The organism is Curtobacterium aurantiacum (genome assembly GCF_018598555.1).
GTDB lineage: Bacteria > Actinomycetota > Actinomycetes > Actinomycetales > Microbacteriaceae > Curtobacterium > Curtobacterium aurantiacum.
In genome coordinates this window covers 112,811-170,481 of record NZ_JAHEWN010000007.1, presented here as the reverse complement: position 1 = coordinate 170,481, position 57,671 = coordinate 112,811, and the positions used below count along the sequence as shown (strand labels likewise).

At 70.8% G+C, this 57,671-nt stretch carries 51 protein-coding genes, 1 tRNA gene and 1 riboswitch (2 of these 53 running past the window's edge); of the genes, 26 read left to right on the top strand and 26 right to left on the bottom strand.

Features of this window, described 5'->3' with window-relative positions; translation table 11 throughout:
- On the top strand, positions 1-1,037 hold the 3' portion of the coding sequence (locus KK087_RS08660) for an ABC transporter ATP-binding protein (protein WP_214564843.1). It extends 34 nt beyond the left edge of the window; the window shows 1,037 of its 1,071 coding nt (coding positions 35-1,071); the start codon falls outside the window, past its left edge; the stop codon is at positions 1,035-1,037.
- 133 nt (positions 1,038-1,170) lie between these two features.
- Here KK087_RS08660 and KK087_RS08655 read toward each other — a convergent pair whose 3' ends face one another.
- On the bottom strand, positions 1,171-1,650 hold the full coding sequence (locus KK087_RS08655; protein ID WP_214543307.1) for an NUDIX hydrolase: 480 nt from the start codon (positions 1,648-1,650) through the stop codon (positions 1,171-1,173).
- A 59-nt stretch (positions 1,651-1,709) separates the two neighbouring features.
- Here KK087_RS08655 and nagB point away from each other — a divergent pair, with 59 nt between their 5' ends.
- Entirely contained in the window at positions 1,710-2,495 is a 786-nt protein-coding gene (gene nagB, locus KK087_RS08650) for a glucosamine-6-phosphate deaminase (RefSeq protein WP_214564842.1), read from the top strand.
- 133 nt (positions 2,496-2,628) lie between these two features.
- Here the strand turns inward: nagB and KK087_RS08645 are convergent, their stop codons facing one another.
- A complete protein-coding gene (locus KK087_RS08645) occupies positions 2,629-3,804 on the bottom strand; it encodes a MalY/PatB family protein (RefSeq protein ID WP_214543305.1) in 1,176 nt (391 codons plus the stop codon).
- 44 nt (positions 3,805-3,848) lie between these two features.
- Complete coding sequence (locus KK087_RS08640; protein WP_214564841.1) at positions 3,849-4,421, bottom strand: TetR/AcrR family transcriptional regulator; 573 nt, start codon at positions 4,419-4,421, stop codon at positions 3,849-3,851.
- 77 nt (positions 4,422-4,498) lie between these two features.
- Between KK087_RS08640 and KK087_RS08635 the strand changes: the two genes are divergently transcribed.
- Together KK087_RS08635 and KK087_RS08630 are read left to right on the top strand one after the other, a co-directional pair.
- On the top strand, positions 4,499-5,395 hold the full coding sequence (locus KK087_RS08635; protein ID WP_214564840.1) for an SDR family NAD(P)-dependent oxidoreductase: 897 nt from the start codon (positions 4,499-4,501) through the stop codon (positions 5,393-5,395).
- A 98-nt stretch (positions 5,396-5,493) separates the two neighbouring features.
- The gene (locus KK087_RS08630) at positions 5,494-7,941 is read left to right on the top strand and encodes a GH92 family glycosyl hydrolase (protein ID WP_307860008.1); all 2,448 of its coding nucleotides are present in this window, start codon (positions 5,494-5,496) and stop codon (positions 7,939-7,941) included.
- Positions 7,942-7,957: 16 nt separating this feature from the next.
- Here the strand turns inward: KK087_RS08630 and nagA are convergent, their stop codons facing one another.
- The 5 genes from nagA to KK087_RS08605 are packed head-to-tail and all read right to left on the bottom strand — an operon-like array spanning position 7,958 to position 11,145.
- Positions 7,958-9,124 (bottom strand): N-acetylglucosamine-6-phosphate deacetylase, encoded by a 1,167-nt coding sequence (gene nagA / locus KK087_RS08625; RefSeq protein WP_214564839.1) that lies wholly within the window; start codon positions 9,122-9,124, stop codon positions 7,958-7,960.
- Complete coding sequence (locus KK087_RS08620; RefSeq protein ID WP_214528787.1) at positions 9,121-9,525, bottom strand: YrdB family protein; 405 nt, start codon at positions 9,523-9,525, stop codon at positions 9,121-9,123. Before KK087_RS08620 ends, nagA begins: the two co-directional genes overlap by 4 nt.
- 8 nt (positions 9,526-9,533) lie before the next feature.
- Positions 9,534-10,394, bottom strand: a complete 861-nt coding sequence (gene purU, locus KK087_RS08615) for a formyltetrahydrofolate deformylase (RefSeq protein ID WP_214528786.1) — start codon at positions 10,392-10,394, stop codon at positions 9,534-9,536.
- Positions 10,395-10,424: 30 nt separating this feature from the next.
- Positions 10,425-10,637, bottom strand: coding sequence for a hypothetical protein (locus tag KK087_RS08610; protein ID WP_214564838.1), 213 nt, complete (start codon positions 10,635-10,637; stop codon positions 10,425-10,427).
- A 52-nt stretch (positions 10,638-10,689) separates the two neighbouring features.
- Positions 10,690-11,145, bottom strand: a complete 456-nt coding sequence (locus KK087_RS08605; RefSeq protein WP_214528785.1) for a MarR family winged helix-turn-helix transcriptional regulator — start codon at positions 11,143-11,145, stop codon at positions 10,690-10,692.
- Between the two features lie 74 nt (positions 11,146-11,219).
- On the opposite strand from KK087_RS08605, the gene KK087_RS08600 reads away from it, so the two are divergent.
- On the top strand, positions 11,220-12,092 hold the full coding sequence (locus tag KK087_RS08600) for an NAD(P)H-binding protein (RefSeq protein WP_214564837.1): 873 nt from the start codon (positions 11,220-11,222) through the stop codon (positions 12,090-12,092).
- 43 nt (positions 12,093-12,135) lie between these two features.
- On the opposite strand, the gene KK087_RS08595 is transcribed toward KK087_RS08600, so the two are convergent.
- Both KK087_RS08595 and clpS read right to left on the bottom strand, forming a co-directional pair.
- Entirely contained in the window at positions 12,136-12,609 is a 474-nt protein-coding gene (locus tag KK087_RS08595; protein ID WP_214564836.1) for a DUF2017 family protein, read from the bottom strand.
- Entirely contained in the window at positions 12,606-12,911 is a 306-nt protein-coding gene (gene clpS, locus KK087_RS08590; protein ID WP_214528782.1) for an ATP-dependent Clp protease adapter ClpS, read from the bottom strand. Before clpS ends, KK087_RS08595 begins: the two co-directional genes overlap by 4 nt.
- 38 nt (positions 12,912-12,949) lie before the next feature.
- A riboswitch (ZMP/ZTP riboswitch) is annotated at positions 12,950-13,034 on the top strand.
- Positions 13,035-13,130: 96 nt separating this feature from the next.
- On the opposite strand from clpS, the gene glyA reads away from it, so the two are divergent.
- The 3 genes from glyA to KK087_RS08575 all read left to right on the top strand — a co-directional run bounded on the left by glyA (position 13,131) and on the right by KK087_RS08575 (position 15,938).
- A complete protein-coding gene (gene glyA / locus KK087_RS08585) occupies positions 13,131-14,408 on the top strand; it encodes a serine hydroxymethyltransferase (RefSeq protein ID WP_214564850.1) in 1,278 nt (425 codons plus the stop codon).
- Positions 14,405-15,340, top strand: a complete 936-nt coding sequence (locus KK087_RS08580; RefSeq protein WP_214564835.1) for a tetrahydrofolate dehydrogenase/cyclohydrolase catalytic domain-containing protein — start codon at positions 14,405-14,407, stop codon at positions 15,338-15,340. The genes glyA and KK087_RS08580 overlap by 4 nt, the downstream gene beginning before the upstream one ends.
- Positions 15,341-15,488: 148 nt before the next feature.
- Positions 15,489-15,938, top strand: coding sequence for a hypothetical protein (locus tag KK087_RS08575; protein ID WP_214564834.1), 450 nt, complete (start codon positions 15,489-15,491; stop codon positions 15,936-15,938).
- A 149-nt stretch (positions 15,939-16,087) separates the two neighbouring features.
- On the opposite strand, the gene galK is transcribed toward KK087_RS08575, so the two are convergent.
- Positions 16,088-17,227 carry a galactokinase gene (gene galK / locus KK087_RS08570; RefSeq protein ID WP_214564833.1) on the bottom strand — a complete coding sequence of 380 codons (1,140 nt, stop codon included), beginning with the start codon at positions 17,225-17,227 and terminating at the stop codon, positions 16,088-16,090.
- Positions 17,224-18,321 (bottom strand): galactose-1-phosphate uridylyltransferase, encoded by a 1,098-nt coding sequence (galT, locus tag KK087_RS08565; RefSeq protein WP_214543296.1) that lies wholly within the window; start codon positions 18,319-18,321, stop codon positions 17,224-17,226. Before galT ends, galK begins: the two co-directional genes overlap by 4 nt.
- 64 nt (positions 18,322-18,385) lie before the next feature.
- Between galT and KK087_RS08560 the strand changes: the two genes are divergently transcribed.
- Both KK087_RS08560 and KK087_RS08555 read left to right on the top strand, forming a co-directional pair.
- Positions 18,386-19,240 (top strand): DeoR/GlpR family DNA-binding transcription regulator, encoded by an 855-nt coding sequence (locus KK087_RS08560; RefSeq protein WP_214528777.1) that lies wholly within the window; start codon positions 18,386-18,388, stop codon positions 19,238-19,240.
- Positions 19,237-20,169, top strand: coding sequence for an aldose 1-epimerase family protein (locus KK087_RS08555; protein ID WP_214564832.1), 933 nt, complete (start codon positions 19,237-19,239; stop codon positions 20,167-20,169). The genes KK087_RS08560 and KK087_RS08555 overlap by 4 nt, the downstream gene beginning before the upstream one ends.
- Before the next feature lie 89 nt (positions 20,170-20,258).
- Here KK087_RS08555 and KK087_RS08550 read toward each other — a convergent pair whose 3' ends face one another.
- The 4 genes from KK087_RS08550 to KK087_RS08535 form a co-directional block, all read right to left on the bottom strand.
- Positions 20,259-20,579 (bottom strand): hypothetical protein, encoded by a 321-nt coding sequence (locus tag KK087_RS08550; RefSeq protein ID WP_214528775.1) that lies wholly within the window; start codon positions 20,577-20,579, stop codon positions 20,259-20,261.
- A gap of 176 nt (positions 20,580-20,755) precedes the next feature.
- Positions 20,756-21,592 (bottom strand): SGNH/GDSL hydrolase family protein, encoded by an 837-nt coding sequence (locus KK087_RS08545; RefSeq protein WP_214564831.1) that lies wholly within the window; start codon positions 21,590-21,592, stop codon positions 20,756-20,758.
- 126 nt (positions 21,593-21,718) lie between these two features.
- Positions 21,719-21,791: transfer RNA gene (locus KK087_RS08540), tRNA-Lys, on the bottom strand.
- 53 nt (positions 21,792-21,844) lie between these two features.
- A complete protein-coding gene (locus KK087_RS08535) occupies positions 21,845-22,006 on the bottom strand; it encodes a DUF2207 domain-containing protein (protein ID WP_138801981.1) in 162 nt (53 codons plus the stop codon).
- Between the two features lie 127 nt (positions 22,007-22,133).
- On the opposite strand from KK087_RS08535, the gene KK087_RS08530 reads away from it, so the two are divergent.
- From KK087_RS08530 to KK087_RS08520, 3 genes are all read left to right on the top strand, one after another.
- Positions 22,134-22,763 (top strand): hypothetical protein, encoded by a 630-nt coding sequence (locus KK087_RS08530; protein ID WP_027466634.1) that lies wholly within the window; start codon positions 22,134-22,136, stop codon positions 22,761-22,763.
- Between the two features lie 544 nt (positions 22,764-23,307).
- Positions 23,308-23,907: an ECF RNA polymerase sigma factor SigK gene (gene sigK / locus KK087_RS08525; protein WP_056071845.1), complete on the top strand. Its 600-nt coding sequence runs from the start codon at positions 23,308-23,310 to the stop codon at positions 23,905-23,907.
- A complete protein-coding gene (locus KK087_RS08520) occupies positions 23,904-24,779 on the top strand; it encodes an anti-sigma factor (RefSeq protein ID WP_214564830.1) in 876 nt (291 codons plus the stop codon). Before sigK ends, KK087_RS08520 begins: the two co-directional genes overlap by 4 nt.
- Positions 24,780-24,965: 186 nt before the next feature.
- Here the strand turns inward: KK087_RS08520 and pstB are convergent, their stop codons facing one another.
- The 6 genes from pstB to KK087_RS08490 all read right to left on the bottom strand — a co-directional run bounded on the left by pstB (position 24,966) and on the right by KK087_RS08490 (position 32,607).
- Complete coding sequence (gene pstB / locus KK087_RS08515) at positions 24,966-25,745, bottom strand: phosphate ABC transporter ATP-binding protein PstB (protein ID WP_214528772.1); 780 nt, start codon at positions 25,743-25,745, stop codon at positions 24,966-24,968.
- Between the two features lie 49 nt (positions 25,746-25,794).
- The gene (pstA, locus tag KK087_RS08510; RefSeq protein WP_214528771.1) at positions 25,795-26,880 is read right to left on the bottom strand and encodes a phosphate ABC transporter permease PstA; all 1,086 of its coding nucleotides are present in this window, start codon (positions 26,878-26,880) and stop codon (positions 25,795-25,797) included.
- A 13-nt stretch (positions 26,881-26,893) separates the two neighbouring features.
- Positions 26,894-27,844: a phosphate ABC transporter permease subunit PstC gene (gene pstC, locus KK087_RS08505; protein WP_214528770.1), complete on the bottom strand. Its 951-nt coding sequence runs from the start codon at positions 27,842-27,844 to the stop codon at positions 26,894-26,896.
- A 167-nt stretch (positions 27,845-28,011) separates the two neighbouring features.
- Positions 28,012-29,118: a phosphate ABC transporter substrate-binding protein PstS gene (locus KK087_RS08500; protein WP_214564829.1), complete on the bottom strand. Its 1,107-nt coding sequence runs from the start codon at positions 29,116-29,118 to the stop codon at positions 28,012-28,014.
- A gap of 379 nt (positions 29,119-29,497) precedes the next feature.
- Entirely contained in the window at positions 29,498-30,445 is a 948-nt protein-coding gene (locus KK087_RS08495; RefSeq protein ID WP_214528768.1) for an NUDIX hydrolase, read from the bottom strand.
- Entirely contained in the window at positions 30,442-32,607 is a 2,166-nt protein-coding gene (locus KK087_RS08490; RefSeq protein ID WP_214528767.1) for an RNA degradosome polyphosphate kinase, read from the bottom strand. The genes KK087_RS08495 and KK087_RS08490 overlap by 4 nt, the downstream gene beginning before the upstream one ends.
- A gap of 207 nt (positions 32,608-32,814) precedes the next feature.
- Between KK087_RS08490 and KK087_RS08485 the strand changes: the two genes are divergently transcribed.
- The 7 genes from KK087_RS08485 (at position 32,815) to KK087_RS08455 (ending at position 42,638) form a co-directional block, all read left to right on the top strand.
- The gene (locus KK087_RS08485) at positions 32,815-33,096 is read left to right on the top strand and encodes a hypothetical protein (protein WP_017888088.1); all 282 of its coding nucleotides are present in this window, start codon (positions 32,815-32,817) and stop codon (positions 33,094-33,096) included.
- A 117-nt stretch (positions 33,097-33,213) separates the two neighbouring features.
- Complete coding sequence (locus KK087_RS08480; RefSeq protein ID WP_214564828.1) at positions 33,214-38,676, top strand: DUF6531 domain-containing protein; 5,463 nt, start codon at positions 33,214-33,216, stop codon at positions 38,674-38,676.
- A gap of 594 nt (positions 38,677-39,270) precedes the next feature.
- Entirely contained in the window at positions 39,271-39,510 is a 240-nt protein-coding gene (locus KK087_RS08475; protein WP_214564827.1) for a hypothetical protein, read from the top strand.
- Between the two features lie 542 nt (positions 39,511-40,052).
- Entirely contained in the window at positions 40,053-40,718 is a 666-nt protein-coding gene (locus KK087_RS08470; RefSeq protein ID WP_214564826.1) for a hypothetical protein, read from the top strand.
- A gap of 102 nt (positions 40,719-40,820) precedes the next feature.
- Positions 40,821-41,729, top strand: coding sequence for a hypothetical protein (locus tag KK087_RS08465; protein ID WP_214564825.1), 909 nt, complete (start codon positions 40,821-40,823; stop codon positions 41,727-41,729).
- A 328-nt stretch (positions 41,730-42,057) separates the two neighbouring features.
- A complete protein-coding gene (locus KK087_RS08460) occupies positions 42,058-42,339 on the top strand; it encodes a hypothetical protein (protein ID WP_214528764.1) in 282 nt (93 codons plus the stop codon).
- 95 nt (positions 42,340-42,434) lie between these two features.
- Positions 42,435-42,638: a hypothetical protein gene (locus tag KK087_RS08455; RefSeq protein ID WP_214564824.1), complete on the top strand. Its 204-nt coding sequence runs from the start codon at positions 42,435-42,437 to the stop codon at positions 42,636-42,638.
- A 33-nt stretch (positions 42,639-42,671) separates the two neighbouring features.
- Here KK087_RS08455 and KK087_RS08450 read toward each other — a convergent pair whose 3' ends face one another.
- On the bottom strand, positions 42,672-43,265 hold the full coding sequence (locus KK087_RS08450; RefSeq protein ID WP_214564823.1) for a hypothetical protein: 594 nt from the start codon (positions 43,263-43,265) through the stop codon (positions 42,672-42,674).
- A 220-nt stretch (positions 43,266-43,485) separates the two neighbouring features.
- On the opposite strand from KK087_RS08450, the gene KK087_RS08445 reads away from it, so the two are divergent.
- Genes KK087_RS08445 through KK087_RS08435 form a run of 3 tightly spaced genes read left to right on the top strand, consistent with a single transcriptional unit; the run spans position 43,486 to position 51,984 of the window.
- Entirely contained in the window at positions 43,486-46,275 is a 2,790-nt protein-coding gene (locus tag KK087_RS08445) for a hypothetical protein (RefSeq protein ID WP_214564822.1), read from the top strand.
- Positions 46,272-47,675 carry an ABC transporter substrate-binding protein gene (locus KK087_RS08440; RefSeq protein ID WP_214564821.1) on the top strand — a complete coding sequence of 468 codons (1,404 nt, stop codon included), beginning with the start codon at positions 46,272-46,274 and terminating at the stop codon, positions 47,673-47,675. The genes KK087_RS08445 and KK087_RS08440 overlap by 4 nt, the downstream gene beginning before the upstream one ends.
- Before the next feature lie 37 nt (positions 47,676-47,712).
- Complete coding sequence (locus KK087_RS08435) at positions 47,713-51,984, top strand: type VII secretion EssC family protein (protein ID WP_214564820.1); 4,272 nt, start codon at positions 47,713-47,715, stop codon at positions 51,982-51,984.
- Between the two features lie 137 nt (positions 51,985-52,121).
- Here KK087_RS08435 and KK087_RS08430 read toward each other — a convergent pair whose 3' ends face one another.
- From KK087_RS08430 to KK087_RS08420, 3 genes are read right to left on the bottom strand one after another with little or no spacing between them, the layout of a single operon-like run.
- The gene (locus tag KK087_RS08430) at positions 52,122-54,140 is read right to left on the bottom strand and encodes a serine/threonine-protein kinase (RefSeq protein ID WP_214564819.1); all 2,019 of its coding nucleotides are present in this window, start codon (positions 54,138-54,140) and stop codon (positions 52,122-52,124) included.
- A gap of 48 nt (positions 54,141-54,188) precedes the next feature.
- A complete protein-coding gene (gene mshD / locus KK087_RS08425; RefSeq protein ID WP_214564818.1) occupies positions 54,189-55,010 on the bottom strand; it encodes a mycothiol synthase in 822 nt (273 codons plus the stop codon).
- Positions 55,010-55,693: a response regulator transcription factor gene (locus KK087_RS08420; protein WP_214528756.1), complete on the bottom strand. Its 684-nt coding sequence runs from the start codon at positions 55,691-55,693 to the stop codon at positions 55,010-55,012. The genes mshD and KK087_RS08420 overlap by 1 nt, the downstream gene beginning before the upstream one ends.
- 148 nt (positions 55,694-55,841) lie before the next feature.
- On the opposite strand from KK087_RS08420, the gene KK087_RS08415 reads away from it, so the two are divergent.
- The 3 genes from KK087_RS08415 to ygfZ form a co-directional block, all read left to right on the top strand.
- Positions 55,842-56,123 carry a hypothetical protein gene (locus tag KK087_RS08415; protein WP_214528755.1) on the top strand — a complete coding sequence of 94 codons (282 nt, stop codon included), beginning with the start codon at positions 55,842-55,844 and terminating at the stop codon, positions 56,121-56,123.
- Between the two features lie 137 nt (positions 56,124-56,260).
- A complete protein-coding gene (locus KK087_RS08410; protein WP_214528754.1) occupies positions 56,261-56,863 on the top strand; it encodes a heme-binding beta-barrel domain-containing protein in 603 nt (200 codons plus the stop codon).
- A protein-coding gene (gene ygfZ / locus KK087_RS08405; protein ID WP_214564817.1) for a CAF17-like 4Fe-4S cluster assembly/insertion protein YgfZ crosses the window boundary here: on the top strand, positions 56,863-57,671 show its 5' portion. 274 nt of this gene lie beyond the right edge of the window; 809 of the gene's 1,083 nt are visible here — the first part of the coding sequence; its start codon is at positions 56,863-56,865; its stop codon lies beyond the right edge, outside the window. Before KK087_RS08410 ends, ygfZ begins: the two co-directional genes overlap by 1 nt.

Genomic DNA, 57,671 nt, shown 5'->3' with positions numbered 1-57,671 from the left:
TCGCCACCACCGGTGCCGTCGTCGAACTCCACGGCGTCGAGAAGCACTACGGCACGCACCGGGCGCTCGCCGGCCTGTCGCTCCGCGTCGAGCCGGGGGAGTTCGTCTCCCTGCTCGGCCCGTCCGGCTGCGGCAAGACCACGGCGCTCCGGGCGCTGGCCGGCCTCGAGGCCATCGACGCCGGTTCGATCCGCATCGACGGCCAGGACGTCGCGGACACCCCGGTCAACAAGCGTGACATCGGCATGGTGTTCCAGCAGTACTCGCTGTTCCCGCACATGACGGTCCGGCAGAACGTCGCCTTCGGACTCGAGATGCGCCGGGTCCCCGCCGCCGAGCGCAAGAGCCGCGTGGTCGAGTCCCTCGACATGGTCCACCTCGGGGAGTTCGCCGAGCGGTACCCGCACCAGCTCTCCGGCGGACAGCAGCAGCGCGTCGCCCTCGCCCGGGCCCTGGTCACCCGCCCCCGGGTGCTCCTGCTCGACGAGCCGCTGTCCGCCCTGGACGCGAAGGTCCGGGTCTCGCTGCGCGACGAGATCCGCCGCATCCAGACCGACCTCGGCATCACGACGGTGTTCGTCACCCACGACCAGGAGGAAGCACTCGCCGTCTCCGACCGGATCGCCGTGATGCAGGCGGGCGACATCGAGCAGGTCGGCACGCCCGAGGAGCTCTACCGCACCCCGTCGTCGGCATTCACCGCGGACTTCGTCGGCCAGTCGAACCGCCTGCAGGGCGACCTTCGCGGCGGCGACGTGTTCGTGTACGGGTTCCGGGTGCCGGCGCTCGACTCCTCGGTCGCCGACGGGCCGGTGCTCGCCTACGTCCGGCCGGAGGACACCGCCTTCGCCCCCGAGGGCATCACCGGCGCCGTCGTCACCTCGAGCTTCCTCGGGTCCATCCGACGCACCACCGTCCGCCTGGACGACGACACCGTCGTGACCGTCCAGCACGAGGTCGGCGACCGCCGTGCGGCCGGCGACCCGGTCGCCGTGCGCCTGCTCGGCGCGCCGGTGGCGGTCGCGCCGCTCGCGTAACCGCGACGACGTTTCGCGCTGCGCGACAGTCCACGCGCGACCAGACGCGTGGACTGTCGCTGCGCCCGAAACGTCGGGGGACGCGGACGGGAGACCCGTGGCGGCCTGGCACCGCGCCTCCAGGCCGGTGGGGTCAGCGCTGGAAGCGCGCCTCGCGCTCGTCCGCCAGGCCGGCCTCGACGCGTGCACGCATGTTCTCGGACATGTCGGGCAGGGCGTCGAGCCGGGCCCAGAACGCCTCGGTGTTCTCGCCGTCGGCGGGGTTCGGCGCACCGGAGACGTAGCGGCAGGCGAAGACCAGGTCGAGGTACTGCGACCGGTCCCCGTTCGGGTAGGTCATCTCGGGCAGCGCCTGCACCCACGCCAGACGTTCGGCGACGGCGACGACGTCCGCTTCTTCGAGGACCTCGCGTTCGGCGGCGACGGCGGGTTCCTCGCCCGGGTCGACGATCCCCGTGACGGGTGTGTACGCGCCGGTGTCGGCCCGTCGCACCACGAGCAGTTCGCGCTCGGCGCCGGAGCCGCGCGTGACGACGGCCGTCACGCCGGTCAACCACAGCGGATCCGTGCCGATCTTCTCGCGCAGGGACAGGACGAAGTCGGGGGTCGGCATGCCCCCACGCTACCCATCGACCCCTGTCGCATACTGGTCATGACCAGTAGGCTGGCGCCGTGGAGATCATCATCCTGCCCACGCCGGACGAGGTCGGTCGCGTCGCCGCGGCCAAGATCGCGTCCGTCGTCGCCAAGAAGCCGTCCGCCGTCATCGGTCTCGCCACCGGATCCAGCCCGCAGGGCATCTACGCCGACCTGCGGCGCCGGGTGCAGGCGGGCGAGATCTCGTTCGCCGAAGCCCGGGGGTTCGCTCTCGACGAGTACGTCGGCATCCCGCTCGAGCACCCGGAGTCGTACGCGGCCGTGATCGCCCGCGACGTCGTCGAACCGCTCGGCTTCGACGCCTCGCGCGTGCGGGTGCCGGACGGCCGTGCCGCCGACCTGGAGTTCGCGGCCAAGGAGTACGACGCCGCGATCCGTGCCGCGGGCGGGATCGACGTGCAGATCCTCGGCATCGGGGCCAACGGCCACATCGGGTTCAACGAGCCGACCTCGTCGTTCGCCTCGCGCACCCGCATCAAGACCCTCGCACCGTCGACCCGTGACGCCAACGCGCGCTTCTTCGACTCGCCCGAGCAGGTCCCGACGCACTGCATGACGCAGGGGCTCGGCACCATCCTCGAGGCCCGTGAGCTCGTCCTCGTCGCCCAGGGCCCGTCGAAGGCGGCGGCCGTCGCCGCCGCGATCGAGGGGCCGCTCAGCTCGTTCGTGCCCGGGTCCGCGCTGCAGCTGCACGAGCACGCGACCGTCGTCGTCGACGAGGAAGCCGCCGCCGGGCTGCAGCTCGCCGGCTACTACCGCTACACGTACGCGAACAAGCCAGCCTGGCAGCGGTTCGAGTAGGCGGGCGCGGACGTCGTGCTGCGGTGAGACGCCGTCGTCTTGCTGTGACGCCGCCACGTCGCCGCAACGCCGCCGGATTCGGGGGCGTCTCGACGGGTCGGGGGCGTCGACCGCACACGCCGGCGTCTTGCGCTCAGCTGCGCGCCGCTGCGGCGAGGCGGTTGAGCCCCTCGTCGAGGGTGTCCGCCGAGCACCCGAAGTTCAGCCGCGCGAAGCCTCGTCCCTGCCGCCCGAACGCGGGGCCGGAGCCGAGCGCCACCTTCGCCCGGTCGACGAGCTCCGCCGCGGGGTCGTCGCCCCACGGCAGTGCCCGCAGGTCGAGCCACGCCAGGTAGGACGCCTGCGGCTGCCGGTACTCGGCACCGGGCAACACGTCGCCGATCCGTTCGGCCAGAGTGCGACGGTTCGCGGCCAGTTCGGTGAGCAGTGACGCCAGCCAGGGCCCGCCCTCACTGAAGGCCGCGACGCTCGCCGTGTAGCCCAGGATGCCGGTGCGCTCGACGACCTCGGTGGGCATCCCGTCGAACCAGGCGCGGGCCCGCTCCGAGGCGCCGATCATCAGGGCGCACTTCGTGCCGGCCAGGTTCCACGCCTTGCTCGCACTCGTCAGCGCGACGCCGAGTGAGGCGGCCTCGGGGCAGGACTCCAGGAACGGCGTGAACACCGCGTCGGCGTGCACGAGCGGCGCGTGGATCTCGTCGGACACCACGACGGCGTCCCACTCGGCGGCCAGCTTGGCGAGTGCGACGAGGGAAGCACGGTCGTGCACCAGGCCGAGGGGGTTGTGCGGGTTGCAGAGCAGCACCGTGCGGGCTCCGTCGGCGAACGCCCGGGCGACGCCGTCCAGGTCCATCCGCCAGCCGGCCGTGGTGTCGAACGGGTCGGCCGGACCTGCGGGTGCGAGCAGCGGGACCTCGGTGACGGTGCCACCGGCCTCGGACACGTACTCCCAGAACGGCGGGTACACGGGCGGCATGATGACGACCTGGTCGCCCGGTTCGATGACCCGGCGCAGCACCTCGACCGCGGCGACCGACACGTCCGTGGTGGTGCGGACCAGGTCGGGGTCGACCCGCCACGCCCACCGGCTCTCGGCGAAGTCGGCGAACGCCTCGGGCAGGGCCCGGCCGTGCCCGACGTACCCGGTGTCGCCGTTCGTCACCGCGGTGACCAGGGCGTCACGGATCGGTTCGGCGAGCATGCTGTCCATCTCGGCGACGAACATGGGGAGCACGTCCGGCGGGAAGGCCGTGTACTTCTCGCTCGTGCGGGACCGGTACGCATCGAAGACGGACACCATGACGCTCATGCGCCCATCCTGACAGCGACCCCCGCACGGCGCGAGGGTGGTGTTCAGACGGGTCGGAGGCCGGTGAGCAGCACCTCGACGTAGCGCTCGGGGTCGTGCACCCGGGAGCCACCGGCCACGGCGGCCGTCCGCATCCCGCACAGCAGCCGTCGCAGGTCGTCCGCGTCGACGTCGGCACGCACGAGCCCCTCGGCCCGTGCCCGCATGAGCAGCGTGTCGACGGACTCGACCAGGTCGCCCGCGAGCGCCGCGGTGTCGGCACACGAGAACCCGCCGTTCGTCAGCAGGTCGCCGAGGGCCGCGTCGTCGACCATGCTCCGGAACGCAGCCGTCACGACCCCCCGGAGCGCGTCCACCGCGTCGGGCAGCGCGACGGCGACACGGACGAGGTCGAGCATGTCCTCGAGCGCGTCGATCGCGAGCGCCTCGAGCAGGTGCTGCTGCGACGGGAAGTGCCGGTAGGCGGTCCCGACACCCATGCCGGCCTCGTGCGCGACGGCGTTGAGGAGCGGCTGCTCGCCCCGCTCGAGGAACGACCGGGCGACGTCGAGCAGCGCGGTCCGGTTGCGTTGCGCATCGGAGCGCAGCGCTTCGGGTCGGGCCATCGCGACGGTCATACGGACAGCCTATCCGCTTGTGCTACCGTTCCGGATGGATCATCCGATTCGAGACGACGAGTGAGCAGGAGACGGCGATGGACCCCTTCACGTGGGAGCCCGAGCAGATGGCGGACCAGCACGGACGGACGGTCGTGGTGACCGGGGCGACGGGCGGGCTCGGCCTGGTGGTCGCGAGCCGGCTCGCCGCCGCCGGAGCCCGCGTCGTCGCCGGGGTGCGCGACCTCGAGAAGGCGGCTCGCGTCCTGGCCGTCGGCGCCGGTCTGGAGGCGCGGCTCGTCGACACCGCGTCCGTCGCCTCCGTCACGGCCTTCGCCCGGCAGCTCGCCGCCGACGGCATCGTCGTGGATGCCCTGGTCAACAACGCGGGGGTCTCGGTGTCCCGGTTCGAGCGCAGCGCGGACGGTGTCGAACGCACCTGGGCCACGAACGTCGTCGGCCCGGTCGTGCTCGCCGACGCGATGCTCCCCGTCCTCGGCGGGCCGTCGCCCCGGGTCGTACTCGTCGGGTCGAACCTGTCGCAGCGGTCGTCCCGGGTGCCGGACCTCGACGCCGTCGACGAACCGGAGCGCTTCCGGCAGCTCCCGGCCTACATCGCCTCGAAGACCGCGGCGGCCGCGCTCGCCGTCGAGCTCGGTGAGCGGCTCCGGGCATCGGGCTCGCCGGTGCGGTCGGTCATCGCGCACCCTGGCATCGCCGCGACCGGGATGAACGGCCAGGCCGAGACGGCGCTCGCACGGGTCGCCGGGCGGATCGCCCGTCTGGCCGCCCGGACCGCCGACGACAGCGCCCGGGCGATCCTCTGGGCGGCGACCGCTGACGATGTCGAGCCGGGGACCTTCGTCGGCCCCGCCCTGCGACGCTCCGACCGTCGCCTGCACCCGGTCCCGGTCCGCGGAGCCGCCGTCGACCCGGCGTTCCGGGCGCGTGTCCGTGCCTTCGTGGACCAGGTCGCCGTGCGCGCCACCGCCTGACCCGCACCAGCGGCCGTCGCCGAACCCGACGTGAACAGCGGGAGAGCGCTCGGTGACGAAAGCGGCGTCCCCCGTCCGAGGGGTCTAGCGTCGCGAACGTGAACCGATCTCGCGTGCACCGCCGCCCGCTCGTCCGTCCGCTGCCGCTCGCCGCGGTGGCCACGATCGCCGCGCTGCTGGGGACGGGGATCGTCGCCGCGCCGGCCGTGGCCTCGCCCGCGTCGCAGGCCGGCCGGACCGTCAGCGACCCCGCGCGGTACGTCGACCCGTTCATCGGCACGAGCAACAACGGCAACACCTGGCCGGGCGCCACCGCACCGTTCGGGATGATGCAGTGGAGCCCCACCGGGACCGCGGGTGACCAGACGTCGACCCCGGTCGCGAACGGGTACTCGTACGACGTGAACCGGCTGCGCGGCTTCAGCCTGACGCACCTGAACGGGGCCGGGTGTGCTCCGGGTGCCGCCGGGGACGTGCCGATCATGCCGGTCACCACCCCGGTCACGACCTCGCCGTCGGCCGACTCGAAGGACGCCGTCTACGCCGCCGGGTACTCGCACGACCAGGAGTCCGCGAGCCCCGGCCGCTACGGCGTCACGCTCGACAACGGCGTCCGCACCGACCTCGCCGTCACCACACGCGCCGGCGTCGGCGCGTTCACGTTCCCGGCCGGCAAGGACGCGAACCTGCTGTTCCGCACGTCGAACTCGATCAACGGCAGCGAGGCCGCGATCACCCGCGTCGACCCCCGCACCCGCACGGTCAGCGGCAGCGTCCTGACGGGCGGCTTCTGCAGCCGCCGCGCGAACGGTGGCGGCGCCACCAACCCGGACCGCCGCAGCTACTACCGCCTCTACTTCACCGCGACCTTCGACACGGCGTTCGCGAGCACCGGCACCTGGAAGGACGGCACGGTCCAGCCTGGAGGCACGTCCTCCTCCGGTGGGGAGGGCTACCTGACCGGCGCCGACCGCGCCGGACGCGGCTCCGGCGCGTGGGTCGGCTTCGACGCGCGTCGCGGAGCGACGGTGCAGGCGAAGATCGGCATCTCGTACGTGAGCGCGGCCGGAGCGGTCGCCAACCGTGACGGCGAGGTGACCGAGCGCTCGACCGTCGCCAGCGTGGCAGCCGGCACACGGGCCTCCTGGAACCGCGAACTGTCGCGCCTGCGCGTCGGTGGCGGCACCGCGGACCGGACCACGCAGCTGTACACGTCCGTCTACCACGCACTCATGCAGCCGAACACGCTGAACGACCGCGACGGGCGCTACCTCGGGCCGGACCTGCGGGTGCACCGGATGGACCGCGGACACCGCGCCGTCTACGGCACGTACTCCGGGTGGGACCAGTACCGTGCGCAGATCCAGCTGCTCGCCCTGCTGCGGCCCGACGTCGCCGGGGACATGGCGCAGTCGATGCTGCGCTTCGCCGAGCAGAACGGCGGCGTGTGGGACCGGTGGCTGCACCTCGGAGCGCCGACGCACGTGATGACCGGCGATCCCTCGGCCGCGACGCTCGCCACCTGGTACGCCATGGGGGTCCGGAACTTCGACGTCCGTGCCGCCTACGCCTCGCTCAAACGCCAGGCGACGGTCGAGAACGCGGACGCCGAGAGCGACATCGGGTGCCCGGGGCAGTGCCTGGCGCAGCGGCCCGCACTCGACGAGTACCTGGAGCGGCAGTACGCGGCGAACGACGACTGCTCCTGCTGGGGCGGGGCCGCCGAGACGCTCGAGAACTCCATCTCGGACAGCGCCCTCGGGTACTGGGCCGGCTCGATGGGGCTCCGCTCCGACGCCCGCATGTTCGCGGAGCGTGGCACGTACTGGAAGAACACCTTCAACGCCGCGGTCGGACACCAAGCTGCTCGTCAGGCCGACGGATCGTGGACGCCGGGCTGGTCGCCGTCGACGGGGACCGGGTTCGCGCAGGGCACCAGTGCGCAGTACACGTGGCTCGTGCCGCAGGACGTGCGGGGGCTGTCGACCGCGCTCGGCGGTGACGACGCCGCGGTCGCACGGCTCGACGCCTTCTTCCACGACGCCTCGGGCAACTGGGCGGTCACGGGCGGCGACGCCACGAAGTTCGACCCGACGAACGAGCCCGACATCCACACGCCGTGGATGTACAACGCCCTCGGGAAGCCGTGGAAGACGCAGGAGACCGTGCGTCAGGTGGTGGACGACGCCTACTCGACCGGCCCCGGCGGGCTGCCCGGCAACGACGACCTCGGCACGATGAGTGCCTGGTACGTCTTCGCCTCGATCGGACTCTTCCCGCAGACACCCGGGCGGGCAGACATGCTCATCGGCAGCCCGACGTTCAGCACGGTCGACATCCGGCGGTCGAGCGGGGAGCGGATCGTCATCCGGTCATCGGGGACGGAGCCGTACGTGCACGGCGCCCGGTTGAACGGGCGGACGCTCGAGCAGTCGTGGGTGCCGGCGTCGTTCGTGACACGGGGCGGCACGCTGTCGCTGCGGGTCGGGGACTCTGCGGACACCGGCTGGGCGAGCGGCGAGCGGGGGCGACCGATCGACCGCTGAACACACGCTGTGCGCGTCAGCGCAGCTCGCGCCCGCCGCCCCACACGCGTTCGACCTCGAGCGAGGGTGACAGCGCCACGAGGTCCGCGGCGAACCCCGGCGCGAGCCGACCCAGGCGGTCGCCGAGCCCGAGCGCTCCGGCCGGCACGCTCGTCAGCGCCGCCACCGCCTCGGGCAGGGACCGCCCGGCGAGCGAGACCGCGTTCCGCAGCGCCACGTCCTGTGTCAGCGTCGACCCCGCGATGGTGTCGGTGCCGGCGACGTGCGCGACCCCGTCGGTCACCGTGACGTCGAGCGACCCGAGCCGGTACGACCCGTCGGCAGCGCCGGCGGCACCCATCGCGTCGGTGATCAGCGCCACACGACCCGGCGTCGCCCGGAAGAGCGTGTCCGCCACGACGGGGTGCACGTGCACGCCGTCCAGGATGAGCTCGAGCGTCACCCGGTCGTCCGCCACGGCGGCGCCGATCGGCCCCGGTGCGCGGTGGTGCAGCCCCGGCATCGCGTTGCACGCGTGGGTCAGGATCGTCGCCCCGGCGTCGAACGCGGCCCGGGCCTGGTCGTACGTGCCGACGGTGTGGCCGACGGCCACGGTGACCCCGGCGTCGACGAACCGGCGGACGGCGTCGAGGGCTCCCGGCAGCTCGGGCGCGATCGTGACCTGGCGGATGGCGCCTTCGCCCGCTTCGAGCAGGGCGTCGACCGCGGCGGGAGCCGGATCGATCAGGAACGACTCGTTGTGGGCACCCTTGTTGTGCGGGGACAGGAACGGTCCCTCCAGGTGCACCCCCAGCACGAGCGGGTCGGTCGCCATCACGGCCCGGACGTGTGCCAAGGACGCCGCGAGGGCGGGGACCGGGTTCGCGACGAGCGACAGGACGGAGCGGGTCGTGCCGTGCGAACGGTGCATCGCGAGCGAACGGTCGAACGAGTCGTCCTCGTAGGCCTCGGTTGCTCCACCGTGCCCGTGCAGGTCCACGAAGCCGGGTGTCAGGACCGCGTCGCCCAGGTCGACGACCCGGTCGGCCACAGGGGCCTCGGGGCCGGAGCCGGTCGCGTGGATCGTGTCGCCGGCGACCAGGACCCAGCCGTCGGCCGTGGTGCCGGACGCGTCGACGACGCGGGCGGCGCGGACCAGCGTGCGCTGGGCCTCCCGGCCGGTCTGGAGGCCCGTGGCGGTCATGCGGTCTCCTTGCGGAACGCGATCACGCCGCTCAGGGCGGCGATCACGATGAAGACGAGACCCACGACCGGGAAGCCGATGGAGATCCAGCTCCCACCCGCGGCGACGACCAGGGCGACCTCGACGATGGTCTTGCCGACGATGTCCGTCTCGATGGGGGAGCGCGGCGACCGGAAGAAGTACCAGACGACCGCGGCGAACAGCGGGGCGCCGATCATGAACAGGACGGCGGGGAACGGCACCTGCCACGACCAGTAGCCCCAGAAGGCCAGGGACAGCAGCCCGAACACCATCACGGCGGCCCGCAGCACCTTCCAGGCCGCGAATCGCCGCGGCTGCCGGACGGCCGCCGGGTCGGGGACCGATTCCCAGTCGACGGGGGACTGCGGGGCGTTGGTCATGGTGCTGCCTACTTGAAGATGATGGTGCGGGCGCCGTCGAGCAGGACGCGGTCCTCCGCGATCCAGCGCACCGCCTGGGTGAGCGTGCGGGACTCCTCGTCCTGCCCGATGGACACCAGCTCGGCCGGTTCCTTGGTGTGGTCGACGCGGACGACGTTCTGCTCGATGATCGGGCCCTCGTCGAGGTCGCTCGTCACGAAGTGCGCGGTGGCACCGATGAGCTTCACCCCGCGGGCGTGCGCCTGCCGGTACGGGTTCGCGCCCTTGAAGCCGGGCAGGAACGAGTGGTGGATGTTGACTGCGCGTCCCTCGAGCGCCGCGCAGAGCTCGGGCGACAGGATCTGCATGTAGCGGGCGAGGACGACGAGCTCGACGTCGTGCTCCTCCACCGCCTGCAGCACCCGCCGCTCCATCTGCTCCTTCGACTCGGCGTCGGTGACCGGACGGTGCTCGAAGGGCACGGAGTAGAACGCGGCGAGCTCGGACAGGTCCGCGTGGTTCGACAGCACGAGGGGGACCTCGATCGGGAGCTGTCCGCCGCGCTGCCGGTAGAGCAGGTCGTTGAGGCAGTGGCCGGCCTTCGACACGAGCACGAGGGTGCGCATCGGGCGACCGACGACGTCGAGCTGGACGCGGGCGTCGTAGCGGGCGACGACGGGGGCGAGCGCGGCTTCGAACGCGGCGCGGTCCACGGGCGCCATCACCTGCAGGCGCATGAAGAAGGTGTTCGTGTCGGCGCTGGAGAACTGCTGCGACTCGGTGATGTTGCCCTGGGCGGCGACGATCGCTCCGGAGACGGCGTGCACGATCCCGGGCTGGTCGTCGCAGACGAGCGTCAGGGTCCAGTGCGTGGGGGTCGGGTCGGTCACCGGATCAGGGTACCGGGCACGGGGTGCGGGTCAGCGGCGGTGGGCCAGGAGCCGACGGATGAAGTACGCCTCCATCCCGAGCGCCAGCACGGTCACGGCGATGCCGAAGCCGACGTACTCCGCCCCGCGGTGGGCGTTCACGATCGCCGTGATCGGTGCGGCGATGCAGATGATGCCGCAGATCACCACGTTCCAGATCGCCCCTGCTCTCGTGTCGCTGTTGAACCCGCCGCCGTGCGCCATGCCCTCGACGGTACCGGAGCGTGGGTTGCGAGGTGTTTCGTAGGGGTCCGGTTCAGGGCACGGCGGCGTCGTCGTCGCCGGCGTCCGGGCCGAGCAGCGGGAGCAGGGTCGCCGTGATCGGTTCGGCACCGTCCCCGAACCACGCGTTGCTCGCCCGGACGATCGGGTGGGCGCGCGCGAGCAGCGCCTCGCCCTGGGCGGTCAGCCGCAGCCTGGAGGCCCGTCCGCGCCCCGGCGCAGCGCCCCGCTCCACGAGTCCCCGCGTCGCGAGCCCGCCGACGAGCGTCGTCATGCTCTGCGGCCGGACGCCCACCGCCCGGGCCAGGTCGGCCTGACTGAGTTCGCCCGCCGCCGCGAGCTGGATGAGCGCCCCGAACTCGACGGGCGTCAACCCGAGCGGCGCCAGCTCGACCGCGAGACGTCGGGAGAGCGTCCGCGCCGCCCGGATCACGGTCCACGCCACGATGCCGTCGACGTCGTCACGCGGGGCTGGGAGTTCCTGGGGCACGGGGCGATCGTACCGGCGTACGGTCTGGTATCAGGAAACTGATACCGGGTGGGCGACCTGGAGGAGGAGCAGACATGGGTGAGATCGTGGCGGTCACGGGCGTGACCGGGGACGTCGGCGGCAAGACGGCGGAGCTGTTGCGGGCGGCAGGGGTGACGGTGCGAGCCGTGGTCCGACGACCCGAGCAGGTCGACGCGCTCCGGGCGCGGGGCATCGACGGCCGCCTGGCCGACCTCGGCGACGAGGACGCCCTCACCGCGGCGCTCGAGGGGGTCGACCGGTTCTTCCTCGTGACGCCGGTCAGCCAGCGGCAGCGGGAGCAGGGGGCCGCCGGTGTCCGCGCGGCACAGCGGGCCGGGGTCGCCCGGATCGTGCAGCTGTCGGGTGGGGACGCCGCCGAGCACTCCCCCATGTCGTGGGCGAGCGCCGCCTGGCACACCGACCGGCTGGTGCGCGCGAGCGGCCTGGCGTGGACGATCCTCCACCCGTCGTCGTTCATGACGAACGTGCAGCCCTCGGCGCAGGCGATCCGTCGGGGATGGTTCCCGCACACCACGGGCCGCGGGGTGATCGGCTGGATCGACAGCGAGGACATCGCCCGGACGGCCGCGCGGGTGCTCACCGAGGACGGCCACGACAGCACCGAACCGGTGCTCACCGGACCGGACCTGCTCGACGCGCGGGGTGTCGCCGCCGCGCTCACCGCAGGGCTCGGGCGACCCGTGCGCGCCCTGCACCTGCCGAGCCGCGTCTACGCCGGTGTGCTGCGCCTGAGCGGGGTGCCCGCCTGGCAGGCCGAGGGACTCCGGCAGCAGTTCGGTCGGGTCGTCCGCCGCGGACTCGACGGCGTCGACGTGATGAGCGACGACGTGCAGCGCATCACCGGCACCGCACCGCGGAGCCTGACCGACTGGGCGCGAGCCCACCGCGACGACCTGCTGGGGTGACCCGTCGCGCCGGAGGCGATCCGGGCCTCCAGGCCGTGGACCGTCAGCGCGACGTGAGCGTGACGACCAGGTGTTCCTGCACGTAGCCGAGCCAGTCGTAGACGTCGCGCAGGCCGACGCCCGCGTCGGCCTCGACCGAGCGCTCCTCGTCGTCGGCGTCCTCGATGCCGAGCCGGTCGGCGATGGTCAGCCGGAGGTCCGTGAGGGTGCGGAGCCACGCCTGCTCGTCCTCGACGTCCAGCGAACCGTCGCGGGCACCCGTCAACCAGTCGTGGACGATGCCCGCGTTCGTGGTCTTCTGCGTGAGGAGGTCCGACTTCGTGTACTTCCGGAACTCCGCGCTCGCATCGTCGTCACCGGGGTAGGCGTCGGGGAACATCCGCTCGGTGACCGGGTCGGCGGACAGGTCGCCGTCGAGGACCTGGCGCAGCTGCTCGGTGAGGGACGTGAGCAGGTCGCGCTCGCCGGAGGACAGGCCGAGGTGCACGCCGTCGGCGCGGCGGACGAACGGGATCACGCTTCGGGGGCCTTGTCGACGGTCGCCTGCAGGCCGTAGCCGTGCATGGACTGCACGTGGGCCTCCATCGATTCACGCGGTCCCGACGCCACGATCGCCCGACCGTCGTCGTTCACCTGGTGCATGAGCCGCTCGGCGTGCTCGCGCGAGAACCCGAAGTGCTGCTGGAACACGTAGGTGACGTAGGACATCAGGTTCACCGGGTCGTCCCACACCACGGTGACCCACGGAGTGTCCGCCCGCGCACTGGTCCGTTCGTCCGTGGTGGTCCGTTCGTCCACGTCGGGCGAGAGCAGCGTCATGCATCCAGGGTGACACAGGGCGGGGTCGCTCGGTACGATCGTCACGTCGCGACTGGCGTTGGATGGGTCACCATCAGGGAGCGACAAAGACACGGTGCGCGGCCGTACGCCTGGGCTGCACCGACCGACCGTCCGAGTGCGACCAGCTGGTCGTCCGCACACCGTAGGAGTCCCGTGTCCATTGCCGATCTGCCCCCGTTCGTCTCCGATTCGGACGAGGTGGCCGAGCAGGCCGCCGCCCGCGCCGCGTTCAACGCCCCGCTCACCGAGGTCGACCCCGAGATCGCCGCCGTCCTGCAGCAGGAGCTCGGCCGCCAGCGCGACACCCTCGAGATGATCGCGTCCGAGAACTTCGTGCCGCGTGCCGTGCTCGAGTCCCAGGGCTCCGTGCTCACCAACAAGTACGCCGAGGGCTACCCGGGCAAGCGCTACTACGGCGGCTGCGAGTACGTCGACGTCGCCGAGCAGCTGGCGATCGACCGCGCCAAGGCCCTCTTCGGTGCCGAGTACGCCAACGTGCAGCCGCACTCCGGCGCGACGGCGAACGCGGCCGTCCTGCACGCCATCGCCTCGGCCGGCGACACGATCCTCGGCCTCGAGCTCGCCCACGGCGGTCACCTGACCCACGGCATGAAGCTCAACTTCTCCGGCCGCATCTACAACGCCGTGGCGTACGGCGTCGACCCCGAGACGTTCGAGGTCGACTACGAGGACATCCGCGCCAAGGCCATCGAGCACCAGCCGAAGGTCCTGATCGCCGGTTGGTCCGCCTACCCGCGCCAGCTCGACTTCGCGAAGTTCCGCGAGATCGCGGACGAGGTCGGCGCCAAGCTCTGGGTCGACATGGCGCACTTCGCCGGCCTCGTCGCCGCTGGTCTGCACCCGTCCCCGGTGCCGCACGCGCACGTCGTGTCGTCGACGGTCCACAAGACCCTGGGCGGCCCCCGCTCGGGCATCATCCTGTCGAACGACGAGACCCTGTTCAAGAAGCTGAACTCCGCGGTCTTCCCGGGCCAGCAGGGCGGCCCGCTCATGCACGTGATCGCCGCCAAGGCCACCGCGTTCCTGCTCGCCGGCACCCCCGAGTTCAAGGACCGTCAGGAGCGCACCATCCGCGGTGCCCAGGCGCTCGCCGCCCGTCTGACCGCCGACGACGCCAAGGCCGCGGGCATCGACGTGCTCACCGGCGGCACCGACGTGCACCTGGTGCTCGTCGATCTGCGCACGTCCGAGGTCGACGGCAAGCAGGCCGAAGACCTGCTGCACGAGGTCGGCATCACCGTGAACCGCAACTCCGTGCCGTTCGACCCGCGCCCGCCGATGGTCACCTCGGGTGTCCGCATCGGCACCTCGGCGCTGGCGACCCGCGGCTTCGGCGACGCCGAGTTCACCGAGGTGGCCGACATCATCGCGCTGACCCTCATGCCGAACCCGGACGTCGCAGCGCTCTCGGCCCGGGTGAAGGTCCTGACCGACGCGTTCCCGCTCTACGCGTGAGCGGTTCGGTCAGCGCGGCGCTCCCGCGCGAGCTCTGGGCCGGTGAGGGCAGTGCCGTCCGCATCGACGGTACCGCCCTCGCCGCCCGGACCCTCGATGAGCTCCGGGGCCGGATCGACCGCCTGCACGAGCACGGTATCCGTCCGGGTCTCGGCACGATCATGGTCGGCTCGAACCCGGGCTCGATGTCGTACGTCGCCGGCAAGCACCGCGACTCGGCGTCGATCGGGCTCGACTCGCACCGCATCGACCTGCCCGAGACCGCGTCCGCTGCAGACATCCGTGCCGCGATCCTGCAGATGAACGACGACCCCCGGGTCACCGCGTTCATCGTGCAGCTGCCGCTGCCGCAGGGCATCGACCCGACGCCGATGCTCGAGCTGATGGACCCGGCGAAGGACGCCGACGGTCTGCACCCGACGAACCTCGGCGAGCTCGTGCTCGCCGTGCCCGGTGGTGCCGGCACGATCGACGCACCGCTGCCCTGCACTCCGCGGGGCATCGTCGCGATGCTCGACGCGTACGAGATCCCGATCCGGGGTTCGCACGTCACGATCATCGGCCAGGGGCTGACCGTCGGCCGGCCGCTCGGCCTGCTGCTCACGCGGCTCGAGGCCACTGCGACCCTGACGCACTCGCTGACGGCCGACGTCGCCGCGGAGTGCCGTCGTGCCGACATCATCGTCGCCGCGGCCGGGGTCGCCGGGTTGGTCAAGCCGGACTGGGTGCAGCCCGGTGCGGCCGTCATCGACGTGGGGATCACCCGCGTGGTCAAGGAGGAGACCGGCAAGGCCAAGCTGCACGGCGACGTCGACCCCGCGGTCGCATCGGTCGCGGGCTTCCTGTCGCCGACCCCCGGTGGCGTCGGGCCGATGACCCGCGCGATGCTCATGAAGAACGTCGTCGAGGCCGCGGAACGCCAGCTGTCGTAGCCCGCGGGCGTGCGCGGCGGCGGTCGCTCACGTGGCGCTCGCGGGTGGTCGCTCGCGTGCCGATGGTGTGCAGCAATGGTCGGGTGGCGGCATCGCACCCGACCATTGCTGCTCACGAAGTGCACTCCGCCGGTGCTACGGTCGCGGCATGGGGGACGAACGACTGCAGACGACGCCGGTGATGCAACCCCGGCCCGAGCCGTCGCAACTGACCAAGGACGCCCGGTGGCTGATCGTCATCGTGGCGATCTGCGTGCTGTTCCAGGCGCCGGGTTCGAGCTGGTCGACGACCTTCGTGCACGCTGGCCAGGAGTACACGTTCACGTCGAGCCCCTGGTCCGTGTGGACGCTCGCGACGGTGGGGTTCGCGGTCATCGGGTTCGTCGTCGCGATCGCCCGCCGTGGTGCAGCCCGCTTCGACGAGCACACCGTGATGGGGCTGACCCTGGCCGCCGTGCTCGGGACGACCGCCCTGGTATGGCTGCTCATGCCGGCGCAGACCGCGTGGGTGGAGTGGGCCGTGGAGCACGGGCGGACGCATCCGTTCGTGCTCGGGAACGTCGTGGAGCACGTGCGGTACGCGGACTCCCTCGGCTGAGCCGGCGGGCGCGGCCGTTCTTTCGCGCTGAGCGACAGTCCACGGGCTGATCGCCGCGTGGCCTGTCGCTGAGCGCGAAACGTCGGGCGGCCGAGCGGCCGAGCGGCCGGGCGACCACGCCCCCGCGCCGCACCCGTCAGTCGAACCCGTCAGTCGCGCCGGGCGCCCTGCGCGGCGTGCACCGTGAACACGTTCGGCTCGCGGTAGCCGGCCTCGGCGAAGGCAGCGGTGACCGCGGCGGTGATCGCACGCCGCGATTCCTGGTCGACCAGCGCGATCGCCGCACCGCCGAACCCGCCACCGGTCATGCGGGCACCGACGGCACCGTGCTCGACGGCGGTCGCGACGGCCAGGTCGAGCTCCGGCACCGAGATCTCGAAGTCGTCGCGCATCGACTCGTGCGACGCGACGAGCAGCGAACCGATCGCCCGGGGGCCCTGTTCGCGCAGCGTGCGGACGGTGTCGAGGACGCGCTGGTCCTCGGTCACGATGTGCCGCACACGACGGAAGGTCTCGTCGTCGAGGAGTTCCTGCGCACGGGGCAGATCCTCGACGCTGACGTCACGCAGGGCCTCGACGCCGAGCACCTGCGCACCCTTCTCGCACGAGGCCCGACGAGCCGCGTACCCGCCGGTCGCGTGGGCGTGCTCGACACGGGTGTCGATCACCAGCACCTCGAGCCCGTTCGCCTCGAGCGCCAGGTCGACGACGGCGGTGTCGAGCGTGCGGCAGTCGAGGAACACGACGGCGTCCTGCTCGCCGAGCAGCGAGGCGGACTGGTCCATGATGCCGGTGGGGGCACCGACGGCGTGGTTCTCGGAGTACTGCCCGACGCGCGCCAGGGTCTTCCGGTCGAGGCCGAGGCCCCACAGGTCGTTGAACGCCAGGGCGACACCGCACTCGATCGCGGCACTGGACGACAGGCCGGCGCCGACGGGCACGTCGGACTCGATGAAGACGTCGAACCCGGTCTTGCCGGTCAGATCGGCCCCGGCCTGCTCGCGCAGGGCCCACGCGATGCCGAAGACGTACGCCGACCAACCGTCCATCGCGTCGGGCGTGAGCTCGTCGAGGGACAGCGCCACCGGGCTGCCCGACTCGTCGAAGGCCGAGGCCACGCGGATCGTGCGGTCGTCGCGCTGCGCGATGGACGCGGTGGTGCGACGGTCGATCGCGAAGGGCAGCACGTAGCCGTCGTTGTAGTCGGTGTGCTCACCGATCAGGTTGACGCGACCCGGGGCGGAGTACCGCACCGTCGGCTCGTACCCGTAGACCTGCTGGAACGTCATGCGCGCTCGACTCCCTGTCGGATGAACTCGGCCGCCTTCTCGGGAACGAGGTCACCGATCCAGGCGCCCATGGCGGCTTCGCTGCCGGCCAGGAACTTCAACTTGTCCGCCGCACGTCGCGGCGAGGTGATCTGCAGCATCAGCCGCACGGTGTCGCGGGCGGTGTGCACCGGAGCCTGGTGCCACGCGGCGATGTACGGGGTCGGGTCGCCGTAGAGCGCGTCGAGCCCGCGGGTGAGCCGGAGGTGCATGTGTGCCAACTCGTCCTTCTCGGCGTCGGTCAGGCCGGCGAAGTCGGGGACGTGGCGGTGCGGCAGCATGTGGATCTCGATGGGCCAGCGCGCGGCGAACGGGACGAAGGCGGTGAAGTGCTCGCCGGCGAGGACGACCCGCTCGGAACCGCGCTCGTTCGCGAGGTGCTGCTCGAACAGGTCCGGCCCGAACCGCTCGATGCTCGCGAGCAGGCGCTGGGTGCGCGGCGTGATGTACGGGTACGAGTAGATCTGCCCGTGCGGGTGGTGCAGCGTGACGCCGATCGCCTCGCCCCGGTTCTCGAAGGGGAACACCTGCTGGATGCCCGGCATCGCGGAGAGTGCGGCGGTTCGGTCGGCCCATGCCTCGACCACCGTGCGGGCGCGCGACTCGGAGATGGAGGCGAAGGACCCGGAGGTCTCGGGCGAGAAGCACACGACCTCGCACCGGCCCACGGAGCGGAGTTCGCGGTTCAGGCCGACGTCGCTCAGGGACTCGAGCGATTCGGGTGCGTCATCGGCTTCGAGCAACGGGCCGAACGACGGCGACCGGTTCTCGAACACCGCGACGTCGTAGCGGCTCGGGATCTCCGAGGGGTTCGCCGCACTCTGCGGCGCGAGCGGGTCCTGGTCGGCCGGCGGCAGGAACACCCGGTTCTGCCGGGATGCAGCGATCGACACCCACTCGCCGGTCAGGACGTCCTGCCGCATGCGCGCCGTCTCCGGCCGCGGGTCGAGCACGCGCTGGTCGATGCTGCGTTCCGCCGGCAGCGTCGAGTCGGCGTCGTCGAAGTAGATGAGGTCGCGGCCGTCCGCGAGCTTCGTCACGCGCTTGGTGATCACCGGAACAGCCTAGCGCCCATCCGAAGCGTTGCGAAAGACGTCGGAAGCAAGCGAAACTGAGCACATGACGGACGCCGACCTCTCCTTCCTCGCCGGCGCACTCCCGGCACCCCTGCGCCAGGACCGCATCGTCACGATCGTCGAGGGTGCCCCCGGCATGGTCCGGACCGCCGCGTTGGCAGCGTCGCTCGGCACCAGCGAGGTGACGGTCCGCCAGGACCTCGCCGTCCTCGACCAGGAGGCCCGGATCCGCCGGGTGCACGGGGGTGCGGTCCGCCTCGGGGCCGGGTCCACCGAGCGCCCCTTCGAGGAGACCGCCGTCGAGCACCAGGTGGCCAAGGCCGCCATCGGCCGCGCCGCGGCGGCGCTGGTGCGGTCGGGGGAGTGCGTCGTGCTCGACGTCGGCACGACCCCGGCTGCCGTCGCCGAGGCCCTCGTCGCCCGGACCGAGCTCACCGGCGTGACCGTCGTCACGAACTCCCTCACCACGGCCCTCACGCTCGAGCGGGCCGTCCCGCGCTTCACCGTGATCGTCACCGGCGGTACGCTCCGGCCCCTCCAGCACTCGCTCGTCGCCCCGTTCAACGGTGCCGTCCTGCCCATGATCGCCGCGGACCTCGTGTTCCTCGGCGGCACCGGTCTCGACGTCGACCACGGCCTGACGAACGTGAACCTGCCCGAGACCGAGGCGAAGCGGATGCTCGCAGGGACGGCCCGGCGTACGGTCGTGGTCGCGGACGGGTCGAAGTTCGGCCGGGCCCACATCGGGGTCGTCCGCGCGCTCGAGGACATCGACGTCGTCGTCACCGCCGAGGCCGACGCCGCCGCGGTCGCCACGATCCGGGCGGCCGGGGCCGAGGTGATCGTCGCCGACGGCGAGCACCGCACCGAACCAGCCGGAAGGAAGAACACCCCATGACCGCAGCACCCACGGGTGGCCAGTACCGCCTCCACCACGCCGGACCCGACGGGGTCGTCGAAGCCGTGGTCACCGAGGTGGCCGCGGGCATCCGCGAACTCCGCGTCGCCGGCTTCGACATCACCGAGCCGTTCCCCGTGACGGAGCAGCCGCCCGGCGCGAACGGCATCGTCCTGGCACCCTGGCCGAACCGCGTCGCCGGCGGCGCGTGGGAGCTCGACGGCACGCGCCAGCAGCTCGACATCTCGGAGCCGAAGTACGGCAACGCCTCGCACGGCCTGCTCCGGTTCGCGCCGTACCGAGTGGTGTCGCAGACCGCGACCTCGATCCAGCAAGAAGCGACGATCCACCCGCAGCACGGCTGGCCGTTCACCCTCGAGACCCGCGTGACGCACGAACTCGTCGACGACGGCATCCGCGTGACGCACGAGATCACGAACCGCTCCGGCGTCCGTGCACCCTTCGCGGTCGGCGCCCACCCGTACCTGCGTGCCGGTGACACCCCCGCCGAGGACCTCGTCGTCACGCTCGACGCCGCGACCGCGTTCACGGTCGACGAGCAGAAGGTGCCGAACGGGTCGGTGCCGGTCGAGGGCACGCCGTACGACCTGCGGCAGGGGCGACGTGCCGGTGACTCCGACCTCGACACCGCGTACAAGGACGTCACCCCGGACGAGGACGGGGTCCGCCGCACCACGATGCACGGGCCCGAGGGCGACGGGGTCGAGCTCTGGCAGGACGCCTCGTTCCCCTACGTGCAGGTCTTCACCTCACGCGAGTACCCGCGCGCGGACGGCAAGGGTCTCGCCGTCGCGGTCGAACCCATGACGGCACCCGCGAACGCCCTGAACTCGGGCGAGGGTCTGCGCTGGCTCGAGCCGGACGAGACCTGGACCGGTTCGTGGGGGATCCGTCGCGTCTGGTCCTGACGACCCCGGTCGGCGCCACCGCTGACACGAGGAAGGCCCCGCCGGGTGTCCGGCGGGGCCTTCTGCGTTCGTGTGGGACGCCGGGAGCGTCAGCCGCGGCGCATGCGGAGCGCTTCGACGGCGAGGGACTCGGTCGCGTACCGGCCGACCTCCTGCGCCCACGCCGGGTCGTCCCCGCGGAGTGCGATGAAGTCCTTGCGCTGCCGGCAGACGTAGCCGAGCACGGCGGTGGCCGTCGCGACCTCGATGAAGTCCTTGCGGATGTGGCGGGTCGTGACCTGGGCGTTGCGGCGGAGCGTGTCGAGCAGGAGCTCGTTGCTCATCGTCGTGTTGGTCGCTGCTGCGAGCTCGACGATGCGGCGCGCGTCACCGGTGGTGCTGGTCTGCGTGGCTTCGATGGGCTCGATCACGGTGTACCCCGTTCGTTCGTGGTGGTGCGGTGCTGCAGGATCCGGTGATCGGATCCGGGAACGACACTATCGGCGGCATCCCAACAGTCCGCTGAGGATGGACTGTGGTGGGCAGGGGATCTGCCATGAGCCCGCTGGGGAGGGGTTGTACCCCGTTCAGGACCGGGCGGTGTCCCTCAGACGCACCGGGTGCTGCCGGCGGGTGCGGCGAGGACGTCGAGGGACTCGCTGACGCGGTCCGCCAGGTACTGGTACCCGGCGTCGTTCGGGTGCCCGCCGTCCACCGCGGAGTACCCCGGGCTGTTGGTCCTCGTGAACCACCGGCCGGCGAGGGCGTCGATGTAGGGGACACCGGCCGAGGCCGCACCGGCGGAGACCGACGCGGCGACACCGACGGTCGAGTTCGCCCACGGGAGCGGGGCGGAGGGGCCGAGCGCGACGACGACCGCGTCCGGCCAGGTCTGCTGCGCCGTCCGGAGGGTCCGCTCCACCGTGGCGCGGAGGGTGTCCGCGTCGACGAGCCAGTCGTTCTGGCTGCCCTGCACGATGACGAGCTGGGGGTCGAACGACGCGTGCCGCTCGATGCGGGGACCGTACGTGTAGTGCGACGAACCGGTCCGGCCCGTGTCGACGTAGCCGGTGCCCGGGTAGCCGTCGATCTTTGCCGTCCACCCGCGGTCCTCGCTGAGGTCCTGAGCCCATCCGCGGACGCCGCTGGCCGAGCCCCGACCGGAGGTGTACGAGTCGCCGACGATCAGGACGCGCGCCCCGGGCTCGATCGCTGCGGCGACCCGGTCGGCCGAGACCCCGGGGGCCGCGACGGCCGAGGCGGAGGTCGACGAGGACACGGGCTGGCAGGCGCTCGACACGGTCGGCAGGATCAGCAGCAGCCCGGAGACCCCGAGGGCCATCGCGCCGAGGGCGAGTGCCGGGACGAGCCTGCGGCGGCGTCGGCGCATCGTCGCCGGGCCGGTGGGGGTGCCCGGCCGCTCGCGCTGCGATCGTCGGCCCATCCGTCGCATTCTAGACAAGAGAGCGACGCGAGACTGGGAGGCTGGCGTTCCCGGTTCGGGAAGGTGTGGGCCCCGTGGGGCTCGAACCCACGACCCTCGGATGAAAAGCCGGTGTTCAGGAAGGTGTGGGCCCCGTGGGGCTCGAACCCACGACCCTCGGATTAAAAGTCCGGTGCTCTACCAACTGAGCTAGAGGCCCTCACCCGCAAGGCTAGCGGGTGAGGGCCTCTGGGACAGAACCTTGCGGACGGGTCAGCCCCGGCGTCCGGTGAGCGAGCGCAACAGCCACGCGATGACCGCGATGACCAGCAGCACGATGCCCACCCAGAGCAGGAACTTCAGGCTCGCGGCGAACCCGCCGACGAACAGCAGGATGACTGCGATCACAGCCAGGATGATGAGCAGGGCGTTCATGGAAGATCCTCTCCTTCACGTGCAGGGAGGAGCGCCTCCCTGCCGCAACACGGTACGCGTGGCGCAGCCGTTGCGTTCTGGGCGAACGGACCGCGGGCGTGTCACCGGCCGCGCCTACACTGCTGCGGTGCCTCGCGATCACCACCGTCCCGTCCACTTCACCGACGCCGAGTTCGCCGCCATCCAGGGCGGTGAGGACCCGGCGCTGGTGAACCGTGTCGCGCACGAGACCGCGAACGCCCTACTGCACCGGGTGCGCGAGGACCCGGACCCCGCCGTGGTCGAGCGGCTCGTCACCTACACGGACGTGCACGGCATCGACGCCATCGCGGAGCTGTGGGCACGGGTCGGGGCGCACACCCTGCCCGGGGCGCTCTGGCGGGTGTACCTGGTGCGCATCGTGATCCGGCAGAACCCGGAGGAGATCGCGTACCTGTTCGAACGGGGCACCGCGCAGATCGGTACGATCGACCAGGCCGTCGCGGGTGCCGAGGAACCGACGGGCCCTGCGGAGATCCTGACGCTCGCCGACCGGATCCTGCACGGCCTCTACACGGGTGACCTCGCGGTGGCGCTCGACCGCGGGGCGTCGTTCTGCCGGCTGACCGCCGCCGGTGCGACCGCCGTGGCGGACGAGTCCGACCTGGTCGCGTCCGAGCGCGCGAGCGAGCTGACGACGCGGGCGCTCCGCCTGACGGAACTCGCGGCCGACCTGACCGAGGCGGCGGCGCTCTGGCGTCGCGACAGCCTGGACTGAGCGGGCGGCGGGGCGGACCCGCACCGCGCCTCCAGGCCGACTTCCGCAGCGGAGGACCGGGACGCGATCGCGTCCGGGCATGAAAAGACCGGGCCGCAGAAGCGCCTCTCGGCGCGAGGCCGCTCGAAGCGGCGAATTTTGGAGCCCGGGGCTTGCTGCGGCCCGGCGAGGTCAAGTCTACGAGACGTCGGCTGATCACTCGACCCTGTTCACTCATGGTGGACAGAACCGGCCCCGGGCGTGCCAGCGAGCGTGCCGGCGCGGACCCGGCGGACGGCGCGTCGCGAGCCCGCCAGCAGGCGCCCGCCGCGCCCATCCCGCCGAGAAATCCCGATCCGCGCCCAATCCACAGCGGGGACCGCGCCGAATCATCTGCGTGACGGACGGAATGCCCGTCACGAAGCGAGAGGCCCGGCGTGACCCGGACCGGCACCGCCGGTCAATTCCCTGTGGGTCACGCCGGCCCCTCGTCTCGACCGCCCATGCGGAGGCTTCGTGCTATCCGCCTGGTCAACGAAAGCAACCGAGAGGAGGGAAACCTGCAATGCTTGCCCTCGTGGATAGCGACACCGAACGCTGGAGCTCGTCAGAGCCAGCTCAGGCATCGCCGGACGACCTCCTCGCCCGGGTCGCCTCCGGTGACCAAGCCGCCTTCGCGGACCTCTACGACGCACTGTCCGGCCGGGTCCTCGGTCTGATCACGCGGCTCCTCCGGGACCGCGCGCAGTCGGAAGAGGTCACGCAGGAGGTCTTCCTGGAGGTCTGGCAGCAGGCCACCCGCTTCGACCGGAAGCGCGGTACCGCCGCCAGCTGGGTCCTCACCATGGCCCACCGCCGAGCGGTCGACCGGGTCCGGGCCTCGCAGTCCTCGCACGACCGCGACACCAAGATCGGCATCCGCGACCTCGAGGCTGGTTTCGACCAGGTCTCCGAGTCCGTCGAGATCCGCATCGAACACGAGCGCGTCGGCCGAGCGCTGGCGAAGCTCACCGAGTTCCAGCGGCAGGCCGTGCAGCTCGCGTACTACGGCGGCTACTCGCACAGCGAGATGGCCGAACACCTCGGTGTCCCCATCGGCACCGTCAAGACCCGTCTCCGTGACGGGATGATCCGACTCCGAGACGAGATGGGGGTGACCTCATGACCGAACGCCACGACGACCCCGCACTGATGACGGGATCCCACGCACTCGACGCGCTGTCCGACGACGAGCGCGCGCTCCTCGAGGACGCCCTCCGGACGTCCCCCGAGCTGCAGGCCGAGAACGACTCCCTGCGCGAGACCGCGCTGCAGCTCGCCTACGCCGTCGCACCGATCGAGCCCCCCGCGTCGCTCAAGGCGTCGCTGCTGGCCCAGATCGCGACCATGCCGCAGGCTGCGCCCCTCGCCGACAGGACGGTCGACCAGACCCCGGTCGCCGAGACCACCTCCGTCCAGGAGGCCCGCCCCGAGCCCGCCAGGCACGTCGCCTCGATCGCCGACGGCCCCACCGCCGGTGGCCGGGCATCGTCCGAGGCTCGCCGCCGCTGGTTCCAGCGTCCGGCGGTCATGCTGACGGCCGCAGCTGCCGTCGCCGCGGTCTTCTTCGGCGGACTCGGCGTCGGATCGATCTTCGACCCGAACGGCTCCGGCACCGGCACGACGCAGGCCTCGAGCGGCCTCGACCGCATCTACGCCGCCTCGGACTTCCAGCGCACGACGACCAAGGTCGAGGGCGGCGGTTCCGCGACGGTCGTGTGGTCGAACGACCTCGGCAAGTCCGCGGTGATCCTCGACGGTGTCGAGCAGGCGCCGAAGGGCAAGACGTACGAACTCTGGTACATCGGCTCCGAGGAGCAGGGCGGCACCATCAAGTCGGCCGGCCTGGTCGACGGTGCGGCCGACGGTGTGCACTCCGCCGTGCTCGAGGGCGCGATGTCCGAGGGCGCGACGATCGGCATGACGGTCGAGCCCGAGGGCGGTTCCGAGCAGCCCACCACCTCGCCGATCATGGCGGTCCCCACCACCACGGCCTGACGCCTCGGCGGTCCTGCTGGATCGCCACCGACGCAGAACGACGAAGCCGCTGTCACACGACAGCGGCTTCGTCGTTCTGAGTCCGCACCAGGGCGGTCCCACGCAACCACGAAGGCCCGGTGCGCGTCCGTGGCGGACGTGCACCGGGCCTCCAGGCCGTCCGTCAGCGCGACGGACGGATGCCGATCAACCGAAGCGACCCGAGACGTAGTCCTCGGTCGCCTGCACGGACGGGTTCGAGAAGATCGTCGCGGTGTCGTCGAACTCGATGAGCTTGCCCGGCGCACCGGTACCGGCGATGTTGAAGAACGCCGTCTTGTCGCTGACGCGCGAGGCCTGCTGCATGTTGTGGGTCACGATCACGATCGTGAACTCCTTCTTGAGCTCCTCGATCAGGTCCTCGATGGCGAGGGTCGAGATCGGGTCGAGGGCCGAGCAGGGCTCGTCCATCAGCAGCACGTCCGGCTCGACCGCGATCGCGCGGGCGATGCAGAGACGCTGCTGCTGGCCGCCGGACAGGCCCATGCCGGGCTTGTCGAGGCGGTCCTTGACCTCGTTCCACAGGTTCGCGCCCTGCAGCGAACGCTCGACGATGTCGTCGGCCTCGGAGCGGGAGACGCGCTTGTTGTTGAGCTTCACGCCGGCGAGCACGTTGTCCTTGATCGACATCGTGGGGAACGGGTTCGGGCGCTGGAAGACCATGCCGACCTGACGACGGACGAGCACGGGGTCGACGCCGGCGCCGTACAGGTCGTCGCCGTCGATCTTGACCGAGCCCTCGACCCATGCGCCGGGGATGACCTCGTGCATGCGGTTCAGGGTGCGGAGGAAGGTGGACTTGCCGCAGCCGGACGGGCCGATGAAGGCCGTGACGGTGCGGGGCTCGATGGTGATGTCGACACCCTCGACCGCCTTGAACTTCGAGTAGTAGACGTTGAGGCCGTCGACCTCGATGCGCTTGGACACGTTGATCCTTCTGGGTGGGTGGTGTCGCTGGTTCCGCGGGGGCGGAGGGTCAGCGGCTGAGCTTGGGGGCGAAGAGACGGGTGATGAACCGGGCGAGCAGGTTGAGCAGCATCACGATCAGGATGAGCACGAGGGCCGCGGTCCACGCCCGGTCGACGAACGGCACCGGGTTGGCGCCCTGCTGGGAGTACTGCGTGTACGCGTACACCGGCAGGGTCATCATCGGGTCCCGGAACAGGTTGTAGTTCATGCTCGCGGTGAAGCCGGCCGTGACGAGCAGCGGGGCGGTCTCACCGATGACGCGGGCGATCGAGAGCATCACGCCGGTGGTGATGCCGGCGAGGCTGGTGGGGAGCACGACCTTGAGGATGGTGAGGTACTTCGGCACCCCGAGGGCGTACGAGGCCTCGCGGAGCTCCATCGGGACGATCTTCAGCACCTCTTCGGTGGAGCGCACGACGATCGGGATCATCAGCACCGACAGGGCGACCGAGCCGACCAGGCCGAAGCGGGCGCCCGGGCCGAGGAAGAGCGCGAAGAGCGCGTAGGCGAACAGACCGGCGACGATCGACGGGATGCCCGTCATCACGTCGACGAAGAACGTGATGCCCTTCGCCAGCGCGCCGCGGCCGTACTCGACCAGGTAGATCGACGTGAGCAGCCCGATCGGCACCGAGATGAGCGCCGCGAACAGCGTGATCTCGAGCGTGCCGATGAGCGCGTGGACCGCGCCGCCGCCCTCGGAGATGACACCGCGCATCGAGTACGAGAAGAAGCTCGCGTCGAAGCGGGCGAACCCCTTGGCGATGACCGTCCAGAGCAGCGAGACCAGCGGCAGGACCGCGATGACGAACGCCGTGATGACGAGGGAGGTGACCAGCCGGTCGACCGCCTTGCGGCCACCTTCGACGATCCGCGAGATGACGACGATGAGGACGTCGAACAGGACCGTGCCGAGGAAGATCGCGGCGACGACGTTGAAGTCCTTCACCGCGCCACCGGCGTTCAGCAGGGCGAAGACCAGGACGAGGGCGACCCAGCTGCCGACGAGCAGCAGCCACGGGACGGAAGCGTGCAGCTTGCCGTTGGCGTAGACGTTGCCGGCGGTGCCGGTCGGACGGAGCGCGAGGGACATCGGGTGCGACCTCTCAGCTGACTCGGCTGCGGACGATGTACCGCGCGAGCATGTTGATGACCAGGGTGATGACGAAGAGGATCAGACCCGACGCGATGAGCGCGTTCAGGGCCGTGCCGGATGCCTCGGCGAACTGCAGGGCGATGTTCGCGGCGATGGTCGAGGGGTTCTGCGACGTGAGCATCTGGAACGTGACGTTCGTCGAGACGGACAGGACCAGGGCGATCGCCATCGTCTCGCCGAGGGCACGACCGAGGCCGAGCATGATCGCGGAGACGATGCCGGACTTCGCGAACGGCAGGACCGACAGGCGGATCATCTCCCAGCGGGTCGCGCCGAGGGCCAGGGCCGCTTCCTCGTTGAGGGTCGGCGCCTGCAGGAAGATCTCACGCATGACGGCCGTCATGATCGGGATCGCCATGACGGCGAGGACGATCGAGGCGGTGAGGATCGTGCGGCCGGTGCCGGACACCTGGCCGGAGAACAGCGGGAACCAGCCGAGGTACTCGTTCAGGAACCCGTAGAAGGGCTTCACCAGCGGGGCCAGCACGGCGATGCCCCAGAGGCCGTAGACGACCGACGGCACGGCGGCCAGCAGGTCGATCACGTAGCCGAGCACCGGTGCGAGTCGACGCGGTGCGAAGTGCGAGATGAAGAGGGCGATCCCGAGGGAGAGCGGCACGGCGATCACGAGCGCGATGAGCGCGGACCAGACGGTGCCGAACACCAGGGGACCGACGTAGTCCCAGAAGTTCGTGGCGCTGCCCGGCAGCTCGCCGACCTTGGCGGAGAAGGCCGGGATGCTCTGCCAGACGAGGAACGCGGCGACGAGCACGAGCACGAAGAGGATGAGGCCGCCGGCGATGACCGAGGCGGCGGAGAAGACGCGGTCGCCGACGCGGACGACGGCCTTCGGCTTGATCGGGGTGACGGTGGCCCCTGGCTGGGCCGGTGCGGTCGTCATGGGTACTCCTGTCGGAGGAACGCCGGGGGAGGCGACGGGTTCTGGGGTGGTGGTGCGGTGTCCGGGCCGTGGGCCCGGACGGGTGCGCGTCCGGGTGGGTCCTGGACGGCTGAGTGCCCGGACGCCGGTCAGGTGGGTGGGACCGGCGTCCGGGCGCTCAAGGGGTGTTACTTGATGGACTCGACCGCAGCCTTCGCCTTCTCGGCGAGCTCGGACGAGAGGGCGGCCGACTTGGCCTCCTTCGCAGCGGCGTCCTGAGCGGCGCTCGAGACGACGTAGTCGAGGTAGCCCTTCACGAGCTCGGCCTTGTCGGCCTCCTTGTACTCCTGGCACGCGATGGCGTAGGAGACGAGGACCAGCGGCCAGGCGCCGTCAGCGGTGTCCTTGCGGTCGATGTCGATCGCGAGGTCGTTGTCCTCACGGCCCGACGCGATCTCGGAGTCGGCGACGACCTGCGCGGCACCCTCGGCCGAGAGCTCGGTCGCCTTGTCGCCGACCATCAGCTCCGCGCGGTCGAGGTCGCCCGCACCGGAGTCGTCGATGTAGGTGATGGCGTTGGTGGCGCTGCCCATCGCGGAGGCGACACCGGAGGTGCCCTTCGCGCTGTCACCGACCGAGTACGGGAAGGTCTGGCTGGGCTCTTCGGTCCAGACGTCAGCAGCGTTCGCGGAGACGTACTCCGAGAAGTTCTGCGTGGTGCCCGAGTCGTCGGAGCGGTGCACGACCGTGATGTTCTCGCTCGGCAGCTTCGCGTCCTTGTTCAGGTCGGCGATCTGCGAGTCGTCCCACTTGGTGATCTTGCCCGAGAAGATGCCCGCGATGGTCTTCGCGTCGAGGGTCAGGTCGCTGACGCCGTCGACCTTGTACGCGATGGCGATCGGGGAGATGTAGACGGGGATGTCGATGCCCTTGGTGTCCGCCTTGCAGGACTCGAAGGTGCCCGAGAGCTCCTCGTCCTTCAGCGCGGCGTCGGAGCCGGCGAAGTCCGCGGCACCCGACATGAAGTTCTCGCGGCCAGCGCCGGAGCCGTCCGGCGTGTAGTTCACGGTGACGCCCGAGGCCTCGTTCTGGAAGCCGGCGGCCCAGGTGGCCTGCGCGGTCTGCTGTGCGGACGAGCCGGAGCCGGTCAGGGTGCCGGAGAGGCTCGAGTAGTCGTTACCGCTGGTGGAGGAGGACTCGGTGGTGCCCGCGTCCTCGTTCGCCGCGCACGAGGAGAGCACGACTGCGCCGGCGATCGCGATTGCTGCGATCGAACCGATTCGCTTGATGTTCACAGGGGTCCCTTCGGGAATGGAATGCAGTGGGACCACTGCGGTCCCTGGGCCGGTGCCGACCCGGGAGCGACTGTAGGGACGCGAGGTGACGGGGATCACGCGCGTTGGTGAACGGGAGGTGAACGAGGGGTTGTCCCCGTCGGGGCGGCGTGCGCCGCACCCGCGCGGGGAGCAGGATCGGGGGCATCGTGCCTGCGTTCGGAAGATGCGGACGCATGGTCGTCATGAGGCGGTCGGGAGGCGGTCGGGAGGCCCGGATCGCCTTCCCGGGCGCGGCGCGGTCCGGCGTGCGGCAGGGTTCCCCGCCGTGGTCCGGTTTCCGAGTGTGGTCGGGTTTCCGGGTGGGGTAGCGGCCCGCTCCGGCTGAGGGCCGGGACGCCTACGCCGGGATGGTGTTGCGGTGGGTCTCGACGGCGACGAGGGTGTCCCCGGCGATGTGCATGACGGAGAAGTCCCCGACCGACAGCATCGCGGCACGGCGCAGGTCGAAGCGGCCGGAGTCGTCGGCGGTCGCGGTGGCGATCCGGGCGATGATGTCGGGCAGCACCGGGCCGTGCGAGCAGAGCACGGCGGTCTTGCCCTTGTCGAGCCGGCGCCGGACCACGCCCTTGACGTCGGCGGCGCCGCGGTCGTGGGCGTCCTGGCTGATGTCCGGGGTGGTCGAGACCCCGAGCTTGGTCGTCGCCGACAGCGGTTCAACGGTCGCGAGGCACCGCGCCGCCGTGCTGCTCACGATCTTCTTCGGCCCGAAGGCAGCGATCGGGGCCGCGGTGGCCTTGGCCTGCGAGCGGCCGACGGGCAGCAGCGGACGGGTGGCGTCGGGGCCGTCCCAGTCCGAGCCGGGCACGGTCTTCGCGTGGCGCAGGGTGATCAGGGCGAACGTGCGGTGCTGCCCGGCCGCGGCGCGTTCGGCGAACCGGTCGAGGATCGCGACGTCCCGCTCGTACGTCAGGCGGTTGCGGGCGTCGTCGATGGTGACCCACTCGAGCGCCGCGACCTCGTGGTTCGGGGTGAAGGCTCCGGCGCGGGCGTACTCCTTCGCCGAGACCCGGGCTGCCCAGTAGTGCACGACCTTGTCGCGGCCGTTCGGCAGCACGTACTCGGCGGTGCCGAGCGGTGCGCCGAGGTGCACGCGGTACCCGGTCTCCTCGTCGATCTCGCGCACGGCCGTCGTCGGGACGGCCTCGCCCGGGTCCACCTTGCCCTTGGGCAGGGAGACGTCCTTGTGGTGGTCGCGGTGGATGAGCAGCACGAGGGGTGTGCCGTCGTCTTCACGCCAGACGACCGCACCCGCAGCGACGACGGGACCCGAGGGACCGGCGCTCACCGAGTCGAGCGCTTCCGGGCCGAGATCTTCCGCATGGTCACATTCTGCACGTCCTCGAGCGGGCGACCCGCATCGTCGGTGGAGTGCCGTGTCCACTCCCCGTCGGACTCCAGGTGCCAGGAGCTGGCGGTGTCGGCCATCGCCAGGTCGAACATCTCCTGCACCTCGTTGATGTGGTCCGGAGCGACCAGCCGCACGAGTGCCTCGACGCGACGGTCGAGGTTGCGGTGCATCATGTCGGCGCTGCCGATGAACACGGCCGGGTCGCCGTCGTTGTGGAACGCGAACGCGCGGGAGTGCTCGAGGTAGCGGCCGACGATGCTCCGCACCCGGATGGTGTCGCTGACGCCTTCCATGCCGGGCTTGAGGGAGCAGATGCCGCGCACCCAGACGTCGATCGGCACCCCCGCCTGGCTCGCCAGGTAGAGCGCGTCGATGATCTGCTCGTCGACCATCGAGTTGACCTTGATCCGGATGCCCGAGGGCTTGCCGGCCCGGGCGTTGGCGGCCTCGGTCTGGATGCGCTTGAGCAGGCCCTTCCGCAGGTGGAGCGGCGCCACGAGCAAGCGCTTGAACTTCTTCTCGATGGCGTAGCCGGACAGCTCGTTGAACAGGCGGGTGAGGTCCTTGCCCACCGTGTCGTCCGAGGTGAAGAGGCCCATGTCCTCGTAGATGCGCGAGGTCTTGGGGTTGTAGTTGCCCGTGCCGATGTGGCTGTAGTGCTTGAGCGTTCCGCCCTCTTGCCGGATGACGAGCACCAGCTTGGAGTGCGTCTTCAGCCCGACCAGGCCGTAGACGACGTGGACGCCGGCCTTCTCGAGCTTGCGGGCCCAGGTGATGTTGTTCTGCTCGTCGAAGCGGGCCTTGATCTCGACCAGGGCGAGGACCTGCTTGCCCGCGGCCGCAGCATCGATGAGTGCTTCGACGATGGGGCTGTCACCCGAGGTGCGGTACAGCGTCTGCTTGATCGCCAGGACGTTCGGGTCGGCCGCGGCCTGCTCGAGGAACGCCTGCACACTCGTGGCGAAGGACTCGTAGGGGTGGTGGACCAGGACGTCGTTCGCCTTGATCGCGCGGAACAGGTCGGGCTTGGTGTTCGGCTCGCCCGGCTGGAACTGCACCGGGGTCGTCGGCACGTGCTTCGGGTAGTGCAGGTCTGGACGGCTGATCTTCGAGATCTCGAACAGGCCGCCGAGGTCGAGCGGCGACGGCAGCCGGAACACTTCTTCCTCGGTGATGTCGAGCTCTCGCACGAGCAGGTCGAGGGTCACCGGGTCCATGTCCTCGGTGATCTCGAGACGGATCGGCGGACCGAACCGGCGGCGCAGGAGTTCGCGCTCGAGGGCCTGGATGAGGTTCTCGGCCTCGTCCTCCTCGATCTCGACGTCCTCGTTGCGGGTCACGCGGAACACGTGGTGCTCGAGGACCTCCATCCCCGGGAACAGGTCGTCGAGGTGGTTCGCGATGAGGTCTTCGAGCGGGATGAAGCGCATCCGACCGGAGTGGTCGTCCGGGAGCTTGATGAAGCGGGAGAAGTTCTGCGGCACCTTGAGGCGAGCGAACTCCTGCCGCTGCGACTTCGGGTTGCGGACACGCACCGCCAGGTTGAGCGAGAGCCCGGAGATGTAGGGGAACGGGTGCGCCGGGTCGACCGCCAGGGGCATGAGCACCGGGAAGATCTGCTCGTTGAAGTACTCGCGCATCCGCTGCCGGTCGGCCTCGTCGAGGTCGGACCAGTGCTCGATGTGGATGCCGGCGGCGTCGAGGTCGGGCTTGAGCGACCCGATGAACGCCTGGGCGTGACGGTCCTGCAGCTCGTGGGCCTTCTTCGCGATGTCACGCAGGACGTCGCTGGGCGCACGACCGACGTTGGTCGGGACGGCGATGCCGGTGTCGATGCGGCGCTTCAGGCCGGCGACGCGGACCATGAAGAACTCGTCGAGGTTGGACGCGAAGATCGCCAGGAAGTTCGCCCGCTCGAGCAGGGGCTGCGTGCGGTCCTCACCCAGTTCGAGCACGCGCTGGTTGAAGCGCAGCCAGCTGAGCTCGCGGTCGAAGTAGCGGTCCGTCGGCAGCGACTCGTGCTCGATCTCGATGACCTCGTCGAAGTCGTCGAGGTCGGGTGCGACGGATTCGCCGTCGAGCTGCGGTTCGGTGTCCATCCCCACATCCTGCCACCCGGCCCCTGCTGCCGGAGGGGCCCCGGTGGCCGCTGTGGAAACCGGCGGTGAACCGTCGGGGTGTGGAGGAACGGTCACGAAATACCGACGGTGACATCTGCCCAGGGTTGTGGGTATGGTGGGCCGTGTCAGAGCCTCCGGGGGGATTCCACTGCGCGGGGGTGCAGCTACGAATGAAAGAGGTTCATCATGTCGCGTGTCCTTTCGACCGAGCAGGCCAAGACCGCCATCCGTCAGGTCCAGTCGATCGTCAACGGTGGTTTCACCGACCAGATCTCCCAGCTCGACGCCCAGGGCCGGATCCTCTCCGACTCGAACGTCTGGGACGGCCCGCTCGCGGCGACGTTCCGTGGGTCGACCTGGCCGGAGACCAAGGCCGCCCTCGACAAGGCGAAGACCGAGCTCGAGCAGCTCCGCACGCAGCTCGACAAGATCTCGCAGGACATCTTCACCGCAGGTGGCGGCGCGTAAGCACCAGCCTGTTCCCGCCCGGACCGTCGCACTCGCGGCGGTCCGGGCGTTCGCGGTCGGTGGGGCCGCTTCACCAGCACGATCAGCACGACCAGCACCGACCCTGGGGGGACGACCATGGCGAAGATCCACGCCAACACGGATCCGATCGAGTTCGACGATGCCACCGCGGATGCGCTCAAGAGCTCGCTGACCGCGTCGGCTGACGCGATCAGCGGACAGAAGGCGTCGAGGCAGTCGTACGTGACGACCGCCTCCCAGGAGTTCCGCGGGCACTTCTCGCAGCTCTTCACGCAGAACGCGGGGACGGCATCGAGCGACGCCACCAACATCGTCGACGCCCTCGAGACCATCGCCGGGTGGATCGACACCATGAAGGCCGCCGCCGCTGACGAACGTGCGCGACGCAAGACCGCCCGCGAGTGGCAGGAGCGTGAGGACGGCCGCAACGGCTTCCAGGACTTCCTCAACGACACGGTCCACTACGACCCGATGCCGACCGTCGAGAACGAACCGGCGCCGAAGTTCGACCCGCCGGCGGTCACGACGAAGCCCCGTGACACCCCGAACCCCGGAGCAGGCGGTGGGGGCGGAGGCGGCACGTCGTCCGCCCGGCCCGCTGACCTCCGCTCGTTCGCGACCGGTTCCTCGGCGCTGAACCGCGCCCTCGACGGCAAGCCCGGGGCGCTCCGCGGCAAGCTCGCCGACTTCGCCGCGAAGTGCTCGTGGGCGCACATCGACGCCGGCAGCGTCGTGACGGCGTTCGAGCAGTGGATCGCGGCGAACGACCAGGACGTCACCTGGGCCAACACCGTCGCCGACGCGTTCACGGCCGCCGGCGGCGAGGGCGAGGTCTCGACCGTCGCGGACTCCGGGCTCGCAGCCGCGCTCGCCGCGGCTGGTGTCTCGCAGACCCGCACCGACCTGCAGTTCGAGCCGCCATCGGCCTACGGCGCCCAGCCCACCACCGGCTTCTCGATGGACCCGGTGAACACCACGACGGGCAACTTCCTCGAGCCGGAGCTCGACCTGGCGTTCACCGGGGCATCTGCGGCGCTGCAGGTGACCCGGATGTACAACTCCCTCGACCAGCACGTCGGGGTCTTCGGACCGGGATGGGCGTCGATCCTCGAGACCCGCCTGCTCCTCGACGACGAGGGCGCGTCGTTCGTCGGCGCCGACGGTCGTCAGGTCCGCTTCCCGCGCGACGGCGACGGCTGGGCCCGCGGCGTCGACGAGAACCGCTGGCTCGCGGCCGAGGGCGACCGGCTCGTCGTCCGCGACAACCAGGGCGAGCGCATCGACTTCTCGCCGTCCGGGCTGTGGCTCGGACAGCGCGGTGGGGCCGGCACGGCGGTCCGCGTCGAGCGGGACGCCGACGACGTCGTCGTGCGCCTGGTGCACGAGCGTGGTCGCTCGATCGACGTCGACCACGTCGACGGTCGAGTGGCGGTGCTCCGAGCCTCTGACGGTCGCCGGGTCGAGTACGGGTACGACGATCGCGGCCGACTCGTCTCGGTCACCGATGCCGTCGGCACCCGGACCTACGGCTGGAACGACGACGACCTCATCACGACGGTCACGAGTGCGGCCGGTGTCGTCGAGGTCGACAACACCTACGACGCGCAACGTCGCGTGGTCGAACAGATCAGCCCGCACGGCCGCACGGTGCGCTTCGCGTACCTGCCCGGCCGCGTCACGGTGGTGTCCGACCACGACGGCTCGCGGTCGAACTCCTACATCGCCGATGCCAAGGGGCGTCTCGTCGGGATCATCGACTCCGACGACCGACGCCAGTCGATGAGCTACGACCGGCACGGCAACCTGGTGTCGGCGACCGAGCGCGACGGGTCGGTGACCGTCCACGCGTACGACGACCGCGGCCGGAAGACCCGGACCGTCACGCCGTCCGGCGGCGACCTGACCTACGGGTACGACGACCAGGACCGCGTGACGACGGTCGTCACCGAGGCCGGTGCCGTCGTGAGCTACGAGTACGTGGGCGACGACCGTGACCCGTCGGTCATCGTCGACCCGGTCGGCGGTCGGACGGAGCTGACCTGGCAGGACGGCTCCCTCACCCACGTCGTCGACCCGACCGGCGTGGTCCTGACGCTTTCCTACGACGCGTTCGGTGAGCTCGTCTCGACCACCAACGCCGTCGGCGACACCGCTCGGATCGAGCGCGACGCCGCCGGTCACCCGGCCGCCGCGATCAGCCCCTCCGGCGCACGGAGCGAGTACCGCTACGACGCCGCCGGGCTCCTCGTCGAACGACGTGACGCCGACGGAGCGGTCTGGCGTTTCGAGTACGCCGCCGGAGCGCGGATCGCTGCGATCACGGACCCGCTCGGAGCACGGACGACGCTCGAGTACGCCCCGAACGGCGAACTCGCGACCACGACCGACCCACTGGGTCGCCGCGTCTCACGGACCTTCGACGACCAAGGGAACCTGGCGGCGCTCGCGTTGCCGGGCGGCGCGGTCTGGACGTTCGCGCACGACGCCTTGTCGCGCCTCCAGGCCGTCACCGACCCCGCCGGCGCGACCTGGCGTCGCGAGTACGACGTCGTCGGCGAGCTGACGGCGACCGTCGACCCGACGGGCGTCCGCCAGGAGTTCTCGGACGACGTCGCGACCGGCGTCGCGACGCTGCGCGACGCCTTCGACACCGCGACCGTCCGGTTCGACGAGTACGGCCGACCCGTCGAGTCCACGTCTGACGAGACCGGTTCCGAACTCATCACCTACGACGCCGCCGGCCGCCCCGTCGAACTCGTCGACGGCGAAGGCGGGCTGACCCGACTCGAGCGCGACCTCGCCGGTCGCGTCGTCGCGTTGGTCGCCCCCTCGGGCGCGCGCTCGACGTACGAGTACGACGCCTGCGGGCGTCCCGCCGCAGCCACCGACGCCGCGGGGGCGCGGACGACGCTCACCTACGACGCGGACTCCCGTGTCGTGGCCCGGACCCTGCCCACCGGCGAGGTCGAGGAGATCACGTACGACGCCGTCGGGCGCGTGGTCACGCAGACGACTCCGGGTTCTGGCACCGCGCGGTTCCGCTACGACCAGGCCGGGAGGCTCGTCTCCAGCCACGACGCACGCTTCGGCCGTCGTCGGTTCCGCTACGACGCCGCGGGGCAGCTGATCCAGGTCGTCAACGGTCTCGACGGGGTCACCTCGTTCGAGTACGACGAGCGCGGGCGCCTGGTGACGATCACCGACCCTGCCGGCGGCACCACTCGACGCGAGTACGACGACGCCGACCGCGTGGTCGCCGTCACCGACCCGCTCGGCCGCACCACCACTGCTGCCTACGATCCCGCCGGGCGCCAGATCCGGCAGACGGATCCCGACGGCCGCGCCACCGAGTGGACGTACGACGCAGCCGGCCGCCAGCGGGCCGTGCTCGTCGACGGTGCCGTGCAGTCGGAGATCACCCGCGACGCCGTCCACCGCACCGTCGTCGTGTCGGACCACACCCGTGGTGCAGGCCGGACGATCGAACACGAGCTCCAGCACGACCGCCGCGGCCTTCTTGTCCGTCGCGCCCGAGGCGACCAGTCCGTCGCGTGGGAGTACGACGCCGACGGCAACCGCACGGCTCGGGTCGACCCGAACGGCACCCGCACCACCTACCGTCGCGACGCCGTCGGCCGCGTCGTCGGGGTGGACCGTGACGGCACCGCTGCCGGCACGTTCTCCCACGACGCCTCGGGCCGTATCGTCCAGGCAGCCACCGGCGACCTGGTGCAGTCGTGGTCGTACGAGGGAGGCGCCCTCGTCGCACACACCTCGACCACGCTCGACGGTGCAACCAGCACGCGGATCGAGCGCGATGCCGACGCGCGGATCACCGCGATCGACGGGCCGTCCGGAGCGGTGTCGTACGAGTACGACGCCGCCGGGCAGCTCGTGCGCGCCGGGGGCTCGACGTGGGCCTACGACGACGGTGGGCGACTCGTTGCCGAGACCGTCGGCGGTGTCGAGACGCGCCACGAGTACGACGCTGCCGGGCAGCTGGTCGCGACGACCACCGAGGCCGGCCGGACGGAGTACGTCCACGACGGTCTCGGCCGACGCATCCGGCGGACCGCCACCGACGGGTCGACCACCGAGTACGCGTGGTCCGACCTGGGGTACCTCGCTGCCGTCGTCGACCGCGACGCCTCGTACGCCGAGACCGGTCGGCTCGACGTCTGGGTCGACGCGCTCGGTGAGCTCGCCGAGGTGGGTGGGGTCGCCGCGTGGTGGGACTCCGCCGCGGTCGTGCCGTCACTCATCAGCATCGCCGACACGTCGGTGCTCGACCTGCCGGGCGGTGTCACCGCGATCGGCGATGCCGTCACCGAGCCCGCTTGGCGCAGTGCACGCGCGACCGATGCTGCGGATCCGTGGGCTGCGCTCGCTGCCGTCACCGACGTCGGACTGCCCGCGGGGGTGTCCCTGACCGGCTCGGGCGGGGTGTCCGTCGCGGGGCTGGAGTGGCTCGGGGCCCGCGTGTACGACCCTGCGGCGCGCGGCTTCCTGTCGGTTGATCCGCTGGCTCCGATCCTGGGTGCAGCGTGGTCGGGGAACCCGTACTCGTACGCGGGCAACGACCCGTTGCAGGCTGTCGACCCCCTGGGGTTGCGGCCGGCGACCGATGCCGACATGCAGGCGTACCGGGACGCGAACCAGGGGTTCATCTCGTCGGCAGTGAACTGGACAAAGGACAACTGGGAGTACATCGTCGCGGGGGCGGCGATCGTCGGCGGCATCGCCCTCATGTTCACCGGCGTCGGCGGGCCGGCCGGCCTGGCGTTGTTGGCGCTCGCGGGAGGTCTCACCAGCGGCGGCGTCTCCATCGCCTCGCAGAAGGCGAGCACCGGGAAGGTGGACTGGGGCACCGTCGGACGAGACGCGCTCGTCGGCACGGCGACGGGCGCTTTCGGGGCAGGAAGTGGCGCCATCGTTTCCAAAGTTGCAACATCGATGGCGGCACGGGCGGGCACCGGCGTGGCTTCCAGGCTCGGCACTCGCGCCCTTGTGGGTTCCGGGGGAGGTGGCGTGGAGGGCGCTGTGACCGGTGGCTTCGATTATGCTCAGGGCCCTGGTCCGCACACCGTCGGAGGATGGTTCCAGGCGGTCGGCACCAATGCAGCGGTCGGAGCGGCCACGTCAGGTCTGACATCGGTCAAGCCGCAATGGCTCGATGTGAAGACGATGTCCACGTTCAAGCACGGCATCTACAGGTCGAGCTACGCGCAGGCGGACGACGTGCTGCACAGAGCCGGAGACGTCGGAGTTCGGAAGGACTTCGGCGGGTTCTGGTCGCACGACGCCCCGACCAGTGTCGCGCAGGTCCGGGCTGACAAGGCCATTCTTCCGGAGTGGCACAAGAACGGCGTCGTCGAGTCCACGAGCCCGATCCATGCCGGTTACTCGGCTCGGTTTGGTGAGGGGACACCGATGTACCGGGGTACCGTCGCACCGCAGCGAGCGCTGGACGGTACTGTCTACCCCGGTGGCACGGAGCAAATCTACATCCCCAATTCTTTTGATCACGGCACCATCGTGAACCAATGGCCGCTTTCCTAGGAGTGCTGTTGAGTAAGTTGATTGAAAGAATTGAGCAGCTCGTCCCCCTGCTTCTTAGCATGCAAGAGGTGGGCTATGCCAGGGCGTTCCAGCAGGATGTGATCGCCATCCGCAGCGGAGACAAGGCCCGAAGAGTCAGGGCACTGGCGGACGTCGAAGGAATGCTTCGCGAGGGGTCGGGTACGCTCGCCGATCGCTATATCATTTGTGACGATGGTTCCCCAGATGTCGAGCGATCCCGATTGTTTCGTCATCTAGTGGTCAGGATCAGATCCGAGGCAGCGATCCGACGGAGGCTGCGACTCTGAAGTGAATGAAAAAAGACGAGAAGTACAAGGCTGTATTCGGGGTTCACGGCGCGCTTCGACCAGAAGATGCCTGCGTATCGAGGATTCGCAGCACCTCAGCGTGATTTGAACGGTTCTGTGTACCGCGGCGGGGGAAATCAGACATACGTTCCAGACGGATGGTCCATGCCGATGTTATGAAGAACTGGCCCTTGGCTCCGTAGAAGGATGGATGATGTCAAGAAGAAGTGATCGTCGCGATAGGGTAGTGACTCTAAGTCGACAAATGGCCGCATTCTTAGGGCGCATGGATATGCATTCAGCGCAATCCTTCTACCTGCAGCATGCCGACGCATTGAGTGCGGAAGAGACCATGCTTGGGCGGAGGCGTATCTATCGCACGATCTATTCAGCGGCGAATACGGGAGCAGGAGGGATGAGCGATCTCTACGTGACCAAACCAGACGGGACCGGCGATGTGCCTGCGACCAAGGCTTTTGAAGCCTGTCTCCACGCGCTGCTGAAGGAAACTCGTACGTTCCCGTGATGGTCTCGGCCAGACGTCGCTCCATGATAAGAGGTGTACTGATTGAGCGAGCTAGCCGCCGCGCCGGAGCCCCCGAAGAAGGGGAATCGAAGGGCGTGGATCATCCTGGGCGTCTGGGCTTTCGGCGTCGTGGCCTCGCTAGTAGTGCTGCTGGTTTGGCCATATTGGATGAGCGCGTACGACGAAACGCACCAGGGAACCATGTCCTGCAGCGTCTCCAGGGCAGAGGTCCACGTCGGGTCCACGGTGAGTCGTACTGGCTTGGGCGCACCATTCTCCTACGTGAAGGTAGAGACACGAGACTGCGGCGTCCTCATCCTGCAGGGGGTGAGAAAGTCCTCACAGGAGCGCGTTGCGCGGGATTTGTCCGGAGGTGGGACGTTCCAGTTCTCGGTAGGCGCATCTTCCTGGTGGTTCCGAGGTGCGCTCCAGGTGATAAATCGGTATCCGACAGCCTTTGAGTATGAGCGATGAGTTGCAGCATCCAATGGCTGCTTTGTAGGAGTGCTGCTGAGCAGGTTCATTTTTGATCGCGAGAGAGGGTGTGTGACAAGATCTCGAACGGGGCCGAAGATCCCGGTGTTCAGCGCCGTCTCGGCTCGGGGTGGGCAATGGTTGGCCTTGCGGTCGCGTACTTCGGAGGGCCCCTTGCAACCAAGTTCTTGCTCGTCGGCGCGCAGCTGTCGATCCAGACCTGGTTCATGAGCCTCATCGCTGGTTGGACCCTCGGGGCACTGGCCCGGCGGTACGTCGATAGGGGACTCCCTGGTCGTGACCGAGCCTCGGGACCTGCGCTGCAGTGGTGGGTGCGCGGCCGGCGATACGTGCAGAACTCCCCGACTGTGGCTCAAGTGGAGGCGAAGGTTCGTGGCCTCGACGGCCGTGAACGAACATTGGTCATCGTCATCGACCGAGATCGTCTGATCAACATCTGTGGTGATGCCGCACGGGAAATCATCGTGTTCAGGACTGAGGACGCAACCGATGAAGAGCGGTGGGAGCTTCCCCTCGGTGGCCCGGTTGATGCGTCGGATGTTGTCGAGATCGCCATGGGAAACATTTCTGCTCCCGTGCCTCGAGGCCTCACGCTGGACATTGAAGCGGCGTTGAAGATCGTCGAAGCGTTTCTCGCGAAGAAGAGGGTTGATGAGGGCGCAGGAACCTGGCGCGGTGGTGAGGTGTTGACTGTTCGGCCTTCGCTGCAGTGATTGACGGTGGCGCACTCCACGAGGGAGTCACCAGTGAGCGCATGGGTAGTGCGTCCAGCAAGCCGTTGCGTCGACGGTGGCGTCGCCCGATACGGTCGAAGGATGACTGGGGAACACGTGCTGGAACCTTCTCACGGCAAGCCGGTGCTGGTCCGCGGGAACAGGATGGTGCCAGTGGCGTGGACGCTGCTGTCAACTGGGGTAGTCGCCGCAGGAGCGTGGTTGGCGTGCTCGGACGATGTCTTCGGTGGCGCGTGGTTCACCCGCGTCTGGTGTAGCGCGCTCCTGATGTTCTTCGGGCTGCTGGGACTGTTCCTGGCGGTGACCACGATCCGCACCCGCGTCAAGGTGTTCCCCGACCGACTCGAGGCGACCATCAACCTCCGCCCCACCAGAACCATCCGTCCTGGCGAACTCGCCCACTTTCGAGCGTCAGGCAAGGGCAACGACGTCATCAGCGCTGCAACCGCTCGCGGACGACGTGGCTTTGAATCGAACCGGTTCCACCGCCACTACGACGTGCTAAACGCCTGGCTCGATCGGCACGGCGGCGAGCCTTGGGCCCAGCACCAGGCATTCTTCAGCAAGCTCACTCACCGGACGAAGCCGAAGCCAGTCCGCAACGCAACATCGATGCTGACCATCGTCGCCTTCTACCTCTTCACGCTCGCCATGTTCCCGGGCCTGTTCGTCATGGACGCATACGACAGCGCGCATCGGGAGCGAGTCACATGCACGGTGACGTCTGCGGAAGCTGTCACACTGTCGAGTCGGTCCGCGAAGGGCGTCGGCGCTTCTTACGCCGGTGTGGGGTTCGACACGTCTGATTGTGGCCGTCTGACCTATTCGAAGACGATCTCGTTCGGGAACCAAGACGCTTTCGCCCGCCGCTACGACCGTGCCCTCGGGCCGTACGCATTCACCGTCGGTGGTGCGTCGTTCTGGGTCAGGGAGCATGCGCCGTGGGTGCCGCTGGCCCCGGAGGTGTACGGCGTCAGCGAGCCCGGGTGACTTTCCGGCCGGTGACGATGCGCGACACAGGGGGTGAACGATTCGCACCGTGAAGGTGCGTGCGGCAGGACAGGATCGCGACTTCGATCGTGGTCTTCGTCGTCATCCCTCTGCTGGGCTTGTTCGGCGGCGGATCTACCGAAGGATCTACTCCGCGTCGAACTCGGGGGCAGGGGGCATGGGCGACATGTACCTGACGACGTCCGACGGCGCGGGCGATGTCCCTGCGACCAAAGCGTTCCAGCGGTCACTCTCCGCGCTGCTGCGGGCGACGCGCACATTCCCGTGATGGACTCGCTGTTCCAGCGCTGAAGGGGCACGGCAGAACATGACCTTGTCGGAATTGCTCAAACAACTCGACGATCACGCCGTCGAGGACGCCGCGTCGGCTGTGCAGATAGCCGCCGTACGGTCTGCCCTCGTCGCCGCGTTCGAGCAGCCGCCTGATCATCCGGCGTACGGCAGGGGAATACAGGGCGCAGCCCGCCTTGTAGCCGACACCTGGCCCTACGAGAGCGAGCTGGGGGCGCTGGTGCTGGCCTTTTCCGAAGCAGTGCGACGCGAAGTTGGCCCGTACCGCACGACGGCCACTGGGGCTGCAGTCGAGTGACCCAGGGCTGAAGGACTCACACCGTCAGCTCCGCGCGCAGCAGTGCGGGCTCGTCCCACTCCCTGAAGGACATCGGCTCGTCGACGTCGCAGGTCGTGTTCGAGACGTCCGACTGCGGAACGCTCGTGCAGACCTGGGGTGTGAACCGCGACAACGAGGACGAACTGGCGCGGGGCGTCATCGAGGGGGAGCGCTACCGGTTCGACGTCGGCGAGGGTTCCTTCACGATGCGGGAGTTCCTGAACACGATCCGCCAGGCCGTGTACGTGAAGAGCTTCGAGCCCGTGCGAACACGGTAGGTCCGCCTGCCCAGCGCAGCAGCAGCGCGCCGCTCAGCGCCCGAAGGCTCCGACGAACTCACCCCACTGCGCGGGCGCCCGCTGCTCGAGCCACGCACAGAGCTCGGGATAGGCGGCGTCGATCGACAGGACGCTGATGACACCGCGTTGGCCGTTCACCTTGATGTCGAGCCCGCCGAACCGGTTGGTGGTGGGCCGGATGCGCTTGATCGCCGCCGGGTCGACCGTCCGCGCGGCACGGAACATCGGCGTCACGACCAGTTGCGAGTCGTACGCCTCGACGCGACGGCGCTTCTGCCCGACGCCGAGGTAGACGAACAGGAGCCCGAACAGCACCATGCCGACGCCGGCGATGAGCATCCCGATCGCGTCGGGGTCGTCGAGCAGGCTGAGCGTGGCCAGGAAGAAGAACCCGCCGACGACGATGAAGACGATCCCGATGATCCGGAGCAGCAGGTAGCTGAACCGGCGAGCACGGACGGTGAAGAGCACACCGTGCGCCTCGTCGCCCACGACGGTGGACGGTGGCCGCTTCCGGTCGTTCTGACGGACGAGCGCGCTGACGGCGGCCGGGATGACGATCATGGCGATCAGCGCGATGAGCACCGGCGACAGGTTGATGTTCACCGGTCCGCCCCCGTTCGTGCGTTCGTGCACCGTCGTTCGAAGGGCGTGACGCCCGGGTCCCCCTGGATCATGCGTGCAGAGTATCAGCGCCCTGTGGATGGGGCCGGACGGCCCCGTGGATGCTCTATGTTGGATTTCGGCAGGGCCTTGTGGCCCGAACGGGGGTGGCTCCGAAGGGGGACTGGCCCGGAACCGGCGCTCTGCAGCAACTAGCATCGACGTGCTCGACGATTCTCTTGGGGGGAAGACCGTGATGAACCAGCGTGCCGGGAACACCGGAGCACGACGGACCGGACGAAGGATCGCGGGGACGGTCGCCGTCACGGGGATCGCTGCGCTGGTGCTCGCCGGCTGCACGTCCGACGACAAGCCCGTGTCCGACCCCTCGCGGGTCCTGCAGACCGTCGACACGCGCCTCGCCGCAGACGGCTCGATCACGTCGATCTCCGACACCGCGATCTCGGTCGCCGGCAAGGAGTCCTCGTCGTCGTTGACCGAGCACGATCCCGCGAAGGCGGCGAGTGACCTGCCGCTCCGCATCACGACGCAGTACTCGACGGCGAAGAAGACCGGCACGGACCTCGCCGACCTCGACGGCTACTCGGGCCGGGTGTCGATCGACCTGACGATCGAGAACCTGACGGTGAGGTCGGAGAACCTGACCTACGACGTCGCTGGCACGTCTCGCTCGACCCCGGCGCTCGTGGGCGCTCCGTTCAGCATCGCGGCGTCGACCGTGTTGACGGGGACCGCCGCGGACCGCGTCGTCACGGACTCGGCCGACTCCGGCTCGTCGACCGACGGGGTCGTGAGCACCAACGAGGACGGTGACGCGGTCGTCCAGTGGGGCCGGTTGCTCGCTCCGCCGACCTCCGGCGCGAGCAGCACGCTGCACCTCGTCGCCGACGTCGAGGACTTCACCGCACCGACCATCGACGTCGCCGCGCAGCCCGGGCTGTCCACGGACCTGTCCTCCACGGGCGTCGTCAACGCGGCCTTCGGGTCCGACAGCGACTCCGAACTCGCGCTCCAGCGCCGCACGATCGACCTCATCTCGCAGGTGAACGAGGTGCTGGCGCGTGCCGGTGGCACCATCACCGAGGTCCGGTCGAACCTCGAGACGACGTCGGAGACCCTCGGCGTCAGGACCGCCGAGCGCCTCAAGGAGAGCAGCTCCTCCCTGGCCAGCACGATGCAGTCGCTGTCCGGACAGCTCGGCTCCCTGAACGGCGACCTCGGCACCACGGTCAAGGCCACGCAGTCGACGGTGTTGCAGCAGCTCCAGCAGACGACGACGAGCCTCGATGGCCTGCTCGGTGACACTTCTGCGACCGCACCCGCCACGGTGCTCGACGGCAACGGCTGTGCGGCGACGCCGAAGACCCCGTCAGCAGGCGGCAGCGTCTACGGCAACCTCCTCCGCGTCTCGGCGCAGCTCACCGGCTACGCCGATGCCAGCGAGGCGTGCAAGCAGCAGGTGAGCGCGCAGCTGGCGGGAGCCGTCGGTCCGGCGTCGCCGGACGCAGCGACGTGCGCCCCTCAGGAGGCCCGTGGTTCGTTGACCTGCGCGCTCTGGGAATCGTCGCGTGCGGTGAGCACCTCGCTGATCGGTCTGGTCAGCACGGGTCAGCAGCTCGCCGACCAGCTCGACCCCAAGCTCGCGAACACGGCGATCGAGCAGTCCGACGCCCTGCGCGCCAAGCTCGGTGAGATCGACACCGCGGTGCAGGCCCTCGGCAGTGACGGCACCGGTGAGGTCGCACGGACCCTGCAGGCGTTGGAGGACCTCCGCGACCAGACCGCGGACGACCTCGGCCCCGTCCGCGACGCGGTCACGACGGTGAACCGGCAGGCGCTCGCAGCGCGTGCGCTGGTGGGCAACGCCGGGGACGGTCTGTTCAGCACCTCGATGCAGGCCCAGAACCGTGAGGTCGCCGACCAGCTCTGTGCCCTCGCGGCGACCGACCAGCTCGATGCCGAGCAGGCGGATGCGCTGCGCGGGTACCTGACCGCCACGCCGTGCCCCGGCGCCGAAGAAGGCACCACGCTCCAGCCCGGCGGACGCTTCAGCACCCCGCTGGACGACCGCCTCGCCGACCAGGCGGAGCAGTGGGACGCGGTGGTCGCGGCGACCGACCTCCGCTCCGAGACCGGCATCGGTGGCGCGGTCACGACGTTGTCCGACGACATCGACGCGCTCGACGACGGCATCGCCGACGTGCGCCGTGCGGTGCGCAAGGACGGCGGCTCGGTGGAGGGAGCGGCGCAGGAGCTCCAGGAACTCGTCGAGCAGGCAACGGAGTCGAGTGCCGTCGTCGGGACGCAGCTGACGGCGATCAGCACGCAGCAGACCCAGCTGCAGGACGCCGTGCGCAAGGCCTTCGCCGAAGCGTCCACCCAGTCCGAGAAGGACGTCCAGGCGATCATCGACCAGCAGGTGCGGCAGGTCAGCGAAACGGCGAAGGGCAGCCGTGACGCCGTCATCTCGGCCTTCGACAAGTCGATCGCCGGGCTCCGGACCACTTCGGGCGAGGTCACGAAGGACTCCAAGGGCACGATCGACGAGCAGCGGGGAACGCTGGAGGAGCAGGGCTCCGAGCTGGCGTCCGCAGTCGACCGCCAGACGGCGTCCAGTCTCGAGCAGATCGCTGCGAGCACGAGCGCCTCGACGCGCGACGTGCAGGGAGCCTCGACGCTGCTGACCGGCGACCTCAACCGGGTGATGCTCGACCTCGGCGACCGCAAGGTCAACGGCTCCGGCATCCTCGGTGCGATGGCCACGAGCGCGGCGAAGTCCGACTCCGCCGACTACCAGCTCGCCCTGGCGTCGCAGAACGCCGCAGGGTACGCGAACGTCCGCGCCGAGGACGTCGCCGGGATCCTGCTCCAGCAGGAGCAGTTCCGAGCCTCCCTCGACGCCGCGACGACGCTGCCCGCCTTCCAGCTCGAGGTGCCGGCCAGCGCGACCTCGACCACGCTGTACACCTTCCGGATCGGGGCGGACCGATGAGCGACCAGCCGATCGACGAGTCCGATGGCACCGAGGCGGGGCGTGCGCGCAACCGTCGTCCGCTGATCATCGCCGCCATCGCGGTGCTCCTGGTCGCCGCGGTGGTCGCCGCCGTCCTGACCTTCCGGGCGATCGGCAGCAGCACGCCGGCCGAGGCAGTCCCGGCCACGGTGCCCGTGGAGATCACCGTCAAGGACGTCCCCGACGCCACGAAGATCGGCGTCGTCGTCACCCTGGGCGACGGCGAGGGCTCCGAGTGGAACGAAGCGGCGCAGGGCGCCCTGGTCGCCGAGCGACGACTGGCGCTCGGCGGGACCGACATCACCCTCGTCACGAAGAACGACGGCGGGACGGCAGCGGGCGCGAAGACCGCGGTGGCGTCCCTGGCGAAGAGCGGCGTCGCGGGCATCGTCGTCGCGTCGTCGGGCGCACACGTGTCCGGCGCGCTCACCGCTGCCGCTGCGGAGGGCGTCCCGGTCGTGCTGCCCTACGCAGCCGCTGAGAAGGACTCCTGGTCGACCGCCCCGGCGGCCGACTCGATCAGCACCGCCATGACGACGGCGCTCGGCGACGCCGAGTCACCGCTCCTGGTCAACCTCGGCGGAGGTGCGCCCGCAGGCCTCCGAGTGGCGCACGTCCTCGACGGCGACGACACCGCTGACACCGCGGAGCTCGCCGAGACCATCGCCTCGCGGACCGGTGCGACCGACGCAGGCGACGACACGGACGAGGCCGCGGACGCTGATCCGAAGGCCGAGCCGGACTCCGACGCTGTCGTCGTCAGCGGGTCCGCGCAACGACAGGGTGCCCTGGTGGCGGCCCTGCAGGCCGCTGACGTCACCGTGCCCGTCGTCCTCACCCCGGACGCGACGAGTCCGGCCTTCGGCGCCGCACTCGTCGATGCCGGCGGCAGCCTGAGCGGCTCCTTCCGCACCGTCGGCGTGGCCACCGACGACGCCAGGGCACTCTCCTCGGACGCCGAAGGCCGGGCGATGTCCGCGTTCCTCGGCGGGGTCCGGGTGCTCGCGGACGATGCCGACGCCCAGAACCTGACGGGTGACCGGCCGTTCTCGGCGGTGGCCGGAGCAGCGGACTCCCGGAGCCACGACGCCGTCGTCGCCCTGGTCCGCGCAGTCGGGAAGGCCGGCAGCACGGAGCCCTCCGACGTGACCGACGCCCTCGCCGCACTGGACCTCGACTCCGCGGCGGGCATCGCCGGTCCGGCGCTCGACTTCACGCGGCAGCAGGCGCTCGGTGCGTCCGCGACGGTGTTGGCGGCCTCGGCACAGCCGCTCGGTCTCCGACCGGACACCGCGTCGAGCGGCACCGGCGGCGACGCCGGATCAGATTCCGCACAGTCCACCGCACTGGTGTGGTTCGAGGACTCCACCACACGCTGACCCACCCACGCACAACCCCCAGAAGGACACCGCGAGCATGCGCCTGCTGATCGAGCTCGACGACCGACGTGAAGCGGTCGAGGTCGACGGGTGGTCCGGCGCGTCCTCGCTGGGGGAGCTCATCGCGGCGGCGATCGGCGTCGAGTTCGATGCCGAGACGACCCTCGCGGTCGACGGTCACCGCACCAGTGCGGCGACCCCGCTGCGCGACCTCGTCCTGCTCGAGGGCTCCCGCATCGGCCGCTCACCGCAGGAGCGGCCGCAGCTGATCGACGGGTGGAGCGTCACCCTCGCCGGCGGACTCGACGCGGGTCTCGTCGTGCCGGTCCCGCGCAGCCGGAAGCTCGTCGTGGGCCGGGCACCGCAGGCCGACGTCGTGCTGCCCACCGAGAGTGCTTCGTGGGAGCACTGCACGATCGAGCGCGAGGACGACGGGGTCCGCGTGCGTGACGCCGGTTCGACGAACGGCACGGTGATCGCGGGCGAACGCATCGATGCCGACGGCGTCCTGCTCACCGGGACCACGAGCGTGATCGTGGGCGGTGCCGTGCTGCTGGTCCGGCCGGAGCTGGACGAGGTCCCCGTGCCGGCCGCGGGGTCCCTGGCGAACCTGACGCCCGCGGCGACCGCCCCCTTCAACCGTCCGCCCCGAGCCGGACGGAACACCGAGACCGAGACCGTCGACCCACCCGCCAAGCGCGAGGTCCCGCAGTCGTCCAAGTTCAGCTGGATCACGGTCGCAGCGCCCCTGGTGCTGGCCGGCGCGATGGTGCTCCTGCTCGGCGACGCCCGGTTCGCCCTGTTCGCGCTGCTGTCGCCGGTCACCGCGATCGGCATGTGGTTCGAACAGAAGCACCGGCGGACGAAGAACCTGAAGGAGGAGGACACCCGCTTCGCCGAGGCGGTGGAGTCCTTCCGCGGTGAGATCGCCGAGGCCGCAGCGGTCGAGGCCGCCCGTCGGCAGGAACTCGTCCCCGACCCGGCCACCGTCGTCCGCCGGGCCGAGCTCCCCACCACCCTGCTGTGGCAGCGACGCTCCGAGGACGCCGACTTCCTGAGCCTGCACGCCGGCACGGGGGACGCACCGTGGCGCCCCGAGCTCGATCAGCGGGCGGCGTCGTCCAAGCTCGAGGACGAGGCGAAGTCCGCCATCGCCGACAGCCGCCTCACCGCGGCCCCGGTCGTGGCCGACCTGTCCGACGCCGGCGTGGTCGGCATCGTCGGCGACCGCGAGGGCGCGCTCGCACTGGCGCGCAGCCTGCTCACGCAGGCGACCGTGCACTGCGGGCCCGCCGACCTGACGGTGGGGATCTTCTGTGACGCCGGCCGCGCGGACGACTGGGGGTGGGCCTCCTGGCTGCCCCACGCGCGTGTGGCGGGGAGCAGCACCGGTGCCCGCTGGATGTCGGCGCAGCGCGACCAGAGCGCAGCGGTGCTGCGCGGGTTGCGGGAGTCGCTCGACGAACTGCCGACACCGAACCTGCTCGTCGTGGTCGACTCCGAGGTGCTCACCGAGGGCCGCGACGCACCCGCCCGGAACCTGCTCGGTGAGGGGCGTACCGTTCCCGGACAGTCGCTCCGTCCCGGTGAACAGCCGCGGCGGGTGAGCGGGATCGTCATCGCGACCAACGAGCAGCAGCTCCCCGCAGCCTGCACGACGATCGTCACGGTCGGTGCCGATGCCGCCGCGACGGTCTACCGACCGGAGGACCGGACCCGCGTCGAGGACGTCGTGCTCGCCGGCCTCAGTGCCGAGACCGCCGAACGGAGCGCCCGCAGTGTGGCGCACTTCGACGACCCCGAGCTGTTGGTGCCGGGTGCGTCCCTGCCGTCGCTCGTCCGCCTGCCGGAGCTGCTCGCGGGCGACGACACGGTTGCACGCATCCCGACGGGCACGAGCCCCGCGGATGCGATCCGCACGGCCTGGGACGCCCGCACCGGATTCTCGACCCCGATCGGTTCGTCGGAGAGCGGCGTCCTCGAGATCGACCTCGTCCGCGACGGACCGCACGGTCTGGTCGGTGGCACGACGGGTTCGGGCAAGAGCGAGTTCCTGCGGTCGCTCGTCGCCGGGCTCGCAGCGCGGAACGACCCGACGCGCCTGAACTTCCTCCTCGTCGACTTCAAGGGTGGGGCCGCGTTCGCCGCCTGTGAGCGGCTGCCGCACACCATCGGCACGATCAGCAACCTCGACGAGCAGCTCGCCGACCGTGCGATCCGTGCGCTCGAGGCCGAGCTCGAGCGACGGCAGCGGGTGTTCGCCGCGGCCGGGGCGGACATCGACAACCTCGACGCCTACCTGGCGACGAAGCCGGACGAGCCGATGCCGCGCCTGCTCCTGGTCGTGGACGAGTTCGCGATGCTGGCGAAGGACTTCCCGGACGTCCTGACCTCGCTCGTCGCCGTTGCCGCGGTCGGGCGCACACTCGGCGTCCACATGATCCTGGCCACCCAGCGCCCGGCCGGCGTGGTGAGCGAGGACATCCTGGCGAACACCAACATGCGTGTCGCGCTGCGGGTGCAGAGCCGCGAGGACTCCACGAACGTGATCGGCGTACCCGCGGCCGCCGGCATCGGTCGCCAGCAGACCGGCCGCGCCTACGTGAAGCTCGGGCAGGACGACATCACCCCGGTGCAGACCGCCCTCGTCACCGGCCGCGCTCGTGACGAACGTGCCGAGCAGCCGGTGTCCGTCCGTCCGACGGACGTCTTCGGCGTCCCTGCGCCGATGCCCGCCCCGGCCCCGACGGCGTCCGACGTGACCGACCTCGACCAGCTCATCGAGTCGATCGGGCAGGCGAACGCCGCCGCCGGGTACGCCCCGCCGCGCCCGATCTGGCCCGAGGCACTCGGCGACCGCGTCGAGCTGGGTGCGTTGGCGACCGCCGGCGCCGCCGACTCGTCGCGGACGGTGCCCGTGGCCCTGGCCGACGACCCCGACCACCAGCGTCAGATCACCACCGGGTGGGACCTCGACGAGGGCAACCTGATGCTCATGGGCATCCCCGGCAGCGGGACGAGCACCGCGCTCGCCACCCTCGCCCTGCAGCTCGCCGCCGCGACGAGCCCGGAGGACCTCGACCTGCTGGTGCTCGACATGGGCCCTGGCGACCTGGCGCCGCTCGCGCAGCTGCCGCACGCCACCGCCTACGTCGGCTCCGGAGCCGGTGCGGGGGAGCTGCAGGCGCGGTTCCTCCGCCACCTGCGCGTCGAGCTCGAGCGCCGTCGTGCCACTCCGGGCGGCCGCCGTGCCGTCGTGCTGATCGACGGTCTCGCGGCGCTGCGCGACGAGTACCAGGACTTCGAGGGCCAGCTGCTGCTCGACGCCCTGTACCGCGTCTACGCCGAGGGGCCCGCGCTGGGCATCTCCTTCGCCGTGTCGACGACGCGTGCCAAGGCCGTGCCGTCGGCCATGGACGAGGTGACCACGCAGAAGTGGATGTTCCGCCTGGCTGACCCGTACGACTACGCCTCCATCGGCGTCCGCCCCAAGGACGTCCCCCCGCCGGTGCCGGGCCGCTTCATCGACTCGGTCCTGCGGTTGCAGTCGCACGTGGCGACACCGGACGTCCCACTGGCCCAGGCCGTGGGCCGGGTCGCCGAGACCTGGTCCGGCACCGCGGCGAAGGCGAGTGCCGTCGGGCGCCTGCCCGACGCCGTCCTGGTCGACGAGCTCGGTGCCGGTGCGGTCTTCTCCAGCGAGCCGTGGCGGCTGCCGGTCGGGATCGCCGAGGACGACCTCGCCCCGGCCACGCTCGAGGTCTACGACGGCGAACACGTGCTCGTCGCGGGGCCGGCCCGGTCGGGCAAGTCGACCGTCCTGCTGGCGTTGGCGGCACTGGCGCGCGCTGCAGAGGGCGTCCGCCCGGCCGTCTGGGCGATCTGTGACCGTCGGTCACCGCTCGCCTCCGGAACGTTCGACCGCATCGCCGTCGGGCCCGACGAGGTGCCCGCCCTGCTGGCCGGCCTGCGGCTCGAGCGCGGTCCGGTCCTGCTGCTCATCGACGACGCCGAACGCTTCGACGACGGCGACCAGGCCATCGCCACCCTGCTCGCGACGGAGCGTCCCGGTCTGTGCGTGGTCGCCGCCGGTCGGTCCGCCGACCTCCGGTCGCTGTACAGCCACTGGACCCGCGCCGTCCGGAAGTCGCGGTGCGGCGTGCTCCTGCAGCCGGACGTCGACTACGACGGTGAGCTCCTGGGGGTCACGCTCCCGCGCCGTGCGCCGGTCGCGTTGACCGTCGGTCGCGGCTACGCGTCGTCCGGTGGGGCGGTCCGCCTGGTCCAGACCGCATCCGCCGGCAGCTGACCGACTCACGGACTGGAGGCCCGTGGTGACGCCGCCACGGGCCTCCGGTCCGTCTGCTGTTCGCGCGACGGACGCGCTCGGTCGCGCGACGGACGCGACGGACGCCTTCAGTCGCGCGACGGACGCGACAGAAACGCTCAATCGCGCGTCGTGATCCCGAAGGGCGAGCTCTCGAGGTTCGTGAAGTTCCCCACCGTCGCCCGGACGGTGCACGACGGAGCGACGGACAGTGCGGTGACCACGAGCCCGTCGGACGACACCGCCAGCGCGCCCGAGCAGCCGTCGGCGAACCGTACGCCGGACTCCCCGCCGGCCACGTCGACGAGCATCTGCGACGGGCGCCCGCTGCTCGGACTGCGGTAGAGCGGGTTGAGCTCGTCGGTGCCGCTCGGCCAGACCGGCACCAGGGTCACCGGCAGTGCCGTCTGGCTGACCGTCCGGTCGGGCGTCCGGACCTCGACGCCCTGCAGCCGCTGGACCGGGTAGGCGGTCCCGCGCACGGCGTCGTCGGTCACCGCGGCAGTGGTCGCCTCGCCGACGCCGTCGAGCCACGTCTGCAGCGCGGCGCCGTCCGTGACCGACGCGAGCGGCACCGACGCATCCACCGTGACGTCTCCGCCAGCGGGGACCTCGACGCCGGACAGGCTCCACGCGCACGCGGTGTCCACACCGGTCAGTGACGGCTGGTTGCGCTTCGCGGTGATGCCCTCGCCGGACCAGGTGACCGCGGGGCAGGAGGCGCCCGAGCCGGCACCCGGCAGCACCTCGAGGAAGGGTCCGCTGAGGGTGGCCGCCTGCGCCGCGTACGTGACGCGCAGGTCGACGGTGCCCTTCGCTGGATCGATGGTGGCGCGCCGTGTGGTCGCCAGCCCGGTGGGCAGTGGACGGTCCTGCTGGTACGCGTTGGCGGCCTGTGCGGTCGCGGTACCGGTGCCCGGTGTCTTCCGGAGGGCTCCGGGCAGCCACACCACGCCACCGACGACGAGTGCGGCGACGAGCACGACGCCGATGCCGCCGAAGAGCAGCGCTCGGTTCGTCAGCCACTCGGGGCGGGTGAACCGACGCGTCGGTTCGGGCTCGGCAGCCGGCGCGGCGGGCAACGGCTGCCGCGCCATCGGCCGGATGACGGTCTGCGAGCCGGCGGGGCCGAGTTCCGGGGCCGGCCCGACGGCCGCGGCGTCGTCCCCGGTGCCCGTGGCCTCGGTCGTCGTCCCGTTCTCGGGTCGGAGCCCACGGACCACGGTCGCCGGACGCTCGACCTCGTCGAACGAGTCGGGATCGCTGACCGCGGCCAGCGCGGGGGCCGACGCCAGGGACCGGGCGAGTCGACGCAGGGTCGCGGCGGCGTCGACCGCGGACGGCCGGGCGTGTGGGTCCTTGGTGAGCAGGGCGGACACCGCTGCCCACAGGACATCGGGCACGTCGAGCGGTGGTGGGTTCGACGTGACGTGCCGGTAGGCGACCGCGAAGTCCGTGCCCGGTCCGGCGAAGGGCGTGCGGCCGGACAGCAGCTCGTAGAGCATGACCCCGGCGCCGTAGACGTCGGCGGCCGGGCCCGAGCGGCCGTGACTGATCGACTCGGGCGCCATGTACTGCGGTGTGCCGAGGAGCCCGGTGGTGGTGCGCTCACGTTCGGCGACGACCGACGCGATGCCGAAGTCGGTGACCCGGACGTCGCCGCTCGCACCGGGGGTCCAGGCGGCCTGGAGCAGCACGTTGTCGGGCTTGACGTCACGGTGGGTGACGTCCTGCTCGTGCGCTGCGGCCAGGGCGTCGAGGGTCTCGGCGGTGATGGTCAGGGCGTCCCGCGGGGTGAGCGGCCCGTTCGCCGCGAGCAGGTCGCGCGCGGAACCGCCCGGCACCAGGTCCATGACGATCGCGAGCCGGTCGCCCTCGACGACCAGGTCGCGGACGCGCACGATGGACGGGTGCTGCAGGGCGAGGAGCACGGAGCGCTCGCGGACGAAGCGCTCGACGATCTGCGGGTCGGCGGCGAGCTCGGCACGGAGCAGCTTCGCCGCGAACGCGTCGCCGGTGGCGGTGTGCTCGACCCGCCACACTTCGCCGGTGGCTCCGGTCCCGAGCAGTTCGACCAGCCGGTAGGACGCGCCGAGCGGTTCACCCTGGCCGTACTGCCCTTGACGGTCCTGCGCCACGCGTTCCCCGATTCCCCCACTGGCCGACCCCTCGCCGACCACGCAATGTTACCGGCCGGACGGAGACGGCGCCGCGTACTGCACGTCGATCGCGTGCTGCGTGAACCCCGACCGCCGGTACAGCGCGAGCGCGGGCTCGTTGTCCCCCTCGACGTAGAGTGCGGCGGCGGTCAGTCCGCGGCCGCTCAGGCGTGCCGTCCCCGCGCGCATCAGCACGCCGCCGAGCCGCTGCCCCTGCAGGTCGGGGCGGACGGCGACGGCGTAGAACTCGCCGATGCCGTCCTCGACCTTGAGCCAGCACGAGCCCGCCAGCGCCCCGGAGGCGTCGCGGAGCAGCAGCAGGTCGTCGCCGGAGAACCAGGCGTCGGCCTCGCGTGCGTGCAGGTCGTCCAGTGTCATCCGCCCCTGCTCGGGGTGGTGGGCGAAGGCGGCGGCGTTCAGCGCGAGCCAGTCCGTCTCGTCGTCGGTGCCGGGCCGGAACGCCGACAGTGTGAAGCCGCCGGGCAGCTCGACCTCGACCTCGGGCACGGCGTCGGCGATCGGTGCCCGGAGCTGCAGCAGGGTGCGGACCGCGCGCCAGCCGAACCGGTCGGCCAGCGCCCGCGCTGCCGGGTGGTCCCCGTGCGCCCACGCGAGCCGGGGAGCGGCCCCGCCGCCCAGGGCGAGCGCCTGCGACACCAGGGCCGTGCCGATGCCCTGGCCACGGGCCTCCCGGGCGACGACGAGTTCCAGCTCGGCGTCACGGACCACGGCGACCCCGTGGTCGACGGTCAGGACCCTCGCGCGTCCCGCGCGGACGTCCACCAGGGTCTGGTCGGCGAACGGCGGAGCCTCGCCGGGGACGACGAAGCCGTCGAGGTCGGGCAGCACTACTGCCCCATCAGACGATCGGCCTCGTCGTCGTAGACGTTGAAGCGGTACCCGACGTTGCGGACGGTACCGATGAGCGACTCGAGGTCACCGAGTTTCGCGCGGAGCCGTCGGACGTGCACGTCGACCGTGCGGGTGCCGCCGAAGTAGTCGTAGCCCCAGACTTCGCTGAGCAGCTGCTCACGCGTGAACACCCGGGACGGGTGGGTCGCGAAGAAGCGGAGGAGTTCGAACTCCTTGAAGGTGAGGTCGAGCGGCCGACCGCGCACCTTGGCGGAGTAGCTGGCCTCGTCGATGACGACGCCGGACGCCTGGATCTTCGAGCTCGTCTGGCCCTTCGCCGCACGACCGGCGGACAGTCGGATGCGGGCGTCGATCTCGGCGGGGCCGGCGCTCTCGAGCACGACGTCGTCGACGTTCCAGTCGCTGTTCACCGCGGTCAGCCCGCCCTCGGTGACGACGAGGACGATCGGCGTGGTCGAACCAGACGACGCGAGGATCTTGCACAGGGCCTTCGCACTGACCAGGTCGGTGCGGGCGTCCACGAACATCAGGTCGCTCTGCGGGGCGTTGACCAGCTGCGCGGCCTCGGCCGGCACGTGGCGGATCCGGTGGCTCAGGAGGCCCAGGCTCGGTAGGACATCTCCGGGCGCGGTCGAGGTGAGTACCAGGAGCTGTGCCACAGGACCTCCGGAGGTGGATGACGTCGTGGAGACATCCTAGTGATGCTCGCGAACCACCTGTCCGGCCGGACGGACTGCGCGTCGTCCCGCACCCGCCCCGCACCGAGCGGTGCGTGCGTCCCGCACGTCCCCTGACATGATGGAGCGCGTGACCGAGCCCGTGCACCCCACCGACCAGCGACGCCTCAAGCTGACGTCCGTCCTGCCGGTCTGGGTGCTGGCGGTCGTCGGGGCGGTGCTCGTGCTGGCCCTGGCCGAGCGCGACGCGTTCGCCTGGCTGCTGCTCGTCTTCGTCGCCTGCGTGATGGTCAGCTTCGTGCTGCAGCTCATCACCGCCACCAAGGACGGCCTGGTCGAACGGATCAGCATCGCGTCCTCGGGGGCCTTCGTCGTGGTCCTCGTCACCGCGGTGGTGCTCCTGGCGCGTTGAGCCGAGCCGCGTAGACTCCGGACCATGGATTCGCTGCTTGCGCTCGAGCTCTTCTACGTCGGCCTCCTCGGCCTGGCGTCGCTCGCGATCGCGTTCATCTCGGTGGTCGTCGTCGTGAAGCTGTTCAAGGGTCAGCGTTGATCGAGCTGCCCGAAGGCCTCGCCCCCGAACTGGTCCCGCTGTCGTGGCTGGTCGGCGTGTGGGAGGGAACCGGCGTGGTCGAGTACCCGGTCGGGGACGACGACGAGGTCCGGAACTACGAGTTCGGCCAGCGCGTGAGCTTCAGCCACGACGGCCTGCCGTACCTGAACTACTCGTCCACCACGTGGCTGCTGGACGACGACCACACCCCGCTCGCCGCCGAGATGGGGTACTGGCGGATCGACCGTCCGACCGAGCCCGGCGACCGCGGCCCCGCGATGCTCCTGGGCGAGGGGCCCACGCCGTTCAGCACCGTCGAGAGCGTCGAGGCCCTCCGCAACACCACCGACGGCTTCGACGTCGAGGCCGCGATCATCCACCCGACGGGCGTCAACGAGCTCTACGTCGGCCGGGTGCTGAAGGGCCGCATCGACCTGTCGACCGACGCCGTGATGCGCTCGCCGAACGCGAAGGACTACTCCGCCGCGACCCGCCTGTACGGGCTGGTCGAGGGCAAGCTCTTCTGGGCGTGGGACATCGCTGCGCTCGGCCGTGAACTCACCTCGCACGCCTCGGGGCAGCTCGCGAAGGTCGACTGATGTCGGTGTTCGCTGCACGCGACGGCTTCGTCGCCGCCGACTCCGTCGCCGCCCACTTCGGCAACCCGATCGGCGAGCAGCGACTGCTCGTCCGCGGTCGTGCGGTCGTCGAGCTCGGGCTGGGCGTCGTGACGGTGACCGGGCCGGACCGGCTGTCCTGGCTCAACTCGATCACCTCGCAGCAGCTGACGGGGCTGCCCGTCGGCGTCAGCACCGAGACCCTCGTGCTCGACCAGGCCGGACGCGTCGAGCACGCGGCCCGGGTCGTCGACGACGGTGCCACCGCCTGGCTGCTCACCGAGCGCGCGGACGCTGCGCCGCTCGCCGGCTGGCTGGACTCGATGCGCTTCATGCTCCGGGTCGAGGTCGCCGACCGCTCGGCCGACCTCGTCACCCTCGGTTGGTTCGGTGCGGCACCCCCGTTCGCGTCCGTCGAACTGCCGGAACCGCCCGTCGCCGAGTGGGTCGACCCGTGGGGTGCCGTCACGCCCGGCGGATGGGGCTACGCCGACCAGGAGGCCCACCCCGGCTCCGACTGGACCCTCCGCATCGCCGTGGTCACCCCCGGCACCGCGGCCGCGATCGCCTCGTCGGACGTCCCGGTCGCGGGGCTGCTCGCGTACGAGGCCCTGCGGATCGCCGCCTGGCGCCCGACCCTGTCCGACGTCGACGAGCGGACGATCCCGCACGAGCTCGACTGGCTCCGGTCCGCCGTGCACCTGTCGAAGGGCTGCTACCGCGGGCAGGAGACCGTCGCGAAGGTCCACAACCTCGGGCACCCGCCGCGCCGGGCCGTGCTGCTGCACCT

Coding starts and splice junctions, on each gene's coding strand:
- KK087_RS08655 (WP_214543307.1), bottom strand. CDS start 1,650: ATGCCGACCCCCGACTTCGTCCTGTCCCTGCGCGAGAAGATCGGCACG.
- KK087_RS08645 (WP_214543305.1), bottom strand. CDS start 3,804: ATGAGCGTCATGGTGTCCGTCTTCGATGCGTACCGGTCCCGCACGAGC.
- KK087_RS08640 (WP_214564841.1), bottom strand. CDS start 4,421: ATGACCGTCGCGATGGCCCGACCCGAAGCGCTGCGCTCCGATGCGCAA.
- KK087_RS08635 (WP_214564840.1), top strand. CDS start 4,499: ATGGACCCCTTCACGTGGGAGCCCGAGCAGATGGCGGACCAGCACGGA.
- nagA (WP_214564839.1), bottom strand. CDS start 9,124: ATGACCGCCACGGGCCTCCAGACCGGCCGGGAGGCCCAGCGCACGCTG.
- KK087_RS08620 (WP_214528787.1), bottom strand. CDS start 9,525: ATGACCAACGCCCCGCAGTCCCCCGTCGACTGGGAATCGGTCCCCGAC.
- KK087_RS08610 (WP_214564838.1), bottom strand. CDS start 10,637: ATGGCGCACGGCGGCGGGTTCAACAGCGACACGAGAGCAGGGGCGATC.
- KK087_RS08600 (WP_214564837.1), top strand. CDS start 11,220: ATGGGTGAGATCGTGGCGGTCACGGGCGTGACCGGGGACGTCGGCGGC.
- clpS (WP_214528782.1), bottom strand. CDS start 12,911: ATGACGCTGCTCTCGCCCGACGTGGACGAACGGACCACCACGGACGAA.
- KK087_RS08575 (WP_214564834.1), top strand. CDS start 15,489: ATGGGGGACGAACGACTGCAGACGACGCCGGTGATGCAACCCCGGCCC.
- galK (WP_214564833.1), bottom strand. CDS start 17,227: ATGACGTTCCAGCAGGTCTACGGGTACGAGCCGACGGTGCGGTACTCC.
- KK087_RS08560 (WP_214528777.1), top strand. CDS start 18,386: ATGACGGACGCCGACCTCTCCTTCCTCGCCGGCGCACTCCCGGCACCC.
- KK087_RS08555 (WP_214564832.1), top strand. CDS start 19,237: ATGACCGCAGCACCCACGGGTGGCCAGTACCGCCTCCACCACGCCGGA.
- KK087_RS08545 (WP_214564831.1), bottom strand. CDS start 21,592: ATGGGCCGACGATCGCAGCGCGAGCGGCCGGGCACCCCCACCGGCCCG.
- KK087_RS08535 (WP_138801981.1), bottom strand. CDS start 22,006: ATGAACGCCCTGCTCATCATCCTGGCTGTGATCGCAGTCATCCTGCTG.
- sigK (WP_056071845.1), top strand. CDS start 23,308: ATGCTTGCCCTCGTGGATAGCGACACCGAACGCTGGAGCTCGTCAGAG.
- KK087_RS08520 (WP_214564830.1), top strand. CDS start 23,904: ATGACCGAACGCCACGACGACCCCGCACTGATGACGGGATCCCACGCA.
- pstA (WP_214528771.1), bottom strand. CDS start 26,880: ATGTCCCTCGCGCTCCGTCCGACCGGCACCGCCGGCAACGTCTACGCC.
- pstC (WP_214528770.1), bottom strand. CDS start 27,844: ATGACGACCGCACCGGCCCAGCCAGGGGCCACCGTCACCCCGATCAAG.
- KK087_RS08490 (WP_214528767.1), bottom strand. CDS start 32,607: ATGGACACCGAACCGCAGCTCGACGGCGAATCCGTCGCACCCGACCTC.
- KK087_RS08485 (WP_017888088.1), top strand. CDS start 32,815: ATGTCGCGTGTCCTTTCGACCGAGCAGGCCAAGACCGCCATCCGTCAG.
- KK087_RS08480 (WP_214564828.1), top strand. CDS start 33,214: ATGGCGAAGATCCACGCCAACACGGATCCGATCGAGTTCGACGATGCC.
- KK087_RS08475 (WP_214564827.1), top strand. CDS start 39,271: ATGGATATGCATTCAGCGCAATCCTTCTACCTGCAGCATGCCGACGCA.
- KK087_RS08465 (WP_214564825.1), top strand. CDS start 40,821: ATGACTGGGGAACACGTGCTGGAACCTTCTCACGGCAAGCCGGTGCTG.
- KK087_RS08460 (WP_214528764.1), top strand. CDS start 42,058: ATGACCTTGTCGGAATTGCTCAAACAACTCGACGATCACGCCGTCGAG.
- KK087_RS08440 (WP_214564821.1), top strand. CDS start 46,272: ATGAGCGACCAGCCGATCGACGAGTCCGATGGCACCGAGGCGGGGCGT.
- KK087_RS08435 (WP_214564820.1), top strand. CDS start 47,713: ATGCGCCTGCTGATCGAGCTCGACGACCGACGTGAAGCGGTCGAGGTC.